At 48.6% G+C, this 55,233-nt stretch carries 63 protein-coding genes, 1 pseudogene and 2 riboswitches (1 of these 66 only partly in view); of the genes and pseudogenes, 38 read left to right on the top strand and 26 right to left on the bottom strand.

The window, feature by feature from the left end:
- The 3 genes from C3B52_RS18355 to C3B52_RS18345 all read left to right on the top strand — a co-directional run.
- On the top strand, positions 1–176 hold the 3' portion of the coding sequence (locus tag C3B52_RS18355) for a GNAT family acetyltransferase (RefSeq protein WP_103107854.1). 265 nt of this gene lie to the left of the window's left edge; 176 of the gene's 441 nt are visible here — the last part of the coding sequence; the start codon falls outside the window, past its left edge; the stop codon is at positions 174–176.
- Between the two features lie 50 nt (positions 177–226).
- Positions 227–1,138: a DMT family transporter gene (locus C3B52_RS18350; RefSeq protein ID WP_123058863.1), complete on the top strand. Its 912-nt coding sequence runs from the start codon at positions 227–229 to the stop codon at positions 1,136–1,138.
- Between the two features lie 170 nt (positions 1,139–1,308).
- Positions 1,309–2,139 (top strand): protein-glutamine gamma-glutamyltransferase, encoded by an 831-nt coding sequence (locus tag C3B52_RS18345; RefSeq protein WP_103107852.1) that lies wholly within the window; start codon positions 1,309–1,311, stop codon positions 2,137–2,139.
- A 66-nt stretch (positions 2,140–2,205) separates the two neighbouring features.
- Here C3B52_RS18345 and solA read toward each other — a convergent pair whose 3' ends face one another.
- Positions 2,206–3,339 carry an N-methyl-L-tryptophan oxidase gene (solA, locus tag C3B52_RS18340; protein ID WP_103107851.1) on the bottom strand — a complete coding sequence of 378 codons (1,134 nt, stop codon included), beginning with the start codon at positions 3,337–3,339 and terminating at the stop codon, positions 2,206–2,208.
- Positions 3,340–3,545: 206 nt separating this feature from the next.
- Between solA and C3B52_RS18335 the strand changes: the two genes are divergently transcribed.
- From C3B52_RS18335 to motB, 5 genes are all read left to right on the top strand, one after another.
- Positions 3,546–5,273 (top strand): methyl-accepting chemotaxis protein, encoded by a 1,728-nt coding sequence (locus tag C3B52_RS18335; protein WP_103107850.1) that lies wholly within the window; start codon positions 3,546–3,548, stop codon positions 5,271–5,273.
- Between the two features lie 90 nt (positions 5,274–5,363).
- Positions 5,364–5,966 carry a flavin reductase family protein gene (locus C3B52_RS18330; RefSeq protein ID WP_103107849.1) on the top strand — a complete coding sequence of 201 codons (603 nt, stop codon included), beginning with the start codon at positions 5,364–5,366 and terminating at the stop codon, positions 5,964–5,966.
- Between the two features lie 121 nt (positions 5,967–6,087).
- Positions 6,088–6,819, top strand: a complete 732-nt coding sequence (locus C3B52_RS18325) for a ZIP family metal transporter (protein ID WP_103107848.1) — start codon at positions 6,088–6,090, stop codon at positions 6,817–6,819.
- Positions 6,820–6,931: 112 nt separating this feature from the next.
- Positions 6,932–7,735 carry a flagellar motor stator protein MotA gene (motA, locus tag C3B52_RS18320; RefSeq protein WP_103107847.1) on the top strand — a complete coding sequence of 268 codons (804 nt, stop codon included), beginning with the start codon at positions 6,932–6,934 and terminating at the stop codon, positions 7,733–7,735.
- On the top strand, positions 7,728–8,549 hold the full coding sequence (gene motB, locus C3B52_RS18315) for a flagellar motor protein MotB (protein WP_103107846.1): 822 nt from the start codon (positions 7,728–7,730) through the stop codon (positions 8,547–8,549). The genes motA and motB overlap by 8 nt, the downstream gene beginning before the upstream one ends.
- 40 nt (positions 8,550–8,589) lie before the next feature.
- Here the strand turns inward: motB and C3B52_RS18310 are convergent, their stop codons facing one another.
- The gene (locus C3B52_RS18310; protein ID WP_103107845.1) at positions 8,590–9,198 is read right to left on the bottom strand and encodes a YqaA family protein; all 609 of its coding nucleotides are present in this window, start codon (positions 9,196–9,198) and stop codon (positions 8,590–8,592) included.
- A gap of 274 nt (positions 9,199–9,472) precedes the next feature.
- Complete coding sequence (locus tag C3B52_RS18305; RefSeq protein WP_103107844.1) at positions 9,473–9,859, bottom strand: winged helix-turn-helix transcriptional regulator; 387 nt, start codon at positions 9,857–9,859, stop codon at positions 9,473–9,475.
- Between the two features lie 148 nt (positions 9,860–10,007).
- Here C3B52_RS18305 and C3B52_RS18300 point away from each other — a divergent pair, with 148 nt between their 5' ends.
- The 3 genes from C3B52_RS18300 to C3B52_RS18290 all read left to right on the top strand — a co-directional run bounded on the left by C3B52_RS18300 (position 10,008) and on the right by C3B52_RS18290 (position 12,035).
- Positions 10,008–10,568 (top strand): DJ-1/PfpI family protein, encoded by a 561-nt coding sequence (locus C3B52_RS18300; protein WP_103107843.1) that lies wholly within the window; start codon positions 10,008–10,010, stop codon positions 10,566–10,568.
- A 118-nt stretch (positions 10,569–10,686) separates the two neighbouring features.
- Positions 10,687–11,112, top strand: a complete 426-nt coding sequence (locus C3B52_RS18295; protein ID WP_103107842.1) for a PaaI family thioesterase — start codon at positions 10,687–10,689, stop codon at positions 11,110–11,112.
- Between the two features lie 104 nt (positions 11,113–11,216).
- A complete protein-coding gene (locus C3B52_RS18290; protein WP_103107841.1) occupies positions 11,217–12,035 on the top strand; it encodes an alpha/beta hydrolase family protein in 819 nt (272 codons plus the stop codon).
- Positions 12,036–12,094: 59 nt separating this feature from the next.
- On the opposite strand, the gene C3B52_RS18285 is transcribed toward C3B52_RS18290, so the two are convergent.
- A complete protein-coding gene (locus C3B52_RS18285; protein ID WP_103107840.1) occupies positions 12,095–12,556 on the bottom strand; it encodes a low molecular weight protein-tyrosine-phosphatase in 462 nt (153 codons plus the stop codon).
- 123 nt (positions 12,557–12,679) lie between these two features.
- A riboswitch (guanidine-I (ykkC/yxkD leader) is annotated at positions 12,680–12,784 on the top strand.
- Between the two features lie 115 nt (positions 12,785–12,899).
- On the opposite strand from C3B52_RS18285, the gene C3B52_RS18280 reads away from it, so the two are divergent.
- The 3 genes from C3B52_RS18280 to C3B52_RS18270 all read left to right on the top strand — a co-directional run bounded on the left by C3B52_RS18280 (position 12,900) and on the right by C3B52_RS18270 (position 14,706).
- A complete protein-coding gene (locus tag C3B52_RS18280; RefSeq protein ID WP_103107839.1) occupies positions 12,900–13,253 on the top strand; it encodes a DMT family transporter in 354 nt (117 codons plus the stop codon).
- Entirely contained in the window at positions 13,250–13,564 is a 315-nt protein-coding gene (locus C3B52_RS18275; protein ID WP_103107838.1) for a DMT family transporter, read from the top strand. The genes C3B52_RS18280 and C3B52_RS18275 overlap by 4 nt, the downstream gene beginning before the upstream one ends.
- Positions 13,565–13,728: 164 nt before the next feature.
- Positions 13,729–14,706 carry a cation diffusion facilitator family transporter gene (locus C3B52_RS18270; protein ID WP_103107837.1) on the top strand — a complete coding sequence of 326 codons (978 nt, stop codon included), beginning with the start codon at positions 13,729–13,731 and terminating at the stop codon, positions 14,704–14,706.
- Positions 14,707–14,750: 44 nt separating this feature from the next.
- Here the strand turns inward: C3B52_RS18270 and C3B52_RS18265 are convergent, their stop codons facing one another.
- The 4 genes from C3B52_RS18265 to C3B52_RS18250 all read right to left on the bottom strand — a co-directional run bounded on the left by C3B52_RS18265 (position 14,751) and on the right by C3B52_RS18250 (position 18,308).
- Positions 14,751–16,091, bottom strand: coding sequence for a hemolysin family protein (locus C3B52_RS18265; RefSeq protein WP_103107836.1), 1,341 nt, complete (start codon positions 16,089–16,091; stop codon positions 14,751–14,753).
- A gap of 227 nt (positions 16,092–16,318) precedes the next feature.
- A complete protein-coding gene (locus C3B52_RS18260) occupies positions 16,319–17,434 on the bottom strand; it encodes a site-2 protease family protein (protein WP_103107835.1) in 1,116 nt (371 codons plus the stop codon).
- 88 nt (positions 17,435–17,522) lie between these two features.
- Positions 17,523–17,822: an iron-sulfur cluster biosynthesis family protein gene (locus C3B52_RS18255; RefSeq protein WP_103107834.1), complete on the bottom strand. Its 300-nt coding sequence runs from the start codon at positions 17,820–17,822 to the stop codon at positions 17,523–17,525.
- 132 nt (positions 17,823–17,954) lie between these two features.
- On the bottom strand, positions 17,955–18,308 hold the full coding sequence (locus tag C3B52_RS18250) for a DUF3905 domain-containing protein (protein ID WP_103107833.1): 354 nt from the start codon (positions 18,306–18,308) through the stop codon (positions 17,955–17,957).
- Between the two features lie 129 nt (positions 18,309–18,437).
- On the opposite strand from C3B52_RS18250, the gene C3B52_RS18245 reads away from it, so the two are divergent.
- Positions 18,438–19,298 carry a glycosyltransferase family A protein gene (locus tag C3B52_RS18245; RefSeq protein WP_235615771.1) on the top strand — a complete coding sequence of 287 codons (861 nt, stop codon included), beginning with the start codon at positions 18,438–18,440 and terminating at the stop codon, positions 19,296–19,298.
- A gap of 21 nt (positions 19,299–19,319) precedes the next feature.
- On the opposite strand, the gene sspK is transcribed toward C3B52_RS18245, so the two are convergent.
- Positions 19,320–19,451, bottom strand: a complete 132-nt coding sequence (gene sspK, locus C3B52_RS18240) for a small acid-soluble spore protein K (protein ID WP_049736785.1) — start codon at positions 19,449–19,451, stop codon at positions 19,320–19,322.
- Positions 19,452–19,544: 93 nt separating this feature from the next.
- Here sspK and C3B52_RS18235 point away from each other — a divergent pair, with 93 nt between their 5' ends.
- The 3 genes from C3B52_RS18235 to C3B52_RS36525 are packed head-to-tail and all read left to right on the top strand — an operon-like array spanning position 19,545 to position 20,184.
- The gene (locus C3B52_RS18235) at positions 19,545–19,811 is read left to right on the top strand and encodes a DUF3886 domain-containing protein (RefSeq protein WP_103107831.1); all 267 of its coding nucleotides are present in this window, start codon (positions 19,545–19,547) and stop codon (positions 19,809–19,811) included.
- Complete coding sequence (locus C3B52_RS36530; RefSeq protein ID WP_164684829.1) at positions 19,811–19,957, top strand: hypothetical protein; 147 nt, start codon at positions 19,811–19,813, stop codon at positions 19,955–19,957. The genes C3B52_RS18235 and C3B52_RS36530 overlap by 1 nt, the downstream gene beginning before the upstream one ends.
- 50 nt (positions 19,958–20,007) lie before the next feature.
- Positions 20,008–20,184, top strand: coding sequence for a hypothetical protein (locus C3B52_RS36525; RefSeq protein WP_164684828.1), 177 nt, complete (start codon positions 20,008–20,010; stop codon positions 20,182–20,184).
- Between the two features lie 53 nt (positions 20,185–20,237).
- On the opposite strand, the gene C3B52_RS18230 is transcribed toward C3B52_RS36525, so the two are convergent.
- From C3B52_RS18230 to C3B52_RS18220, 3 genes are read right to left on the bottom strand one after another with little or no spacing between them, the layout of a single operon-like run.
- Complete coding sequence (locus C3B52_RS18230; protein ID WP_103107830.1) at positions 20,238–21,428, bottom strand: ABC transporter permease; 1,191 nt, start codon at positions 21,426–21,428, stop codon at positions 20,238–20,240.
- Positions 21,425–22,144, bottom strand: a complete 720-nt coding sequence (locus tag C3B52_RS18225) for an ABC transporter ATP-binding protein (RefSeq protein ID WP_103107829.1) — start codon at positions 22,142–22,144, stop codon at positions 21,425–21,427. The genes C3B52_RS18230 and C3B52_RS18225 overlap by 4 nt, the downstream gene beginning before the upstream one ends.
- 32 nt (positions 22,145–22,176) lie before the next feature.
- The gene (locus C3B52_RS18220; RefSeq protein ID WP_103107828.1) at positions 22,177–23,451 is read right to left on the bottom strand and encodes an efflux RND transporter periplasmic adaptor subunit; all 1,275 of its coding nucleotides are present in this window, start codon (positions 23,449–23,451) and stop codon (positions 22,177–22,179) included.
- A 218-nt stretch (positions 23,452–23,669) separates the two neighbouring features.
- Between C3B52_RS18220 and C3B52_RS18215 the strand changes: the two are divergent.
- The 8 genes and pseudogenes from C3B52_RS18215 to C3B52_RS18185 all read left to right on the top strand — a co-directional run.
- Positions 23,670–25,019: pseudogene (locus C3B52_RS18215) on the top strand (glucose-6-phosphate isomerase); the annotation flags it as partial.
- The gene (locus C3B52_RS38095) at positions 25,014–25,259 is read left to right on the top strand and encodes an excisionase family DNA-binding protein (protein WP_306418822.1); all 246 of its coding nucleotides are present in this window, start codon (positions 25,014–25,016) and stop codon (positions 25,257–25,259) included. The pseudogene C3B52_RS18215 and the gene C3B52_RS38095, both read left to right, overlap by 6 nt.
- 79 nt (positions 25,260–25,338) lie before the next feature.
- Positions 25,339–25,455: riboswitch (TPP riboswitch) on the top strand.
- A 107-nt stretch (positions 25,456–25,562) separates the two neighbouring features.
- Positions 25,563–26,669 (top strand): glycine oxidase ThiO, encoded by a 1,107-nt coding sequence (gene thiO / locus C3B52_RS18210; protein ID WP_103107826.1) that lies wholly within the window; start codon positions 25,563–25,565, stop codon positions 26,667–26,669.
- 137 nt (positions 26,670–26,806) lie between these two features.
- Positions 26,807–27,745: a hypothetical protein gene (locus tag C3B52_RS18205; protein ID WP_103107825.1), complete on the top strand. Its 939-nt coding sequence runs from the start codon at positions 26,807–26,809 to the stop codon at positions 27,743–27,745.
- Between the two features lie 138 nt (positions 27,746–27,883).
- Complete coding sequence (locus tag C3B52_RS18200; protein WP_103107824.1) at positions 27,884–28,279, top strand: YugN family protein; 396 nt, start codon at positions 27,884–27,886, stop codon at positions 28,277–28,279.
- A gap of 162 nt (positions 28,280–28,441) precedes the next feature.
- Positions 28,442–28,891, top strand: a complete 450-nt coding sequence (locus C3B52_RS18195) for an NUDIX domain-containing protein (RefSeq protein WP_103107823.1) — start codon at positions 28,442–28,444, stop codon at positions 28,889–28,891.
- Between the two features lie 103 nt (positions 28,892–28,994).
- Positions 28,995–29,795 (top strand): NAD kinase, encoded by an 801-nt coding sequence (locus C3B52_RS18190; protein WP_103107822.1) that lies wholly within the window; start codon positions 28,995–28,997, stop codon positions 29,793–29,795.
- Between the two features lie 102 nt (positions 29,796–29,897).
- Complete coding sequence (locus C3B52_RS18185) at positions 29,898–30,374, top strand: YbaK/EbsC family protein (RefSeq protein WP_201264909.1); 477 nt, start codon at positions 29,898–29,900, stop codon at positions 30,372–30,374.
- Positions 30,375–30,417: 43 nt separating this feature from the next.
- Here the strand turns inward: C3B52_RS18185 and C3B52_RS18180 are convergent, their stop codons facing one another.
- From C3B52_RS18180 to C3B52_RS36520, 6 genes are all read right to left on the bottom strand, one after another.
- Positions 30,418–30,915 (bottom strand): GNAT family N-acetyltransferase, encoded by a 498-nt coding sequence (locus tag C3B52_RS18180; RefSeq protein WP_103107821.1) that lies wholly within the window; start codon positions 30,913–30,915, stop codon positions 30,418–30,420.
- 48 nt (positions 30,916–30,963) lie between these two features.
- Entirely contained in the window at positions 30,964–31,698 is a 735-nt protein-coding gene (locus C3B52_RS18175) for an exonuclease domain-containing protein (protein ID WP_103107820.1), read from the bottom strand.
- 11 nt (positions 31,699–31,709) lie between these two features.
- A complete protein-coding gene (locus C3B52_RS18170; protein WP_235615770.1) occupies positions 31,710–32,879 on the bottom strand; it encodes a DUF294 nucleotidyltransferase-like domain-containing protein in 1,170 nt (389 codons plus the stop codon).
- Positions 32,773–34,107, bottom strand: a complete 1,335-nt coding sequence (locus tag C3B52_RS18165) for an ammonium transporter (protein ID WP_103107818.1) — start codon at positions 34,105–34,107, stop codon at positions 32,773–32,775. The genes C3B52_RS18170 and C3B52_RS18165 overlap by 107 nt, the downstream gene beginning before the upstream one ends.
- Positions 34,108–34,231: 124 nt before the next feature.
- Positions 34,232–35,488: an MFS transporter gene (locus C3B52_RS18160; protein ID WP_103107817.1), complete on the bottom strand. Its 1,257-nt coding sequence runs from the start codon at positions 35,486–35,488 to the stop codon at positions 34,232–34,234.
- A 145-nt stretch (positions 35,489–35,633) separates the two neighbouring features.
- Positions 35,634–35,795: a hypothetical protein gene (locus tag C3B52_RS36520; RefSeq protein ID WP_164684827.1), complete on the bottom strand. Its 162-nt coding sequence runs from the start codon at positions 35,793–35,795 to the stop codon at positions 35,634–35,636.
- A gap of 169 nt (positions 35,796–35,964) precedes the next feature.
- On the opposite strand from C3B52_RS36520, the gene C3B52_RS18155 reads away from it, so the two are divergent.
- Together C3B52_RS18155 and C3B52_RS18150 are read left to right on the top strand one after the other, a co-directional pair.
- The gene (locus C3B52_RS18155; RefSeq protein WP_103107816.1) at positions 35,965–36,312 is read left to right on the top strand and encodes a toprim domain-containing protein; all 348 of its coding nucleotides are present in this window, start codon (positions 35,965–35,967) and stop codon (positions 36,310–36,312) included.
- Positions 36,313–36,397: 85 nt separating this feature from the next.
- Positions 36,398–36,592 carry a hypothetical protein gene (locus tag C3B52_RS18150; protein WP_235615769.1) on the top strand — a complete coding sequence of 65 codons (195 nt, stop codon included), beginning with the start codon at positions 36,398–36,400 and terminating at the stop codon, positions 36,590–36,592.
- A gap of 35 nt (positions 36,593–36,627) precedes the next feature.
- Here the strand turns inward: C3B52_RS18150 and C3B52_RS18145 are convergent, their stop codons facing one another.
- Positions 36,628–37,407: an undecaprenyl-diphosphate phosphatase gene (locus tag C3B52_RS18145; RefSeq protein WP_164684836.1), complete on the bottom strand. Its 780-nt coding sequence runs from the start codon at positions 37,405–37,407 to the stop codon at positions 36,628–36,630.
- 287 nt (positions 37,408–37,694) lie between these two features.
- Between C3B52_RS18145 and C3B52_RS18140 the strand changes: the two genes are divergently transcribed.
- The gene (locus C3B52_RS18140) at positions 37,695–38,543 is read left to right on the top strand and encodes a CvfB family protein (RefSeq protein ID WP_373419734.1); all 849 of its coding nucleotides are present in this window, start codon (positions 37,695–37,697) and stop codon (positions 38,541–38,543) included.
- Between the two features lie 118 nt (positions 38,544–38,661).
- Here C3B52_RS18140 and C3B52_RS18135 read toward each other — a convergent pair whose 3' ends face one another.
- The 3 genes from C3B52_RS18135 to C3B52_RS18125 are packed head-to-tail and all read right to left on the bottom strand — an operon-like array spanning position 38,662 to position 42,115.
- Positions 38,662–40,605: a TRAP transporter permease gene (locus C3B52_RS18135; RefSeq protein WP_103107812.1), complete on the bottom strand. Its 1,944-nt coding sequence runs from the start codon at positions 40,603–40,605 to the stop codon at positions 38,662–38,664.
- Positions 40,606–41,136, bottom strand: a complete 531-nt coding sequence (locus tag C3B52_RS18130) for a DUF1850 domain-containing protein (RefSeq protein ID WP_103107811.1) — start codon at positions 41,134–41,136, stop codon at positions 40,606–40,608.
- Between the two features lie 7 nt (positions 41,137–41,143).
- Positions 41,144–42,115: a TAXI family TRAP transporter solute-binding subunit gene (locus tag C3B52_RS18125; protein ID WP_103107810.1), complete on the bottom strand. Its 972-nt coding sequence runs from the start codon at positions 42,113–42,115 to the stop codon at positions 41,144–41,146.
- Positions 42,116–42,259: 144 nt separating this feature from the next.
- On the opposite strand from C3B52_RS18125, the gene C3B52_RS18120 reads away from it, so the two are divergent.
- The 3 genes from C3B52_RS18120 to C3B52_RS18110 all read left to right on the top strand — a co-directional run bounded on the left by C3B52_RS18120 (position 42,260) and on the right by C3B52_RS18110 (position 45,591).
- Positions 42,260–43,540, top strand: coding sequence for a sensor histidine kinase (locus C3B52_RS18120; RefSeq protein WP_103107809.1), 1,281 nt, complete (start codon positions 42,260–42,262; stop codon positions 43,538–43,540).
- Between the two features lie 4 nt (positions 43,541–43,544).
- The gene (locus tag C3B52_RS18115) at positions 43,545–44,462 is read left to right on the top strand and encodes a response regulator (RefSeq protein WP_103107808.1); all 918 of its coding nucleotides are present in this window, start codon (positions 43,545–43,547) and stop codon (positions 44,460–44,462) included.
- A gap of 73 nt (positions 44,463–44,535) precedes the next feature.
- Complete coding sequence (locus tag C3B52_RS18110) at positions 44,536–45,591, top strand: tetraprenyl-beta-curcumene synthase family protein (protein WP_103107807.1); 1,056 nt, start codon at positions 44,536–44,538, stop codon at positions 45,589–45,591.
- An 11-nt stretch (positions 45,592–45,602) separates the two neighbouring features.
- Here the strand turns inward: C3B52_RS18110 and C3B52_RS36515 are convergent, their stop codons facing one another.
- The gene (locus C3B52_RS36515; RefSeq protein WP_164684826.1) at positions 45,603–45,776 is read right to left on the bottom strand and encodes a DUF5325 family protein; all 174 of its coding nucleotides are present in this window, start codon (positions 45,774–45,776) and stop codon (positions 45,603–45,605) included.
- A gap of 118 nt (positions 45,777–45,894) precedes the next feature.
- On the opposite strand from C3B52_RS36515, the gene C3B52_RS18105 reads away from it, so the two are divergent.
- The 4 genes from C3B52_RS18105 (at position 45,895) to C3B52_RS18090 (ending at position 49,604) form a co-directional block, all read left to right on the top strand.
- Entirely contained in the window at positions 45,895–46,524 is a 630-nt protein-coding gene (locus C3B52_RS18105) for a PilZ domain-containing protein (RefSeq protein WP_103107806.1), read from the top strand.
- A 213-nt stretch (positions 46,525–46,737) separates the two neighbouring features.
- A complete protein-coding gene (locus C3B52_RS18100; RefSeq protein ID WP_103107805.1) occupies positions 46,738–47,625 on the top strand; it encodes an AEC family transporter in 888 nt (295 codons plus the stop codon).
- Positions 47,626–47,644: 19 nt separating this feature from the next.
- On the top strand, positions 47,645–48,484 hold the full coding sequence (locus C3B52_RS18095) for a TrmB family transcriptional regulator (RefSeq protein ID WP_103107804.1): 840 nt from the start codon (positions 47,645–47,647) through the stop codon (positions 48,482–48,484).
- A gap of 1 nt (position 48,485) precedes the next feature.
- Entirely contained in the window at positions 48,486–49,604 is a 1,119-nt protein-coding gene (locus tag C3B52_RS18090) for a PQQ-dependent sugar dehydrogenase (protein WP_103107803.1), read from the top strand.
- Here the strand turns inward: C3B52_RS18090 and C3B52_RS18085 are convergent.
- Genes C3B52_RS18085 through C3B52_RS18075 form a run of 3 tightly spaced genes read right to left on the bottom strand, consistent with a single transcriptional unit; the run spans position 49,576 to position 53,539 of the window.
- Entirely contained in the window at positions 49,576–50,817 is a 1,242-nt protein-coding gene (locus C3B52_RS18085) for an MFS transporter (RefSeq protein WP_103107802.1), read from the bottom strand. The two genes, C3B52_RS18090 and C3B52_RS18085, sit on opposite strands and share 29 nt — an antisense overlap.
- 59 nt (positions 50,818–50,876) lie before the next feature.
- Complete coding sequence (locus C3B52_RS18080; RefSeq protein ID WP_103107801.1) at positions 50,877–52,025, bottom strand: winged helix-turn-helix domain-containing protein; 1,149 nt, start codon at positions 52,023–52,025, stop codon at positions 50,877–50,879.
- Positions 52,016–53,539, bottom strand: coding sequence for a sigma-54 interaction domain-containing protein (locus C3B52_RS18075; RefSeq protein WP_373419733.1), 1,524 nt, complete (start codon positions 53,537–53,539; stop codon positions 52,016–52,018). Before C3B52_RS18075 ends, C3B52_RS18080 begins: the two co-directional genes overlap by 10 nt.
- Positions 53,540–53,983: 444 nt before the next feature.
- Here C3B52_RS18075 and C3B52_RS18070 point away from each other — a divergent pair, with 444 nt between their 5' ends.
- On the top strand, positions 53,984–54,904 hold the full coding sequence (locus C3B52_RS18070; protein ID WP_103107799.1) for a proline dehydrogenase family protein: 921 nt from the start codon (positions 53,984–53,986) through the stop codon (positions 54,902–54,904).
- A gap of 223 nt (positions 54,905–55,127) precedes the next feature.
- Positions 55,128–55,233, top strand: a 106-nt coding sequence (locus C3B52_RS38210) for a transposase (protein WP_201264908.1), incomplete at its 3' end; no start/stop codon positions are given.

Here is a 55,233-nt window from a genome sequence, read left to right as displayed (position 1 = left end):
TGCAAGAGCTGGAGAATAGACTCGCTGTACTCGGCTGCGAAAAAATCAACCTGCTGATCGAGCCGTCCAATGGCGGTGTACAAGCATTCTACGGACGTTTGGGCTTTACAGCAGACGAGCTTATTTTCATGGAAAAGTGGATTGAGCCCGCCAAAGCTGCAAAGAAAGGTGTATGATAGAGGACAGACTAGCATGACTATCATCTTTCATCTTGGCAGGAGGCATCATGAAACCGCTCTATATGGTTCTATTGTTGTGTACGAGCTTCCTCTGGGGAGGAAACTTTGTTGTCGGTAAATTTCTTGTGGGGCATGCGTCATCCTTGACTCTAACGAATCTGCGCTGGCTCATCGCGATTGCCTGTTTGGTGCCGATGGTCTGGTTTTACGAAAAGAAGCTGCTGCCCACTCGTCAGGCGCTCATCCCCTTGATTTTGATGGGGGTAACGGGTGTCGCCTTGTTCAATCTGTTCATGTTTTGGGCGCTTGAGCGAACAGACGCGACGAATGTAGGGCTGTTGTCCACGCTCAACCCAGTTTCGATTGCGATCTTCTCCTTTTTGCTCATCGGAGAAAAAATTCGCCCGCTGCAAATACTCGCCATGCTCATTTCCTTTGCAGGCGTGCTGGTAGTTCTCAGTAAAGGTGATTTCGGACACTTATCGCAGCTGCATTTTAATTCAGGAGATTTATGGATGCTCGCGGCTGTAGCGATGTGGGGAATTTACTCTGTCTGTGGGCGCTGGGCGATGAAGACGGTATCGCCATTAATGTCGACCTTGTACTCAGGCATATTCGGTGTGGCGGTCATGCTGCCGTTTAATGTGACTACGTTCACAATTAGTCATACAAACTGGTCGTTTTGGCTGGCCTTGTTTTATGTAGGTGTACTGGCGACTGTTGTCAGTATGGTATTGTGGAATATCGGTGTGCAAAAGGTAGGGGCTACCTCAGCAGGAATGTTTTTGAATTTCAATCCAGTCTTCACAGCCATTCTCGCCTTTCTCTTGCTTGGCGAGCGCATGACCTTAATCCAGCTACTGGGCAGTGTGATTGTCATTGTAGGCTGCTATTTGTTTTCCCGTCTCAAATCTGTTTCAGTAAAGAAAAGCCCCGTGATGAATCAGGTCGAAGGGTAAATAAAGAATCGTCCTCCGCTCTTTAGGTGAGCGGGGGATTTTTTGCGTTATGGGGGCTGGTCAAAACAGAAGCGCACTTTCATACAGAGGTCCCGATTTCTTCTCACATGGACATGGGCTTATGCATACACATAACAAGGATGGCGTGCGTAAAGGAGGTTACCCATCCGATGATTTTGATAGCTGGAAGACAGGTCAACCCCTCTACCCTGGTGGCAGAGTGGGGATTGAACGCCGTGCAGCGTGAAACTGTGCGAATCATGGCAGCTAGTCAGGAGGTTTTTGAATATCCATCTCCAGAGCTGCTGCAATTTGAGTTGAAGATGAGGGACCATCTGGTTCGGTCTGCACTTGCTTTGAATAGTAGCGGATTGGCTTTTTCCACGTTTGAGAATTCCAGGTGCAACGAGCTCTATTGGAATCGGACAGAGCTGGGAGGGTTTCGATTAAGACAAGGAGTTCCGCCTTCACAGGGGATCATCAATATTTTTCAAGAGGGCAGAAAATACGCGACCGAGTGTGCCACTGCGATGGTCATTATTTTATACCATGCTGTTCTTCAATCGATCCGCTTACCTGATTTTGAACGAATGTTTGCAGATATTCTTCTCTATGACTGGCGGTACGATCAGGATCTGGATTTGCAAACAAATCGAACCAATACGTTTTTGCCTGGTGACATTCTTTATTTTGCCAATCCGGATTACAATCCTGAGACGCCACAGTGGCAAGGGGAGAATGTAGTCGATCTCGGCAGGGGGCTGTACTATGGGCATGGTGCGGGAATACGCACAGCTGACTCGCTGATCAATTTTTTAAATGAAGAAAGAAGAATGGGGGCCATGCGCTCCGCCTATCTGGTACATCAGGCGACACGTCCTGGCTTTGCCTATTTATTCCCTTACAATAACAGTCGGCCGGGAGTGGGTATCTCACCGCAATCCATGCACTCTGGAGGACCCATTACCGTACAAATCGGTTCCCGTTCATGGGAATGGTGAAGATTAGGTATCAATTAAAAAGCCTCTGGCCATCTGGCGAGAGGCTTACATCATGTCTGCGTACGGTCAGTAAAAACGAGAGAGGGAAAACATCGAGAGATCAAGCGTAGAGGAGCCTTCCACTAGCCATTGACTGGTAGCCTCTCCGATTGCACTAGCGAATTTAAAGCCATGTCCCGAGAAGCCGGCTGCGATCACGATTTGCGGATGGTCAGGATGACGGTCAACGACGAAATGCTCGTCAGGTGTCATCGTGTAAATGCAGACTCTGCCAGCGCAAAGCGGGCCAGCTGCTTGTGGCATATACGTTTCCAAAAAGGAGCGGACATCTCCTTCATCAGATAAATAGGTTCCAAAGGTGCGCTCCAGACGATCGGGATCAATCACCTGTCCGCCGTCATGTCGACCGATTTTTACGCCTGTTTGGTCAAAGCTTGGGAATCCGTAGTACGAGGAATCTCCCAAATTGAAAATAAAGGCAGGGAAGCGATCAGAGCTGTACAATTCCTCATCTGCGCCGAACCAGGCGACTGTTTTTCGCGTAGGTGCGAGGGGAACAGACAAGCCGAGAGAGGCGAGCAGGGCAGGATTCCATGCACCGGCAGAGATCAGTACCTTCCCGGCACGATAATGTTCATTCGCGGTCTGCACGATGACGCCATCGCCATCCGGTTCCAGAGAAATTACTCGTGTATCGGTAAGCAAGGTTGCGCCAGAGGCGACTGCCAGCTGACGATAAGCAGTGATGCATTTTTCAGGATAAAGAACACCCGAGGTCGGTTCCAGACAAGCAGAAAAATCGTCTGGTAATTGGATGCCGCTCCAGCGCTCATGTACTTCTTTGGGACTGAGTATCTCCAAAGGCAGTGAGTAGCGCTCAGCACTCTCCTTTACTTCTTGTATAAATGGTTGATTGTGTGGTCCTGCTGTCAACACACCTGTCTGCACAAAAAGCTTGTCTCCAGAAGCCTCCTCCAGCTGCCTCCACAATTCCTGTGAACGCAAGGCGAGCGGTACATATTGTTTGCCCTCTCCATACGCATGCCGGATGATTCGGGTGTCGCCGTGATGGCTTCCCATCGTGTGCGGAGGGTCATGAGAGTCAATTAAAAGTGTGCGTATTCCTTGCTTGGCTACATAATAGCCGGCTGCCATCCCCATCGAACCTGCTCCAACAATAATGACGTCAAAATGCTGCATGACCAGTCCTCCCCCATTTGCTCGCTGTGATCGATCGTACACGTTCATCTATGAGTTTCTACTATTATCTTACAGGTACTTTCAAAAATCGAGGATCGCTTTTTCGCAAATCAGAAAACATGGTAAATATAAACATGTTTATTTCCAAAAATGCGAGGGAATAGGTGAGTACACTGTCTACTATGTGTAGAAAACGGGGGATTTCTATGAAATGGACAATTGGTAAAAAACTGAGTGGTGCGTTTGCTCTTATTTTGATTTTCATGGTAGTTATGGGAACCACCAGCATGTACAAAATGCATAAAATGAACCAAAAGGTAGAAGAGCTAACGACAGTTTGGCGTCCAGGACTCGAAGAAATTCTACAAATCAATACGGCATTGGAAAGTATCTTTGGATATAGTCAACGAATGCTCAACTCGACTGGCGCGGAACAAAAAGAGAAATTTGCAAGCCAGATTGATGAGCGCTTTGCATATATTGATAAAAGACTGTCCGAATACGAAGCAACGATCGTGGATGAGGAAGATCGGAAAAACTTTGAAGGACTCGTGAAAGGAATGGAGAGCTACAAAAGCTTTAATCCAGAGTTTATGGCATTCGCTAAAAAGCTCGATATCAATCGCCAAGCGGCACCAGAAGAGCTGGCAGAGCTAGAGCGGCTTCAGCAAGAATCCTCCGATCTGTTTGCGGAGCGCTGGAAATATGTCGATGCAATCATTACATACAACAGCGAAGGAGCGAAAAGAGCAGGGGAGGAAAGCGCGAGTTTGTATGAAACGGGCAAGGTATACAACATCACGCTTGGAATCACCTCGATTGTCGCTTGCCTGCTGCTTGCCTTTTGGCTGACGGTCAACATCCGTGGTCCGATTCAGCGATTGGTTTTCAATATGAAGGAAGTATCCGAAGGGAATTTGTGTGTGGAGCGGCTCGTGGTAAAAAGCCGTGATGAGGTTCATGATCTGGCGAATTCCTTCAACGAGATGACGAGCAGCTTGCAAACACTGATTCGTCAGGTAGGAACGACATCAGAGCAGGTTGCTGCATCGGCTGAAGAGCTGAATGCAAGTGCAGAGCAGACGAGTCAGGCGACTGAACAAATTGCAGTAACTGTACAAGAGGTTGCTTCCGCAACGGATCGACAGCTGGATAGCGTGGGGAGAGGAGCCAAATCGATTGACGATATCTCTCATGGAATATCCCACATCGCATCGAAATCTCAAGCGGCCTCGACCTTGGCTATTCAGGTGGCTTCTATGGCGGGCGAAGGTAATCAATCGATCCAGGCAGCTGTCCTGCAAATGAATGCTATACATGACTCCATCCGGGAATTGTCCAGTGTGGTGGAGGGACTCGGGAATCACTCGCAGGCAATCGGACAAATTATCGAGGTCATAACGGGCATTGCTGATCAGACGAATCTTTTGGCGTTGAATGCAGCGATTGAAGCGGCTAGAGCAGGAGAGCACGGCAGAGGCTTTGCTGTCGTCGCAGACGAAGTGAGAAAGCTGGCAGAGCAATCTTCCCGCTCCGCAGAGCAAATCAGTCAATTGATTCATACGATTCAAACAGATACCAAGCAAGCGGTGAGCTCGATGGAAACGGGTACGCGTGAGGTACAGCAAGGGATTCTGGTCGTTCATCGCGCCGGAGAAACATTTGGTCAAATTCAGATGTCGATCGGCATGGTATCTGATCAGGTTCACGATGTTTCAGCGGCGGCGCAGGAGGTATCGGCTCACTCTGAGCAGGTAGTAGATGCAATCAGACAGGTGTCGGAGGTGTCGGCCGTTACTGCGGATGGAACCCAAAATGTTTCGGCAGCCACAGAAGAACAGCTTGCAGCGATGGAGGAGATCTCCTCTTCAGCTACAGCGCTGTCCCAGATGGCAGAAGAGCTGCAGTATATGATCGGGCGCTTTAAGGTATAGAAAAAGACATCCATACTTCGATCAGGGTGGAAACGACCTTCGGCTAGAATGAACACGAGAGCTTCATTCTAGCTAAAGGAGGCTGCGTTTATGACGAGCCATGTAACCATTTCACCGAAAATATTGTATTACGGTACACCAGTTGTTCTGTTGACTACAGAAAACGAGGACGGCACGACCAATATCAGTCCCATTTCTTCGTCGTGGGCATTAGGCAGCTACATCATTCTAGGCCTGGGACTCGGATCACAGGGCTTGGAGAATCTACGGCATAGACCCGAATGCGTAATCAATTTGGCAGACGCTAGCCTTTGGGAGCAGGTAGAGGCACTTGCTCCTTTAACAGGTCGTGATCCCATGCCTGCCTATAAAGAAGAGCTGGGCTTTCGCTATGAACCCGACAAGTTCACGGCGGCGAATTTCACTCGGGTGTCATCTGAGACGGTTCGTCCGCAGCGAATCGGGGAATGCTCTCTTCAATTGGAGGCTATCGTTCGCAATATCCGCATTCCTGAGTATGCAGAGATGTTTGCAATTGTAGAGACAGAAGTGACAAAAGTTCACGCACATAAACAGATGGTAAAAGGTGAGCATCACATTAATCCGGGAGCATGGAATCCTTTAATCTATAATTTCCGTCATTATTACGGATTAGGCAGCGAGCTGGGCAAGACCTACCGCTCCGAAACATAAAACGCCAGGTTCTTGGCGTTTTTTTCTTAACGGATGACAGCTCACGCCCATTTTCATTACCTTCTGATTAGGCTTGGTGGTATCATTTGTATAAGCGTAATCTAGATGTGGAGGTACCCAAATGGAACAACTTTTGATGGGGAGCTTTTTGTCCGCGATGGCGACAGGAGCGGGTGCTCTGCCCATACTTTTTTTCAAAACGGTTACGCATAGATGGCGCGACATTTTGCTCGCCTTTACTGCAGGAATCATGGTGGCAGCGGCAACCTTTAGCTTGATCCCACAGGCAATGAATAATGCGCCTTTTCTGATCGTTTGTCTGGGAGTTATTACCGGAACGCTGGCGCTGACCGTTCTGGAGAGCATGATCCCGCATATCGATCTGGAGCATACCCGTGTGAACATTTCGATGGATTCGCAAGCCCTGCTGATTTTGTCAGCCATCACCTTGCATAATATACCAGAGGGGCTGTCTGTAGGAGTGAGCTATTCGAGCGAGCAGGCAGGCTTGGGAGGCTTGATCGCTTTTGCTATTGGTCTGCAAAACGCTCCGGAAGGATTTCTGGTCGCCCTTTTTCTCATCAATCAAAAGGTGAGCAAGCCAAAAGCATTTCTGCTGGCGACTATGACGGGTTCGGTAGAGATTGTGTCTGCCATCCTCGGTTACTATTTGACGGGTGTCGTAGAAGGGCTGGTACCGTACGGCTTGTCCTTTGCAGCAGGTGCCATGCTGTTTATCGTCTATAAGGAGCTGATTCCCGAAAGTCATGGCGACGGTCATGCGCGCTCGGCTACCTTTTCGTTCATCCTAGGACTTTTGGTCATGATCGGAATGGTTCAGTGGTTCGGTTAAGCCTGTTTTCGAAAAGAGTCACGTTTTTATGTAACTTTCCCTCACAAAACAAGCCAAAAATACCGAAACCATAAATAGATAGATTTCGATTATGGAAGTAGGGAGTGTCACGATGGAAAAGTCTACCTTGATAGGTATAGTACTAGGTATTGTTGCAGTAGTCGTCGGGATGATTTTGAAGCACGCCAGTCCCAGTGCACTGCTGAATCCAGCAGCGTTTATGATTATCATCGTAGGTACTGTTGCTGCAGTTTTAAACGCATTTCCTATGTCTGAACTCAAAAAGGTTCCTGCCCTTTTCAAGGTTCTTTTTAAAGAGGAGAAACTCCCTGCCAAAAAGGAACTGATTGGTCAGTTTATGAACTGGGCGTCGATTGCCCGTCGTGAAGGCTTGCTGGCTTTGGAAAACACCTCTGATGAAATCGAAGATCCATTCCTCAGAAACGGGATGAAGATGATCATCGATGGTGGGGAACCAGATTTCGTACGCGATGTTTTGAATGAAGAGATTCATGCGATTGAAGAGCGTCATCAGGCAGGAGCACTCATTTTTAGCCAAGCTGGTAGCTACGCACCGACACTCGGGGTATTGGGTGCGGTAGTTGGTTTGATCGCTGCTCTGGGTAATCTGAGCGACATTGATGCGCTCGGGATATCGATTGCGGCGGCGTTCGTAGCGACCCTGCTCGGTATTTTTACGGGTTATGTACTGTGGCATCCATTTGCCACCAAGCTGAAGCGCAAGTCCAAGCAAGAAATTGAAATCAAGAAAATCATGGTAGAGGGACTCTTGTCTATCCAAGCAGGGGTATCCCCAGCAGCTATTGAGCAAAAGCTCGTCGTCTACATTCCATTCCAAGAGCGTGCTGATTTGAAGGAAGAGAAGAAGGAGGAAGGAGCGGCGGTAAATGGCTAAGCGACCAAAAAGACATGCTCAACACGAAGAGCATATGGATGAGTCCTGGCTGATTCCCTACGCTGACTTACTCACTCTCCTGCTCGCTTTGTTTATCGTTTTGTTTGCGTCCAGTGAGATGGATGCGAAAAAGTTCGATCAAATGGTTCGCTCCTTTAACGTTGCCTTAAATGGTGGTGTGGGTGTGCTCAACCAACCAAGCCCGGTACCACTTGACCCGCTCTTGGCGCAGCAAACCATACATAAAGGTGGACAAGAAGCGGAACGTGCGAAGTCCGAGGAAGAGAAAAAGCTGGAAGAGGCAGTCCGCAAAGAGACGGAAGATCTCAAAAAACTGCAGACTCAGCTAGAAGGATACATTCAGCAGAACAAGCTGCAGGACAAGCTGCAAACGAAGCTGACAGAAGAGGGACTGCTCATCACGATTTTGGACAATGCTTTGTTTGACTCAGGTAGTGCGGTTCTCAAGCCGGAAGCGAGAAAGCTGGCAGCAGAGATGGCAGCCATGCTCGTACCGCATCCAAAAAAGGTAACGGTGACCGGACATACGGATAATGTTCCGATCCATCGACCTGAGTTTCCTTCCAACTGGGATTTGAGTGCCAAGCGTTCAGTCAATTTCCTGAAGGTACTGCTCGAAAATCGTAACTTGGACCCAACCAAGTTTAGTGCGACAGGAATGGGAGAATACCATCCAGTAGCTCCTAATACATCGACAGAGGGAAGAGCCAAAAACAGACGGGTAGAGGTTGCGATTTTACGTGACCTGGCTTCGCCTCCGAAAAACAGTATGGCGCAGGTTTCGACCCAATAATAATAAAAAGAGGGGTAGCTAATTGCTATCCCTCTTTTTGTTATTTGGAGGAGTCATCACTCGTTTGTTTGTTCATCATAAGCAGCTCTTGTCTTTTATTCCAGCGTTTCTTAATCCATAATCCAATCAGCAAGATCGGAATCATGATCAGGAAGACGTACAGAGAAGCATTGTGTACCATATTTTCTGCCATGCGGCCGTAAAAGTAGAACAGAAATCCGACCAGGTAAAATTTAACCGCCCGTCCGATCGCAGCATATCCAATCAGCTTCCACAAAGGAAATTTCAAGCAACCCGACATGATGGTGAACACTTTAAAAGGAATCGGCGTAAAGGCACCAATGAAAACGGCCATCTCGCCTCTTTTTTGAAACATCGCAGTTGCCGAATCAATCCATTCTTTTTTGAGAATTTTGTACAGTACGGAGTGGCCCAGCCCTTTTCCGAGGAAATAGCCAACGGGAGTACCCAGCAGGCAGGCGATATATCCCGCGGTAGCAATCCATAAGGCATGTGACGGGTCAATCATACTGAGTGATACCTGAAGAAAGAAAACCGGAATGGGGAAGATGATCGCGTCAGCAAATGAATGGATGAAGACTCCCCAAATGCCATACTCCATTAAAAAATCCAAAGTGTTCTGAACCATCTATTTCTCCTTTTTCCATCTATCAATTCCAGCTCACCCGACTGCTCCAAATCGGCTGGCGTGGTGAGAGCGGCACATTTATGCCCAGTTTGGCACCCGCTTGTTCAAAAAAAGTAATCTCGTAAATATTATTGTACCAGTATCTGAAAGAACAATGTAAACATGTTTCTTATTCTTTAACACATCTTTCACATCCGCATCATTTTGGGAAGACCACTTTTCCATTATGAAAAAGGAATGGCTTTCCCAAAACGATCCATCGGCGGATTTTTTATTAGACCTGAGACGGAGGAGTTCCGATTTCCAGCTTTAACTCCTCCATACGCTTTTCGCCCCATTCGTACATCATCTCAATAATGGGCAAAAGGCTCATGCCCAGCTCGGTCATAGAGTATTCTACTCGTGGCGGCACCTCAGGGAAGACTTCCCGATGCACAATCCCGTCCTCCATCAGCTCTTTTAACTGACTGGTCAGCATTTTATGTGTGATCTTGGGAAAGAGACGCTGAAGCTCACTGAATCGGTGAGGACCTTCTACGCCCAAATGCCAGAGGATCACGACTTTCCATTTTCCACTAAAGATAGACAACGTCAATTCCTTGGAGCAAGTAAAGTCTCCGTTCCTGATTTTTTCTTGTGTTTCTTTTCGTAAATCTGACATTCGTTTCTCCTCGCATTTCAGCTGTTACTTTAATAGTACCTTTTTTGTAACCTCCGCACAAAAAAGTGCATTCTTATGTTGCTCGCTGCTGCCTCCTATAATAAATCGTGTGGAGAGAATTCTTTTATTTTAAAGGAGTGTCGCAGCAATGTCGAAAAAAGTACTGATCGTAACAGGCGATGCCGTAGAAGCTTTGGAAGCCTACTATCCATATTATCGGTGTCTGGAGGAAGGATTTGAGGCTGTAATTGCTTCTCCAACAGATACCAAGGTGTTGCATACCGTTGTCCATGATTTTGAAGACTGGCAGACCTTCACAGAAAAAAGAGGCTATCAGCTAGAAGCCCATGCATCCTTTGAACAGATCGATCCAGAACAGTACGATGCTCTGATTATTCCGGGCGGACGTGCTCCTGAACACATTCGACTGCACAAAGATTTTGCACGAATCGCAAGCCATTTCTTTCAACAGGATAAGCCTATCATGATCCTTTGTCATGCGAGTGTAGCACTTACCGTTATTGCAGACGAGATCAAGGGGCGCGAAATGACTGCCTACTTCGCATGTCGGCCAGAGGTAGAAGCAGCAGGCGCAAAGTACATCGAGACGCGCTTCCATGTAGATCGCAACCTGATTTCTGGTCACGCGTGGAACGACCTGCCGTCTTTGATGAAAGAGTTTGTAAAGCAGGTAAACGCGCTAGTGTAGGTTAAAAACAAACAGATCCGACTGTGTGAAGGCAGTAGTCCAGAGCTTGAAAAAAGCTCAGGGTTGCTGCTTTTTGCTATAATAGAAATTATTTTCGAAATATTCGTGGAGGTTACTGATGACAACTAAAAAGTATACTATTTCCGATTTGCTCGACGTTGCTAGAAAAGGAGACGTTCCCCCGCCATGTGACTCCACGCTCCAGGTGTATGCTGACTATGCCGAGGACGGTGTAGCCAAAGGGCGATGGGAGGTCGCCCCTTTATTTATCAATGGGAACGGAGTAGCCATGGGCGGCTTTCTTTCTGCAGCAGCCGATATTATGATGGCTTATGCGATCGCCTCATTATTGAATGATCAACAAAGCTTTGCATCTATCAATTTGCAAACGACTTTCCACCGGCCTGTTTTTGAGGGCGTAGTGGAGATCGAAGCCAAAGTAGAGCGATTGGGCAAATCCGTAGCGTACCTGGTAGCAGAGCTTACCCAGGAAGGTAAGAAGGTTGCCTCTAGCGTGTCTTCTGTGATGATTATGAATGGATAGCGATCTGGTAGTTTATGACGTGCATATCCTTGACAATTCAATATGAAAAAGAGATAATGAACGTAATAACTCAGTAAACTACTCGGAATACTAAAAATAAAGAGGTGAGCTTTTTGGAACGGACCATTCATATTCCAAGCGGTGATATTTCGTTAGCAGCTACGTGGCACGAGCCTGATATGTTAATAAGGAACAAGAACGTGAAGTCTCCCCTGGTGATCATCTGCCATGGCTTTATCGGCAGCCGTATCGGAGTGAACCGTTTGTTTGTGAAATCCGCCAGAGAGCTCGCCTCCCAAGGCTTTGCTGTATTGCGCTTTGATTACGGCGGCTGCGGCGAAAGCGATGGAGACTATGGAGCAGGCGGATTGGATGTGCTACTGAAACAAACCCGTGATGTTCTTGATTACGCATTTGCTCAGGAGCAAATCGACCATGAGCGTGTGAGTCTCTTAGGGCACAGTTTGGGCGGAGCCGTCGCCGTATTGACAGCGAGCCAGGATAAACGGATTCATTCCCTTGTTACTTGGGCGGCGGTTGCGCGTCCTTATGACGATATCGTGCGGATCGTGGGTACTCGGGAATATGAGGATGCGCTCTCAACAGGTTATACGGATCACTGCGGTTATTTGTTACAGGAACGCTTTTTCCAATCGTTAAAAGGGGCACATCCTTTGCGCCAAGCCAAGCAATTTGAAGGCAATGCATTGCTTTTGCATGGAAACCGGGACGATGTCATAGCGGTAGACTCGATGTTCCACTATGAGCATGAGCTGCATTTGCGCAGGAGAGGACGTTGCGAGACAGAGGTTGTGGTTGGGGGAGATCATACGTTTTCCTCGGCTGACAGCTACAATCGATTGATCACAAGCACAGTGAGCTGGCTGGGCAGGCAGATGGAAGTGGAGAAGTTCGCGGTGTAATGATAATGGGGGAAAACGCAGGATATACGTCCCGCGTTTTTTGTTATGGACGGATGGAGCTATCCTTTTTTCGCTTTGATTTCATCAAGCAGCCCTTGGCAGCCTGCCTGGACAAGCTCATACACGTATTCAAAGCGTCCAGTGTAATAAGGGTCTTCTACATTTTGTTCCATAGCATCTGGAGCAAAGTCGAGCAGGCGGTACACCTTTTTGCCTGATGGAGCCATGCGGTTCAGCTCACTCAGATTTTCTTCGTCCATGCAGACGATGTAATCGTAATCGGAAAAATCTTGGCGCTTGATTTGACGAGCGCGTAGTGTGTCGTGCGAAATTCCCTTTTGCGTCAATACTTTTTGGGTGCCGTTGTGCGGTCGCTCTCCAGCGTGCCAGCCGCCAATCCCGCATGAATCAATCGAGATTTGATCAGCCAATCCTTCCTTTTCCACGAGGTGACGAAAGACAGCTTCGGCCATAGGTGAGCGGCAAATATTCCCCAGACAAACGAACAGTACGTGTGTCATGCGATACTCCTCTCTTCTTACCGTTTGTATCAGGCTATGTATGTAAGGATACCATACGTCATTGCCAAAATAATCGCTGTTTGCTATAATGGGCGTCAGTTACCCCAACGATTAATTGCATACACTTGAGTTTTCTAGGGTTCCGCGGACGAGTCTGAATGCCGGTCTGGACCGAGAGAAAACCCACGACTGCGGTCGTGTACACGGAGGGATAAAAGCCCGGGAGAATATCTGTGATGGTATTCCACCCGAGGCTTTTTTTGCATGTGAAAAAGTCTCAGCCATCATCAGCTGCGCTGATCTTTTGGGGAACCATATAAACTAAAGGAGGGAGCTTGTCATCATGGGAAAAAACTGGTTGCTGGTTGTCGTTGCTGCCGTTTTTGAGGTGATGTGGGTGGCCGGACTGAAACACGCAGATAGCTTTTTGACATGGACGGTAACCGTTATTGCCATCATCATTAGCTTTGGTGTACTGGTCTATTCAGGGAAAAAACTGCCTACTAGCACGGTCTATGCTGTGTTTGTCGGCTTGGGGACAGCGGGTACTGTGATTAGTGAGATGGCTGTCTTTGGAGAACCATTCAGCTGGGCCAAGGTTGGGCTGATCGCCTTGCTTTTGATAGGTATTCTCGGTTTGAAGCTGGTAACACACGACAGTGCAGAGCCGCAAAGAAAAGAAGGTGATGTAGCATGACATGGGTATCATTAGTATTTGCCGGATTGTTTGAGGTCGTTGGCGTCATGGGGATTACTCAGGTCAATCGCAAGCCATCTTTGCGCTCTTTTGTCGTATTGATTGGCGGATTTACTCTCAGCTTTTTCCTGCTCTCGTTTGCCATGACAGAGATTGCGATGGGGACGGCTTACGCAGTGTGGACGGGGATCGGAACCGTCGGAAGCGCGCTTGTCGGAATGTTGTTTTACGGGGAGCCGAAAGATAAGCTGCGCATTCTTTGCATTGCACTGGTCATCGTTTCTGTGGCTGGACTTAAATTAATTGCCTAACCTGCTTGCGCTTTTGTTTTAAGACAGACATTTCCTTATGTCTGTCTTTTTCACATCATTTTTCTATTCTGCAAAAAACGACATCGAACTTTTCAAGGGCATAGTATAATAAAACGGTCTTGGAATATTTACATATTTTTCATGCGAGGAGGCCATTTAACTGCATGAGCTCATTTTGGGCAGCATTAAAAAAAGGAAATACGTCATCGGCTACGGCAGCATTGGGCAATACGGGCTTAGCTATCGTCAAAGGTTTTGCTGCAGCCTATAGCGGGAGCGGGGCTATGTTCGCCTCGGCTATGCACTCGATTGCGGACGCAGTAAATCAAGGTTTTGTGTTTTTTGGCAGTGTGCTTGCTGAAAAAAAGCCAACGCCGCGCTTTCCGACTGGATTCGGTCGGGTAATCAACCTGTTTTGCATGGTCGCCGTCATCGTGGTGACGATTATGGCGTACGAGACCATTATGGAAGGCATTCATCTCATAAAAGAGCCAGCTGCATCCAGCCATTTCTGGATCAACTTTATTATTTTGTTCCTGGCGATTGTGGTGGATGGCTATGTGCTGGTCAAAGCAATGAACGAGATTGTTCATGAGACCCGTGTCGAGGCAAAAGGCTGGGGAGTCATACCTGCTGCATTCCGCAATGTAGGACGGGCTGCACCGCCTACAAGGCTTGTTTTTTACGAAGATATTGTGGCAACTACAGGGGCGCTCCTCGCTCTTATTGCAGTGATCGTGACTGCGTTCAGCTCTTTTGCTCTGTTGGACGGGATTGCAACCATTCTGATTGGCATTTTGATGATCGGTGTGGCTTTCAAGGTAGGCTACGATAATATGGTCGGATTAATCGGTGTTGCTGCGCCAAAGGAAATAGAGGATAGAGTCGCACGCATCATATTTGAGGACCCGGATGTGACGGATATTAACCGCTTGCGTATCGTTCAGGAAGGACGTTTTTACCATGTGGAATGTTATGTAGAGCTGCGCGAGGGACTGACACTCGCTGTAGCGGATGATATCAAATATCGGGTGCGGGATAGCCTGCTCACGGACCCGGATATCAGCGATGTGACGATGGGAATTCTCGAGGACAACGGAATCAGTGACTGGAGACGCCCCGAGAATCTCGAAGCGACCTGAAACCTGAAATGAAAAACACCCCACACCTTAGTGTGGGGCTTCGTTTAGGAGACAGATACGAGTTGATCAGTTGGTTCCGTTTCCTGCTCAGCAAGTGGTGTAATCAAAATCCGTGTTACACGGTGATTATCCATCATCTTGACGGTGAACAAGTAATTTTCCCATTCGACTGAAGCGCCAACGGCAATCTCTTCTTCCAACTGACTGTATAGCCAGCCACCGATCGTATCCACGTCCTCTGACTCCAATTCAAACGGGATATGATCGTTCAGATCAGCCAGGGTGAGCATACCGGATACAGACAAGCCATTTTCCACTTTCTCGATCTCCGGTCTTTCCTCGTCAAACTCGTCCTGAATATCTCCGACAATCTCTTCCAGAATGTCTTCCATCGTAACCAGTCCGGCAGTTCCGCCATACTCGTCGATCACGATAGCCAGCTGCGAGCGTTTTTTCTGCATCAAACGCAGAACCGTACTAATTTCCATTGTTTCCGGAACAGTCAGAACCGGGCGAAGCAATTGGTCCAGCTCGACATGTCCATCCTGGAGAGCGGAAAGATAAAAGTCGGTTGCATGGACAAAGCCAATGATGTTGTCCTTGTCCTCATCCGCTACCGGGAATCGCGTGTGGCGCTGGCTACGGATGATCTCCAGGTTTTCTTCAAACGTATTCGTGGTATATAAGCAAACCATGTCTATGCGCGGGATCATCGTCTCCCGGGCCAAGGTTTCGGAAAAGTCAAAGACGTGTTCCACCAGCGCCAGCTCGGTTTGGTCGATATGGCCGCTTTGGTGACTTTGATTCACAAGAATACGAATTTCCTCTTCTGTATGCGCCGCTTCATGCTCCGACACAGGCTCGAGGCCGATGCGTTTCAGAAGGGCGTTGGCTGTTCCGTTCAGGAACCAGATAGCCGGGTAAAGCACTTTATAGAAAAACATCAATGGCGCAGCAACCCACAGCGAGGTAATTTCTGCTTTCTGAATGGCCAAAGATTTTGGTGCCAGTTCACCTAATACGATGTGAAGGAACGTGATGATCGCAAATGCTACACCAAACGAGATGGCGGAGATCAGATAATCAGGCAATCCTGAAGATCCAAGCAATGGCGTTACGATCATGTGGGCGATAGCCGGTTCCCCGACCCACCCAAGACCCAGTGAAGCTAGTGTAATACCAACCTGGCAGGCAGATAAGTAACCGTCTAGCTTTTGAGTTACCTTTTGGGCGTATACAGCTCGTTTGTTTCCTTCATTAACCATCTGCGTCAGGCGCGTTTGCCGTACCTTGACGAGAGCAAACTCTGCGGCAACGAAAAAGCCGTTTAGAAAGACAAGAAATATGACAAGCAGTAGGTTGAGCACTATCGGAACGCTATCCAAGTAAATAGTCATCCTCTCTAGAATGTTGTGAAAGTATACGTTCTATTTTATCTTGTTTTGTAACATCTCACAAAAGCGATAAACAACCGAAAAGGGCGTTTCTGACCTGTTGCTCATGAAGAGAGACTCTCAGATATCCGTAGCGCAGGTTTTTGAGCCCGGAGAAGGTCATAGATAGTCAAATTGCTGGGTCTGACAGTTCAAAAGCTTGAAACGCCCTTGGGGTTTTAGCGATGAAGCACTTGCTGTCCGTAGACAAAAAATGCGGATAGGACTGCGGCAAGGCCGAGATAGGCGGCCAATACTTTCCACTTCGTACTGGCAGGCGCTTCGTAGTACGTGGTCAGTCGATGCATCTGTTCATCTACTTCCGTCAGACGCTGGCGGGCGACGCGTTCACCCTCGAGGAGTACCTCAGAGGGGGCAGGACGGAACGGATCAGAGTCAATAAATTGAACAGGCTCACGCTCCCATTGCTTGAATAGCTCCCATTTTCGGTGCATGAACAACTTATCCAGCTTCAATTTATCCCGATCCAGCCGTTTTTCATCCTGGATGAACGGCATTAAAAAGCCTTTGTGCAGTTCTTTACTGTTTAGAGCAGTCACTTCTTCATTTAACTGCAAGCGTTTGTCCCACGTTGATTCCAATTGCGGCAGCTGTGCGGAAAACTGAAGAAAGTCCTCCAGCTTCGTGCGTTCATAATGGAGCACCTGATGCTGATAGCCTTCTCGCAGTCGACTCCACCATGTAATCAGACCGACGATGAAAATAATCACCATAATCGGTCCGGGCGAAGCGAATAGCATGATCCCCATTCCGACCAAGCCGACAAACCAGATTTTTGTAGACAACACAGAAACAATTCGTCCCCCATCCAGAGGAGAAACGGGCAGCAGGTTAAACAGATTCAATAAAGCACCGAGGTAGATGACCAATGCCCAAAACGGATCCTGCGTCCACCAGTAAAGCGGGAGAGCAGGTAAAAAGGCAATCATCCCTGCAAGCGGACCACCGTAGGCTAGATAAGCCTCCGTACTGGCATCCCGTGGCAGGTCCTTCAAGGATATCAATGCGCCAGCAAAAGGGATGAAAACAGCAGGAGAGGTAGCTATTCCTTTACGCTTAGCCGCTATGACGTGCCCCATCTCATGGACAAAAATCAGATAGACGAGAGCGACAGCGAATTTCCATCCGTAAAACATGGCATACGCCCATAAGCTGATAACCATCGACACCAAGGTTGTGCCGAATTTGGAAAACTTTAAAATTCCCAATAACCATTTGAGATTCGCCAGTAAAAAGGCACCAATGGCTAAGAGGACCGAACGGCTTTTTTTCATGCAGGTTCCTCCCAAACATCATGGCAGTTATTGATTGTATACGATGTAAGCCCAGGAAAGTTTCTTGGGCTTACAGTTTGTGTGCAGCCTAGCTTTCCAGGCGAGGATTGGTAAAAGTAAAGCCGTACTCGCCGTAAGTAGGATTGTATCCAAGAAGGCCACCGTCAAAATACCAAAAGTCGGTAGGCCGAATGACAAAGATAAGTCCTTCTATTTCAAAGACAGCATCGTCTGTCATAGCTTCATCCTTTTCAATGGCATAGAACAAGCCGCCAGTTCCTGGACCGCTCGTTCGTACGTATAAGCGCAGCGTATCTCCCGGCACAAATCCGGCGTAGCGCTGATAAGCCTGGGAAAACGCAGGCTCGATCACAAGCTCGATGCTCATGGGCAAATCCCCCTCTGTTTGTTACTGCCCATTGTATCATAATCAAATCAGCATATAAGCTAAGTACCCATACAAAAATACCCATCCATGCAGAATGGCTCTGCCGAATGGGCTGCCTGTAGACAGATGAGGCTAGTCCTTGCCTTTGCTTACATCAAAGGTCGGGTGCATGAAGCGTGCCCCGCTTATTTCCTTGTCTTCCAACAGCTCTTTGTTCTCGTTGGAGTTCCAGCCGATATCATTGGTTGGATGGACCCACCTGTCGCCAGCCATAATTTCAGGATCTGTCTCCGTCGACCAGTTGTTTAGCGGGGAATGTTCCGAATCGTAAAGACTGTCACCGATGATGACCCCAAATTCATTGACAAACGGCTTCTGAACATCTCGCGAGGAGTTTTTGAAATCAGGTGCGCTGATTTGATGAGGCAGCGTTCCGTCAAGAGAGATATCTTTGATTTCTTCGTTTTCCTGGTTGGTCTTGTCCATGCACTGGACCTCCTTCATACGAAGATGTCTCTTGACTAAGATGCATCAACGACGCGCCTCTTATACGAGAGGCTGCCTGTATTTCCCCTGCAAAAGGATGCGCCCAGCCCAATTAGTATGCTGGTGCATATGCTACAAAAAGGGGGAGATCCGATGCTTACCAGTGTCGTCATTCCAGTCAGAGACACAGCCGATCAGCTCCTATATACCTTGTTCAGCTTTAACCTGCAGTTTATTGGATTCGAAAAATTCGAAGTCATCGTATTGGATAACGCCTCACGAGATGGCGTAACTGAAAAAATAGCGGGGTTTGCTGCCCATTATCCCCTTCAATGTCTGCGGTTTCGGAGGACACTACCGCTTGCAGAGCTTTTGAATCGGGGAATGAAGCAGGCGCGTGGCGAGCTGATCATTTTCTTGTCACCGACGATGATCGTTCCGCGGGAGTTCATCAGTGTGCACCTGCATGCACACGAGAAGAACCCGAGACTCGTCCTGCTGGGACTGAATACAAGGCGTATTTATTCGGTATACGATCCACTCTTCAGTCCAATTCAGCATGCTGAATGCAAAGAATGGCTGGAAAATTATCCGTATATCAAGCGGCCACACTCCCAGACACAAGCAATCCGCTTGCTTGAGGAGGGGCAAATTGCGAATGGTCAGGCATTCCCGATTGGTCTACCTTGTCCGGAAGCGGAGAAGCGTCTTATGATCAAGCAAAAATACGGAGCGGGCTTATCCGGTTATCGCTGGCCATGGACCTTGTTTTCAACTAGGCATGCTTCTCTCTCTCGCGTCAGTCTGGATACGGCTGGAGCCTTTAAGCTCTTGCCACGCGTGGAAATGGAGCGTGATCTGGCGAAGCGCCTGATCAAAAAAGGAGCGATATTCCAGTTTGACGAAAAGCTGACGCTGCTGGGGCAGGAATGGGTAAAGCGAAAAATACTGGACCGTCCACCGCTTTCTAAGAAAAACCGCCGAGCGTAATAGCCCGGCGGTTTTTGCCTGCTAACGGTTTTCTTTTAACCGCTCTTGTGGTTCACTATTAATGGAGCCATCAGAGCGAACGGCTTCCGATTGGGATTTTGGTCCTCTGATTTCTGCGGTTTTCCCGAAGTCTTTTGCTTTGTTGCGTACCATGTCTTGTCCTCCTCCTCATGCCAGATGGACATAGTATGACCAGGTTTGAGCCAGAGAGGACAGAAATGAGATAGAGAAAGGATGGAAGTTAACATGGCGAAGAAACAGCGCAAGCATGAGCGTCCAGCTGTGCAAGTGGAAGAAACGAAAAACGGACTAAACAGTCTGAAGGATATGCTGAATGCCGATGCCCTTGGAAAGCTCAAGCTGCTGGAAAAGGAAATGAAGGCAGATAACGAACGAAAAGCACAAGAATTAGCAGAACAAAAACGTCGTGAGCAGGAAGAGCGCGAGCGAAACAAAAGCTTTGGCGAGCTCCTGGCTGATTATGAGAAAAAGGGCGGAGGCAAGTATAGCTAATGCGTGATGAGCAGCAGAAGGCTCGCCCCGACACTTCGAAAAATGGCATGATGAAAAAGCGCCAATTGGATGTAAAGGATGAGTCCATCAAGGAACGAGGCCGCCAAGTTCTCAATCGTTTGGGTAAAAAGGAGCCAAAGGAGTGATTTTTTTCTGTCCCATCCCATATAGCTAGGGAAGGGAAAGGAGGGAGATCATGGGGACAATCCTGCTCCTGATCAGTCTCCTCTGCGTAGCTGTAGGCACCTGGAAGCTGAGCAGGATTTACAAGGCAGACAAGGCAGACAACAAAACGATTTGGTGGGCCGTGGCGAGCGTCGGAATTGCGCTTTTTTTTCTTTTGAAACTGATGACGGATACCTTTCCAACGTAAAACATGCACCGAAAGCGCAAGCAACGCCAGGTGCATGTTTTTTGTTACCTCATTTATTCGTAACGCAATGCTTCGATCGGGTCCAGCTTGGCAGCTTTGTTCGCCGGGTACAGGCCGAAGAAGATACCGATAGCGCTGGAAAAACCGAAAGCGATGAATACGCTGTTCCAGGATAGGGTCGGGGGCAAATTGGCAAAGTGGGATATCAGGGCAGCGATGCCAAGTCCGAACAAGACGCCGATCAGACCACCGATCAGGCAGACGATTACCGACTCAATCAGGAACTGGACCAATATATCGCGGCGTCTGGCACCCAGCGCTTTGCGAATACCGATCTCTCGCGTACGCTCGGTGACAGAAACGAGCATGATGTTCATAACCCCGACGCCACCAACCACCAGCGAGATACCGGCAATGACGCTAAAGATCAGAGTCAGTGTGCCAGTCAGTTGATTGAACTGGTCGACTGATTCCTGCATGCTGCGAGCCATGTAATGATCTTTCTTTTGATGCTTGCGGCTCAAATATTGCTTCACCTGTTGCATGGCAGGAGTCACAGATGCTTTATCGATCGCTTTTCCCATAAACATTTGGACGGAGGGCTCTTCCTGCAAGGTTTGGTGGAAGCGAATCGGGACAAAGGCACCAAAGGTTTGCGCACCCATGTCGAACTTGAATTTCTCCTCAGTATATGTCCCGATAACAACGAGCGAGTTGTTTCCCCAACGCACGCGCTGACCAATCGGGTTCATTTGTCCGAACAGCTTTTCCCCCAGTGCTTCCTCCAGCACGACTACAGCCCGCTGCTCTTTGTCGTCTGTACTGTTGAAAAGACGACCTTTTGCTACCTTCATTGTCTTTTGCATGGCAAAGTAATCAGAGGTGGTAGCAGTGAGGTTAACCCGTTCTTCCTTCTTTGGACCCTTCATTTCGATGGTCGCGGAGTTGTAAGGAACGATGTATTCGATTGCGGGACTGATCTTGCTGAGTACCTCCGCATCCTCTACCGTCAAATCATCGTTAGACATCGTTTCTTTGGTTTCCCAGTTAATGTAGACATTGAAGGTGTTTTGCCCAAATTTCTCCATTTCCTGATTGATGGCATTTTGTCCACCCTCGCCAAGAGTTGTCACCGTAATGACAGAGGTAATTCCGATAATAATCCCGAGCATCGTCAGACTGGAGCGCATTTTGTTCGCCCAAATTCCTTCTACTGCGGTCGTGAAGCTCTCCAAAAAATTCATGTGACGATCACCTCGTCTGACGGGGTAGCAAAGAGTCGCTCAGTGACCCGTTCATCCCGAATAATCACTCCGTCCTTAAAAGTGACGATACGCTCGGCATGCTGGGCGATGTCCAGCTCGTGCGTAACCAGAATGATCGTGACACCCTGTGCATGGAGCTCCTGAAACATGGCCATGATTTCGATACCAGAGCGGCTGTCGAGATTTCCTGTTGGTTCGTCAGCCAGCAAAATGGCGGGGCGGTTCACGAGTGCACGGGCAATTGCTACCCGTTGCTTTTGCCCACCAGAGAGCTGTGTCGGCTTGTGGTGCATGCGCTCAGCAAGCCCTACTCGTTTCAGTGCCTCGGTCGCACGCTTCCTGCGTTCCGAGCGGCTGACATTGGCGTACATCATCGGCAGCTCTACATTGTGCAGAGAGGTAGAGCGAGCCAAAAGGTTAAAGGATTGAAAGACAAAGCCGATTTTTTGATTGCGAACATGTGCAAGCTGTTGGTCCTTCAGACTGCTTACTTCAATTCCATCCAGCATGTACGTCCCTGTATCCGGACGATCCAGACAACCTAGCATATTCATAAATGTCGATTTCCCTGATCCCGATGGTCCCATGATAGCTACGAATTCGCCCTGTTCCACCAGGAGAGAGACGCCTTTTAAGATCGGAAGTGTAGAGTCGCCCGTTTTATATGATTTCGTCAAGCCTTCTACGTGAAGCATTGTCGGCTGACCTCCTTTCCTGCTTAAGTGGGCTACATACCCATTCCTGCTCCGCCCGGCATCGGCATGATTGGTGTTCCATCAGACAAGGAATCAACAGGGCTCAAAATAATTTGTTCATCACCATTTAAACCAGATTTAACATGAGAGAACAGCTCGTTTTCTGTACCCGTTTCGATTTTTTGCTTTTTCGCTACGCCATCAGCTGCGACCCAGACAAACGTGCTGCCGTCAGCATCTTGTTGTACGGCTTCAATTGGTACTTGCAGCGCATCATCAATTTTTTCTACGGAAATGTTGATGTCGACATGGAAGCCAGGCTTGAGGGCAGACAAATCACCTTCAGGCGTTAACGTCACTTTGACACGGGTTTTTTCACCTTGGCCCGAGCTGCTTTGTGTGGTGGTTGCCGTTGGTGCAATCCGCGTGACTTTGGCATTCAGCTTTTGTTTTCCTAATGTCGTGCCTTCGATGACTGCAGTTTGTCCCGCCTTCATTTTGTTTACATCTGATTCATTAATATCTGCCTGAATCAACAGGTTGTCGAGATTTGCGAGTGTTAAAATTTCTGTTCCCTTGTTCACGTATTGTCCGTTGTCGGCTGCAACCCCGATGATGGTTCCATCTGCTGGAGCAACGAGAACGCTTTGGACGCGATCCTTTTCCAACTGACCACGTTCCACTTGCAGCTTATTGATTTGTGCTTGCTGAGAAGCGATTTCTTCTTTGCGAGGACCTTTTTTCTTGAGGGAGAGCTGCTGCTTGGCTACATTCAGGGTAGAAAGAGTAGAGTCTACCTGAGATTTGGCTTTATCCAGCTCCTGCTGCGTAGAGGCACCTGATGTAAACAGCTGATGCATCCGGTCGTATTCTTTTTTAGCTGTATCGTACTCGCGCTGCGCTTGCAAGACACGCTCGTTCTCCTGCGCCACTTCCTCTGGCTCATTACCTACCTGAGCTTTTGCCAGATTGGCTCTCGCCAGCTCCATTTGAGCTTCGATATCGAGAATTTTGCTATCGACGTCAGATGTATCAATTTTCGCGATGACCTGTCCCTTTTTGACTTTGTCTCCTTCCTTTACGACAAACTCTCGCAAGGTTCCGGCTACATTCGCGTACTGCTTTTGCTTGTCCTCAACAATAACGACCCCAGAAGTGAGAATCTTGCTTTCCAGAGTCGACTTTGTTGTAGTTCCGATGTTTACGGGCATACCCATGGCTTGTTGTGATCCTGTCATGCCTAGTCCGACATAACCGACGCCCAGGAGGACAACTACGGAACCAATGATCCACCAGCGTTTTTTCATGATTGATTTCCCCTTGTTTTTCTTAAAGTGATGAAATAAAGCGTAATGCCAAAACATTTCGTTGCTCGAAAGGTTATACGAAATGATTGGAAAAGGGTTACAGCTGTGGCGAAATATTTATGATTTCATCGCTTTTTGATAGGTTTTGACGTAAAGTACTTTACGGGTAAATCCCGTGATAAGATAAGGAATAGATGACGTTCCTTTGGAGGGGAGCTATGAACCAAGCGATTCGTTTTGATTACTCCAACGCTCGTGCTTTTGTCAAACCTCATGAATGGGAGCAGCTTGCTCCGGCGATTAGTCAGGCGCATGAAATGCTGCACAAAAGAACGGGACCAGGCAGAGATTATCTCGGGTGGGTAGATTGGCCCGAGCAGTACGACCGTGCTGAGTACGAACGAATCCGACAGGCAGCGGCACGTATTTCCGCAGACTCCGATGTGCTACTGGTCATTGGAATTGGAGGCTCTTATTTAGGGGCAAAGGCTGTGCTTGACATCTTGGGCCACAGCTTCTACAATTTGCTGCCGAAGTCCAAGCGGCGCTCCCCAGAGATTTATTTTGTAGGCAACAATATCAGTCCCGTCTACATTTCGCATCTGATGGACGTGCTGGAAGGAAAAGACGCGTCGATCAACGTCATCTCGAAATCAGGGACAACGACAGAGCCTGCAATTGCATTCCGGCTTTTTCGCAACTGGCTAGAAAAAAAGTACGGGCGAGAGAAAGCCAAAAAACGAATTTACATCACGACAGACAAGGCGCGTGGAGCCTTGAAAAAGCTGGCTGACGAAGAGGGCTATGAAACGTTCGTCATTCCCGATGATATCGGCGGACGCTATTCAGTCCTGACCGCTGTGGGGCTTTTGCCAATCGCGGTGAGTGGTGCGAATATGGATGCCCTGATGCAGGGAGCGGCAGATGCCAGAGAGCAGTACATGGTCATGGATCTGCATGAAAATCCGTGCTACCAATATGCGGCGATACGCAATGCGCTGTATCGAAAAGGCAAGATGGTAGAGCTGTTGGTCAGCTATGAACCGCAATTTCGCTTTTTTGCCGAATGGTGGAAGCAGCTATTCGGTGAGTCGGAGGGCAAGGACGGAAAAGGCATTTTTCCAGCCTCTGCAGAGTTTTCGGCGGATTTGCATTCTTTGGGACAATACATACAGGACGGTATGCGGCATTTGTTTGAAACTACGGTTTCTGTAACTAAACCTGCCATCGATATGACTGTACAGGAGGACCCGGACGATGTAGACGGTCTGAATTTCCTTACAGGCAAGCGCATGGGGTTTGTGAATAAAAAAGCTTTCGAAGGAACAGTGCTTGCCCACGTAGCTGGCGGAGTCCCTAATCTGCTCATAGAGATTCCGGAAGCCACGGCTTATCATGTGGGGGGCCTGATCTACTTTTTTGAAAAGGCGTGCGGGATAAGCGGCTATTTGTTAGGCGTAAACCCGTTTGATCAGCCAGGAGTAGAGGCGTACAAAGCCAACATGTTTGCACTTCTGGGCAAACCTGGCTACGAAGTGCAGAAAGCGGAACTGGAGGCTAGATTGCAAGAGAATAAGACGTATTTGACCGTTGCGGAGACAGCAGCCTATCTGGAGCTCCCGGAAACCTTCATTTTGGAAAGAATTAGCCAAGGACGGATTCGCGCCGTTCACGATGGCAATGAATATTTGATCAACAAGGATCAGTTCAAGCACCATCTGGAGGAAATGCGTAAGCTGCGGGAGTACGAGGAAGCAGCCAGGCATGAGACGATTCCCGAAAGCTATGATGTAAAAGATGAGGACTAAGCTATTGTTAGACTTGTCAGATGGTTGCCAACAGGACTATACTGGTCAATGAAAAAGGAAACGTAAACAACATAGACGAAGTAGCAACTCGGGGAGTCCTTCATGCAGGGCTGAGAGGATGGAAGCGACAGACCATCGACCCATTGCACCTGATCCGGATCATGCCGGCGCAGGGATATGGTTGCCGGCAAAAACTGCGCCTTGATTGGTTATATGCGTATGAGCCCACCTTTTCCTGCATAGGAGATGGTGGGCTTTTTGCCTTTGGTATGACCCGGACGAACACAGTGAGGAGAGAGAAGCATGAGTGATTGTCTGGTAGTGGGTGGAGGTATCATTGGTCTGAGTTTGGCGTATGAGCTGTCGCGCCGCGGCATGTCGGTTACGCTAGTTGAGCAAGGCGAGTGGGGTGGGCAGGCGTCTTCTGCAGCGGCTGGGATGCTGGCTCCTTTGAAAGAATTTACGGCACCGGGACCGATGCTCGATATGGGGGTAGCTTCCCTGCGACTGTATCCACAATGGGCGCAAACACTGGAGGAATTCACCGCAGGAGATGTGCAGTTAAGTCTGGAGGGACTGCTAACAGTCGCATTGGATGATGACGAACAAGAACAGCTGCAAGCCAAATATCGTTGGCAAAAGGAAAAAGGATACGCTGTTCACTGGCTCACGGGAAAAGAGCTGACCGAGGTTGAGCCGATGTTGACCGACAAGGCTCTGGCTGCCATCTATTCGCCAAGAGAAGGGCACATCAACAATCGCTTGCTGCTCCGGGCGTTGGTGACAGCGTGCCGACTGCAAGGCGTGAAGCTGCTCTCAGGATGCGTAGTGAGTGGAATTGCCGTCAAAGCAGGAAGGGTCATCGGAGTAGAAAGCTCCATGGGACCGCTTCGCGCAGGGCAAACCGTGATTACTTCCGGTGCATGGGCAGGGATCATGCTGGAGATGCTGAATGTTTCTGTGCCTGTACGGCCAGTTCGCGGACAGATAGCAGCCGTCTCCTCCGTGGGGATACCGCTTCGGACAGTCATTTTTGGGACGTCAGGCTACATCACGCCTAAAAAGGATGGAAAAATCGTGATAGGTGCCACAGAGGACGAAAGTGGCTTTCAGCGCGAAGTAACAATGGCCGGCTTGGCTAGCGTTTTAAATGGCGTCATGCCGTACGTTCCAGCATTGCACACAGCTGCGTTCCTAGAGGCTTGGGGAGGTCTTCGCCCGGCGACTGCCGACGGTAAGCCGCTACTTGGTCCGATCCCCGGCTGGACTGGGCTCTCTATCGCAGGAGGGCATTTCCGTAACGGCATTTTGCTATCACCAATCACGGCAAAGTGGATGGCAGATTATTTGGAGCAGGGCGGCACAGAGCATCTGGAGCCATTTTTGCCATCGCGTTTTATCAGTGAATAACACCTGGTTCATGCTTATCCTGGTTTTGAGTGAGCATCCTGCGTGGAAATTGGGCTAGTCCAGCCTATAATACGGTACACCTCCCCATAGGCACCTGTATATGGTAATAAAGAAACACCAGAAGGGGAGGAGTTTCCATGCAGTCTGATGAAAAAAACCTATACCAGGCTGACATACAGACCGTCAGTCTGCTAAAGGATATGCGTGAAAATGTGCACAACATTTGCAAAGATTACGTGGAGCAAAAAGTGCGCATCGAAGCTATCGACGGGCAGGTCATTGAAGGTGTCATTGTCGATTATGACGATCAAAATGTATATGTTGAAGTAGAGGATCCAGATGCGGAAGAAGAAGTAGATGATGAGGACGACTACTATCAGGTGGAGCAAGTCGCAAGTCATCAAACCTATGAGGACTGGGGAAATCCCTATTTTTCACCGTATGATGTCTACTATCCTTACCCTTATGGAGGCTACGATCCGTACGGTGATATAAGTCCTTATCCTGGTGGAAACGTAAGCCCATATGGCAGCAGCAACAACCCATTTCCGCAAGTAAGCCCGTACAGCAGCAGCAACAACCCATTTCCACAAGTAAGCCCGTACAGCAGCAGCAACAACCCATTTCCACAAGTAAGTCCGTACAGTAGAGGCAAAAGGCCATCACCACAAGTAAGTCCGTTTAGCAGTGGTAAAAGACCATCGCCACAAGTAAGTCCATTTAGCAGTAGCAGCAATCCTTGTGTTCCGATCAGCCCTTATGGAGAGAATCCTTACAGCCAGGTGAGTCCATATAGTGGAATGAATCCATTTCCGCCACAAGTAAGTCCATATATGGGCTTCAATCCATTCCCGCCGTTTCCGCCGGTATCGCCGTTTCCACCACCATTCCCGCCACCGTTTCCACCACCGTTTCCACCACCATTCCCACCACCGCCGCCACCTTGCCCACCAATGGGTATATCGCCGCAACCATTGCCGCCCGTTGTCGTTCCGAAAAGACGTCGACGTCGCTGCGGCGGTCGCAAAATCATCCCGCTTGCATTGTTTACCCTGCTTACCATCGCCTTGCTTTAATATGAAAACGAGCAACAAGTCTTTTGCCAAGCTTGGGCATAGAGGCTTGTTGTCTTTTTCTTTTTAGGGGAGTACAACGAATCGTTTTGTCACACATTAATAGAAGAATGGTTTCAAAGACAAAGGCAGGGATAGACGATGAAAACGATAAAAAGCAGCTTGCAGGGTACAAAAGGGACATTCGGTTACCTTCGAGAAGCACTACCAAACTTCACTCTGGCCAACTGGGATTATGAGCATGGTTTTTTTGACCGAGTACTGGATGACCGAAATATGGTCTTTCTGCGTTTGCCTGTGAATGTTGTGACCGGAGAGCTGGACAGTGAAGATGCGTGGCTGGAAATTGGCGAGCCGTTTGTTTTGCGCCACGTCTATCAAACAGGCGTCGAAGAAGATATCGGGTACATGGAGCCGATGGTTTCAGGTGTGATGAATCAGTTTCAGGAGCCAGTAGACAAGGATGCTGAGATTGACCCGAGATGGATTCGCAAGGCAGAAGCGATCGTAAAGGAATTGGAAAATCGTCTTGCATGAAGAACGGGCCTAAGTGATAGGCCCGTTTTTGTCATTGAATAGGGTCGCGGCTACGCCATATACTCGGCGCGGCCAGGTTTTCTAATGTAAAAAGCAGGAAACCTATTTCAAACGGAGAATGGTAGCCCATAGCCAAAAAATGGTTCGGGGAGAGTCGAAAGCATGGGATGGTTCCACTCGCTTACGAAATGGTACTGGAAAATTCGCAGACCCATCACCTTGGGCACGAGAGTAATCGTTACTGATGAACATAGAGGGGTACTGTTGATTCGCCACACGTATACGGTTGGCTGGTATTTGCCAGGTGGAGGGGTGGAGAAGGGCGAATCGTTTTTTGAAGCTGCTCGGCGCGAGCTACGGGAGGAATGCGGAATTACAGTTGATGTACTCTCGCTGTGCCACCTTTTTTATAGCGAAAGAGAAGGCAAAAGGGACCACATTGCCCTTTTCCATGCTGCACTGACAGATTCGCAGGAGCCAAAGCGAGATCCTGTAGAGGTTGCGGAAATGCGATTTTTCGCTTGGGACGAATTGCCTGATGATTTGTCACCAGCGACGAAAAGGCGTTTACATGAATTTCGAGCACAATCTTTTCAAGAAGATAGATGGTAAGGAGAGGGGAATTTATGCATTGCCCTTTTTCCTATGGTATAGTGAAAAAAACGAAAAGAGCTTACTTTAGCGCTTGGAAGGATAAAAGTGAGGGCAGACCAGCATGAAGATTGCGACTGTACTGCGAAATGATGATTATACGCGAGAAGTAGAAAATGAATTGAAAGAAAAGGTAAGGGCTGCAGACAGTCCGCACAGATTCGTGTCTGGCCCTGACGAACGTCCCGATATGGTAATTTCCATCGGTGGAGACGGGACATTGTTGGAAGCGGTCCATCAATATGGAGCCGAGCCGGCTTACGTGGGCATTCACACGGGGCATCTCGGATTCTATGCAGACTGGAGACCCGAAGAGCTGGATGAATTCGTGGCGCAATTACTGGAGCAGGAAGAACCAGCGATTGCCGAATATCCTACTGTCGAATGCCGGATCGTGACAAGAGATGGTCAACAATACGATAAATGGGCTTTGAATGAGCTGGTGCTGCGCAATGCATCCTTATCGACGCTGGTGACATGCGTCTACATTAATGGTGATGAGCTCGAGACGTTTCGTGGTGACGGCCTGATTGTGTCCTCTCCGTCTGGCAGTACGGCTTATAACAAAGCAGTGGATGGTGCGATCGTACATCCGTCTATCGAGGCTATCCAGCTATCCGAGATCGCTTCGATCAACAATCAAGCATATCGTACAGTCAACAGCTCCCTCGTCTTGCCGAAGCATCATGAGGTTGAACTGATCGTGATGAACCCTGAGATCATGATTGGGTTGGATCGAGAGCAAGCTGTATGGAAAGACGTACGCTCCATTACATGCCGAGTGGGTCAGGACAAGATAAAATTTGCCCGTTACAAGCGACTGACATTTTGGAGCAGAGTACGCAAGTCGTTTATCAAAGGGTAAGTGTCTTTTTGGCCGGAAAAAGAGCAGGATGGTTCCGAAGCCATTGGAGCCATGCCTGCTTTTTGTTGTTCGAAAATGAGGGAGAGTCAGGAGGAAAAAAGAGTGAGTAGCAGTCCATTGGAAAAAGTTCGTCATTTTGTTCAACAATATCAGCCGGAGCTGGAACCGATCCTTTTTCAAGAGCCATTGCCCACATCAGAAGCCGCTGCTCAGGCGCTTGGTGTAGAGATCGGCCAGATCGCCAAATCAATCTTGTTTCGTGCCGGTGATAAATACGTGATGTTTGTCGCAGCGGGAGATGTACGCATTCATTCCAAACGTGTCAAAGCGGCGCTGGGCTCAGGAAAAACGAAAATGGCGTCTCCGGAAGAGGTTCTAGAGGTGACAGGCTATCAGGTAGGAGCAGTGTGTCCGTTTGCTCTCGAAATAGACGTTCCGATTTTTGTGGATCGTTCCTTGCAGCGTTTTTCTCATGTGTATACGGCAGCGGGTATTGCCGAATCGCTTTTGCCTGTTACATACGAGGCATTGCTACAAATGACTGGGGCAGAGGAGGTCGACGCTGCTTCTGCGGAGTAGGGATGCTACAGTAAAAAAACTCCATTCGTGAAAATGGAGTTTTTTACTTTTTTTCTAACAGCAGTTGATAAAAATGCACATCCTGCCAATCCCCGAATTTGAAGCCAACCTCGCGAAACTGCCCGATAAATCCAAAGCCGAATTTTTTATGCAGAGCGATGCTTGCTTCATTACCACCTACGATTCCGCTAATGACTGTATGGAAACCGAGCTGAGCGGCGCGTTGGAGGATGACAGCCATCAGTGCCGTGCCAACCCCTTTTCCATGGGCCTCATTAGACACATAAATAGATAGCTCGGTCGTTTTGGCATAAGCGGGCTTCTCCCGAAAAGAGGACAGGCAGCAGTAGCCAATAATGGCTCCTTCGGATTCAGCGACGAGCAGCGGGTAGTTTTCACCGTGCTTGTAAAACCACACTTCGCGCTGCTCCAGGCTTTGTTCTTCCAAATCAAAAGTAGCGACCAGATTCCGAATCGCATAGTTGTATATGTCCAGCATGGCTGGCAAATCATCAATAACGGCATCACGAATACGTATCATTGGTGAGGAACTCCTTTTAATAAGAGTGAACACTAGCAATGAACAGCTTTAACGAAGAGCTTCGTAAATCTGTCTTAGATTTGTATATCCCACTGCTTGCGCTTTGGTCAAATACTTTCCCCATAAAGCTCCGGCAGCCACTGCATCGCAATAGGCATGATGGCGGCGCGAAATCGGTATGTCATGCATGGCGCAAAGTACATCTAGCGAGCCGTTGCCGACAGGGCTGCTGAGCAACCGGATGAACAGCATCGTGTCGAGCATACGGTGCGTAAGCGGGCGTCTACTGGTCTTCCACAGTCCGGCACGCAAAAATTCCCTTTCGTGGCGAGAATGATGCGCCACCAACGGACGGTCTCCGACAAAGCGAAAAAATCGTGATAAGACCTGTACCAGCTCAGGAGCGTCTCGAACCATTTCATCTGTGATTCCAGTCAAGGAGCGAATATGGGGAGGGATCGAACGCTCGGGCTTTACCAGGGTGTAAAAGGAATCCCCGAGCAGCAATCGATCTCCCTTCATCGCTACTGCACCAATCGAAATGATCTCGTCACCATGATCGGGATAAAATCCGGTTGTCTCCAGATCGACCACGACGACCTCCATCCCCGCAAGCGGAATATTTGCGCTGGAATCTGCTTGCCTGCGTTCCTTGCTCAATGAACGCAAATAAGCGAGATGGTGCTTATCTCCCTCAATATGCCCTGTTTCCCATATTTTTGCGCCACTTGCCGATTCGCGGGTTAGGTGCCAAATACGCCGCAAAAGCTCCCATTGTGCCATAGATATGCCCCCTAACCTTGAAAGACGGACGGGAGCTTAGCTGTCATTCGCTGCAGACGAATAGCTAGCTTCATCGCAGATTTTGCCATCACACTTGTTTCAGCAGACAGTTCCCCGAGCTTTATGTAGCTGTTGCTCATGTATTGGCTGTCTTCCCAGTGAAGGGGAGGAATCAGCCGCAAACCGAGCAGCTGGCGAAATAAGTCCTCTACCTCGTCACAAAAATCTCTGCTCCAAATGCCTCGCTCTCGCAGGGAGGCGAGCCGTTCCAAGGTCGTACTGGCAAAAATACCGTTTGCGAGGGCAAAGTGCCTGACGCAGTTGATGATCGGGAGGTAGATGCCGTATTTCACATTGACAGCACCACGGAAGCGTCCCTTCACCTCTGGCAATATTCGTCCAAACAAGCCGAGTGGTACCTGGTAGTGCAGTGTATTGCTGACCAAGCGACTCAGCAGGAAAGGATTGTTGGATAGTAATTGGCGCAGTCGCACGAATACCGGAGCAAAAACGGCTGATTCCCCCCAGAGAACACGGACGTCACAGGTGAGCAGCAAATAGCGTGCTTGCTCCCATGTCGGGTGGGAAGCCCAGCGGTCCAGCTGATCCAGCCAATGCTCTACACTGCCGCGCCATTTTGCCGAGACGCAGGTGACATTTCCTTGGCAGGGCGGATAACCGACTTCCTCCAAGCCAGTGACGATCATTGCTCCAAGCAGATGAAAATAAGCATGCACTTTTTCAATTTCTGAAGCGTCCAAATGCGGTGGAATCGAATAAATCAAACCGTTATCCTGATCGCTAATGATTGCTTGCTCGGACCTGCCCCCACTGCCGAACTGCAAAAAGGCAAAAGGGACGGGCGGAGTACCAGCGCCCCTTTTTACGAGCTCACTGACAGCGAGCATGACGCCTTGTCTAGTGATGCAGTCATGGATCAGGTTGACGACGATTGAAAACGGAGCCAGTTCTTTAGAGCGGGTAATCAGCTGCAGGGGAGACGGGTCCAGCAATTGCTCCCGTATGCTTGCCAGCTCGAGAAACGACTTCGCGTTTTGAATCCTCTCAATTTGCTCAGGAGAGAGTGTGAGAGGCATTGCTTCTGACCGCTGTATGGGGCTGTATGCGTTCAGGCTGGAGTAGTTCGGGATAGCCGTATCCCCCGTGCTCGCTAAGATCAAGACCAACCACCTCTTCTTCCTCAGTAACTCGTAGACCAATTGTTGCTTTCAAAATGCCTAAAATAAGAAAAGCGACAACGAAGACATACGCCATAGACCCGACCAAACCGAGGGCCTGTATGCCTAATTGGTGAAAGCCGCCCCCGTAAAATAACCCTGCACCACCAACCCCTACTTTTTCAGCCAGCTCCGGTGTAGCGAAGAGTCCAGTCGAAAGCGTTCCCCAGATACCAGCTACACCGTGAACGGAAAAAGCAAAGACCGGATCATCTATGCCCATGCGATCAAACCAGATGGAAGTATAAAATGTTAGAATACCTGACACTCCTCCGATCAAGACAGCAGCCCATGGATCGACGAAGGCGCAGGATGCAGTAATGGCTACCAAAGCCGCTAGTACTCCATTTAACATGCTTGGAATGTCTGCTTTGCCCATTACGATCCAGGAGATGGCGAGTGCTGCAACAGCGCCCGCTGCCGTTGCCAGATTTGTCGTAACGGCGACGTAGCCGAAGAATCCGGAAGTGCTGCCGAGGGTTGAGCCAGCGTTAAAGCCAAACCAGCCGATCCACAGAAAGAGTACTCCCAAGACCGAGTAGACCTGATTGTGGCCGGGTATAGAATTGGAGCTGCCGTCCCGATTGTATTTGCCGATCCGTGGCTTCAACAATATCGTTGCGACCAGTGCAACGATTGCCCCTTGCAGGTGAACAACAGTCGAGCCGGCGAAATCCTGCATACCGAGCTGAGCTAACCAGCCGCCACCCCATACCCAATGACCGACGACGGGATAGATAAGGATGGTAAACAAGACGCTGAAAAGAAAGTAAATTGACAGCTTGGCACGCTCGGCGAAGCCGCCCCAAGCGATGGCGAGAGAGACAGCAGCAAAGGCGAGCTGAAATAAAAAGAGGATTGAGATCGGAATGGAAGACGCAGAAAATGCGGAGAAAGAGTCTGTTTGTGTTCCGTCAAAGAAGAAGCCGGAGAGTCCAATAAACGAGTTGCCATCCCCGAATGTAAGCCCAAAGCCCAGAGCCCAAAATGCGATCGAGCATATTCCAAACGTTAGAATCGTCTTCCCTGCGACGTGACCGGCGTTTTTCATGCGAGTTGAGCCTGCCTCCAAGAGGGCAAAGCCAACCTGCATGAGGATAACCAGAATTGCAGATACCATGACCCATGTGGCATCAATGGCGGCAGAGAGTTGCGCAACAGTCGGTTCCATTCCATCCACTCCTTTTTAAATGTCAGATAAACTAACATCATTTTTATTTATGTCAGATTATATGACGTCAAATTATGAATTGCAATTCTTTTTTCACAAAAGAAAAAACACCAATCTCTGCTGCTTAAGCAGAATGAGATTGGTGTTCTTGTTCTGACTGGCTGCGTGTGCGCCGCTCCAATGTGAATCCAATAAAGCAAATCAAAGTGAGGAACAGCCCGCTTATGAGGAACAGCTGCTCTACAGGTAATTTGCCGAGCCAGATTGCTCCGAGGATGCTAGAGAGCATTCCGAAAAACGTGAACAGCAGCATGTTGATTGCGAAAACCTTGCCTGTATTTTCATTCGTTGCTTTCAACTGGATAGCGGTAACGGTAGGGATGCCGGAGAAAGGCCCGCCAACACCGGCAATCGCCGCTGCGAGAAAAGCGATCCAGTGGCTAGTACTGCCAATGGTCAGGAGCAAAAATCCGACTGCTTGAAACGACCACCCGATCAAAATGAGGAATAAGTGCCTGGTATAGTAGGCGCGCGCCATGTAGAGACTGCCGAGCAAATTCCCGATGCCGTAAAATCCGATCAGGATCGCTAGTGTACTCCCGTTCCCTTGCTCGATTCGCTCAGCGAGGAAGGGGAAGCCCACGTTGTAGCAAATGACCCAGACGATGAAGCCCAGATTGCTGAATAACAAAACCAGAAAAAGGAGCTTGTTTCGTTTTATTTCGCCAAGTCCAAGGGCAATGTCGTTCACATATTGCTTCGGCGTCATTTTACTTGGAGCCGTTTCGGAACGATTATGTAGAGAGCTGCGAATGGCATAAAGAAAAAAGACCGATACAAGATAGCTTGCTGCATTGACAAAAAACAGGGTAGATAGCGGCACAGAAGCAGCGAGCAAACCGATCGTCATAGGTGCCAAAATTCGCACAGTTCGAAAGGTTGTGTCTGATAGCGCGTTGGCTTTGCCGAGCTGCTCTAGCGGGACGATAGCTTTTAGCGCAACTGTCCTAGCAGGCTGAAACAGGCTTGAGAATAACCCCAGCAAAAACTGTGCGGCCAAAAAGAAGGAAAATTGTTCAATTCCAAATAGCGCCATGATACCAACTGCAATGACTACCACGATCCGTGCGAGGTCTGCCCCTACCATCAATAGCTTTGGGTTGTACCGGTCTGCCAGAACACCGCCGATCAAATAAAACAGCAGGCCGGCGACCATTTCTGGAATAGCGAGTAGGCTCAAGGCAGTTCCTGATTTGGTAGCTTGCAGCAAGTACCAGAGCAAGGCAAAGCTGTAGCATTGATCCCCGATGTTGGCAGTCAGCTGAGCTAGCCAAAGCTTTAGGTACGATGCGTTTTTCCATAAAGATGTGGATGCTTCCACAAGAAATCTCTCCGTCCTGTAACGATTGATGTTGAGTATGTTCCGATAGAGTTTTTTTTACCTAGCGTAGCAAGGCACAGAAAGAAAGTAAAGAAGAAGTAAGTGATAGTAAAAAAAGCCGATCTCTCGGCTTTTCTTGTAGCTTCTATTGCTCGATCTGATTGTCATTGGTATTTTGATTGGCGTGTTGCTTGGATGAGCCTTGGTTTTCTTCCGTATGGGTGTCATCGGCAACGGTGCTGCTGGTCAATCCGGCAACAGCCAATCCCTTTTGATTCAAGTTTTTTGCGCTTTTCCATTTTGCCATACAATAAGCACCCCTTTTTCTCTGAAATGACTTCTGCCACAACCTTACGATGCCAAACGGGCAGACAATGTACTCAGGCACTTTTTCCCGATAGTTGTTTTGAGGGTACGGTTAGCAGGTATACTTACAATAAGAAGTGAGGCTATTGTGAAAAAAGGGGGATGGCGACATGGATGAGTGTGTCATCATCGTCGAGGGGAAGACGGATAAGGAACGGCTTTTGCGTGTTCTTGCAGAGCCAGTTACGATCGTTTGTACGTACGGCTCCTACAGTATCGAAAAAGGGGAGCAGCTCGCCAGGCAAGCGCAAGCGGCGAGTGAAATTTACTTGTTTACAGATGAAGACTACAGCGGGAAAAAGCTCCGCTCCTGCTTAGTGGAGGACTTTCCTGATGCGATCCATATCCATACCCAGAAAATGTATGGGGAAGTAGCAAATACACCCCTTGCAGTGTTGGCAGAAATTTTGGAACGTGCTGGCTTTGCGGTTATTGTGCCCAACCAGGAGCTGGATTGACAGTCTGGGGATAAAACATCCTTTCATCGGCTATAACAGTAGTAAAGATGGATTGGTGGAGGTGCAATGTACTTTGCGAAGTCTGATGACATTTTTAAACCGCATGAACATCATGGTTTGGCTGCTCGGCATTTTTATTGGTCACGCGGCTCTTTATCTCATTTTGGGAACGGCTACGTGGCTCGCAACATCGCTTTTAGCAACGGCATTTTATGGCATCATTTTGCTGGTTGGCAAATTAATTGCAAGCCGATATCCTGACAAGGAAGAGAGCAGATAAGAAGCCGGCACAGATGCAGCCGGCTTTTTTGCCCTTTACAGTCCCAAAAATTGCAGGCCTAAAATGACCAGTCCCAGTATCCATACGTAGATCGCAAAGCCCTTCATGGAGCCTGAGCTAATAATTTTCATCATCCAGCGAATCGCCACATAGCCAGCAATTCCAGCACAGATTGTTCCGACCAGCATAGGTGCCAAAAGAGAGGTTTCGATCGGAGCTTTTACGAGCTTGACGGTTTGCAGCAAGCAAGCCCCGAGGATTGCCGGCAAGGACAGCAAAAACGAAAAGCGGGCAGCATCGGCACGTTCAATCCCTCGCATCAGCGCTCCGGCTATGGTTAAGCCTGAACGGGAGATGGCGGGCAGTATCGCGGCACCCTGCAAAGTGCCAATGATCAGCGCATCCGTATAGCTGATCTCATCAAATTTACGGTGTCCGCGACGCATGGATTCGACTCCCCACAGAATGGCTCCGGTCACGAGGAATTCCCAGCCGATCGTTACTCCGGTTTGCGATATTTCTTCGAAGAAATCCTCAAACGTAAGTCCGATAACAGCAGTGGGGATCGTACCGACGAGCAGCAGCTTTGTCAGCTTGCTAAAAGGGTTCATCAAAATAAAGCGAATCTGTGGCCAAAAGACAATCACCACAGCGATCAATGTCCCGAAATGAAGCATCGTGTCAAAGAGCAGGCCGATATCCTGGAGACCGAATAGCTTGCGAAACAAAACCAGATGACCTGTACTGGAAATGGGTAAAAACTCAGTCAAGCCTTGGACAATCCCTAAAAAGATATGTTCAAGCAAAAGCAGCATCGCCAAAGAGTCACTCCTATCTGCATCAGGGTAGAGTAAAAATTGCGGGAAGCGTAAGCCAAGCCCTTATTGCTATATGTATGAATGGCAGGAGAAGACTTGCCAACTTTGCAAAAAGAGGTAAAAAAAGTTGTGGTATTTTCTTCTCGTTGATGGGTATAGTTAGGGTGCATAGAGGAAGAGAGTGAGGAAAAGAACGAATGTACAATGGAAGAAGACCGGAGCGGCGAAAACCCGCGTCAAAAGTCGCACCAAAAGTTGCATCCCCGAGCAATTTGTTGGCGGGAATGACTTTGGAAATGACAGTAGCCCGTCAAACCGACATCGGTTATTTTTTGCGTTCAGGCAAGGATGAAGTATTTCTTCACGTAAATGAAGCTCGTGGACGTTTGCATATGGACGAAGAGGTAGAGGTGTTTTTATACCACGATCACGAAAATCGGCTGGCCGCGACGATGGCTATGCCGTATGTCGCTATGGGCGAGTACGGGTGGCTAGAGGTCGTGGATATTTCTCCGCGAATGGGCGTATTTTTGGACAATGGAATCAACAAGGACTTGCTGTTGTTCATAGACGATCTGCCAAAGCTCACTGATGAATGGCCGCGTCCAAAAGACCGCTTGCTCGTAGCCTTGAAGCGTGACAAGCTGGGCAGACTGCTGGCAAAGCCTGTAACGGAAAATGAAATCACACAATTTGCGGTACCTGCCGATGCGCAGATGAAAAACAAGCAGGTCGAAGCAACGGTGTACAAGGTCATCCAGGCAGGAGCCTTTTTGCTGACAGAGGACGATCACATCTTGTTTATTCATCGGGACGAGATGGAAGGTCGCATGAGAATGGGACAAACCGTCAGCTGCCGTGTGAGCTACGTGCGTGAGGACGGACGCTTGAACGGCTCCATGAAGGTGAGAAAAGAAGTAAAATACGGCGAAGATGCGGACAAGCTGCTGGAGTACTTGAATAACCGTAACGGCGCGATGCCGTATACAGACAGCACGGATGCTGACATCATTCGCGAGAAGTTTCAAATGAGCAAGTCCAGCTTCAAGCGAGCGCTTGGCAAGCTGATGAAAGAACGGCGTGTAGAGCAAGTAGACGGCTGGACAAAAGTCATCGATAATAACCCGCAGTAATAAGTAAACCCTCCAAGTCGTTAGTGTTCCTTTGAAACGGAACCTACGTCTGGGAGGGTTTCTTTTGTGTGTCGTCGCCAGGGTGTCTGGGCAGGAGGCTTTTCTCTTCCTAGCCCTTTTATACGGTTGTTTGAATTTGCCCTTTTTGCTTGCGACTTTTTAGGTAAGACAGACCGAAAACGGCGGCAAGCAGGATGAACCCCGCGATATCACTCTCGATGCCTGGAATGACGGCAAGCACTCCGCCTGCGACAGCTGCGATTCGCTCCAGTATATTCAGCTTAGCCATCCAATAACCGATCAGTCCTGCACCTACACCGATCATCCCGAGGGTGGAGGTAAGCATGACCCAGAGCGATTCGGTAAAGGTCGTATCGATCAAAAGCAAGGCAGGGGATACGACAAAGATGTATGGGGCCATAAAAGCTGCAATCGATAATCGGGTGGACTCAATCCCGGTCTTGATCGGTTTTGACTTGGCGATACCCGATGCGGCAAAGGCAGCCAGCGCAACTGGTGGAGTGATATCAGCGACGATGCCAAAATAAAACGTAAACATATGGGCGGCTATGACTGGGACACCAAGCTGGACGAGCGCGGGCGCAGCGATGGTAGAGGTGATGATGTAATTGGCAGTTGTAGGGGTGCCCATGCCAAGGATCAATGAGGCGATCATAGTAAAAAACAGCGTGAGGAAAAGCTCGCCGCCCGCTAGATCAATCAGCCCATTGGCCAGCTTCAAGCCAATTCCCGTCAGCGTAATCGTACCGACGATAATGCCGGCGCAGGCGGTTGCTGCTACGACACCCAGCGCCATGCGAGCACCGGAAGCAAGCGCCTGCAAAATGTCTGCAACAGACATTCGCGTCTCCTTGCGAAAGGCACCTACTACGATTGTGGAAACGATACCGATAATCGCGGAGCGCTCCGCCGAAAAATTCATCATAAGTGCCGTAATAATGATGACGATCGGGAGCAGCAGGTAGGCTTTTTTCAGCACCTCTTTTTTGTTAGGCAGCTCTTCCTTCGTCAATCCGCGCAGCCCGAGACGCTTGGCCTCGAAGTGTGTCATGATCCAGATACCTACGAAAAACAGAATTGCTGGCAGTGCAGCCGATTTTGCAATTTCCAGATACGGTACCCCGATGAATTCCGCCATCAAAAAGGCGGCTGCGCCCATGACGGGAGGCATGATTTGCCCGCCAGTAGAAGAAGAGGCCTCGACAGCTGCGGCGAATTCGGAGCGATAGCCGAGCCGTTTCATCATCGGGATGGTAAAGGCACCTGATGTGACGACGTTTGCAACCGAGCTGCCGCTGATCGTGCCTTGGAGCGCGCTGGAGAAAACAGCCACCTTGGCAGGGCCGCCGATCCGTCTACCTGCTACAACCAGGGACAAATCGTTGAAATATTCGCCGACGCCCGTCTTTTCCAGAAAGGCCCCGAATAATACAAATAGGAAAATAAACGTAGAGGAAACAGCGATGGGCGTTCCAAGTATGCCTTCCAGCGTATAGTAGCTATGACCGATGATTCGCGAGAGATCGCTGCCTCTGTGTTCCAAAAAGCCTGGCATGTAGGGACCGAGATACGTATACAGCAAAAAAATAGTGGCGATGAGAGTGATAGGCAGACCGACTACGCGTCTGGCAGCCTCCAGCACGAGAAGAATGGCAATGCCCCCAACGACCATGTCCAGCGAGGTGTAATTGCCTGTGCGGGTTACCAGTCCCTCGTAATCCACGACCCAATACAGGGTGACGGCAACACCTAAAAGCGCAAGCAGGATATTGATGACTCCGATCTTGTTGCTATCCCCTTTGCTTCTTCCGGCATACAGCAAATACACGAGGCAAAGGCCAAATGCCAGATGGATGGGGCGATGGATTTGGGGAGGAATCGTAAAAAAGAGAGTGCTGGATAGCTGATAGAGGGAAAAGAGGACCAAAAGGCAAAAAGTGATCCACTTCATTGGACCTGCGAGCTGGCGTACAGCAGATTCTTTGTCGTATTGAGCTATCAGCTTATCCATTTCTTGCTGACTCATGTTTGGTGTACTCATCTAGTAACCTCCTAACTCGCTCATTATGGATCGCTTTTCGGTCTTTATAGTAATGGCTGCTCCTGGCAACGCAACCAGGTGTAAAGGAATTTCTTGACCTGCCAAAAGCAAAGTGTGGTTTGCGCGGATTTGTCCAATAAACAAGTGTAGAGCTGGAAAAACCCGATGCATGTTGCGGAGGAGAAATTGCCCATTTGCAATCACCAGCTCCTCACCGGGTGCCAATTCATTTTCCATTCCGATGCCATAATCATGAAAGGTCATCTCGGACAAAATGAGCTTGCCGTCTGCAGCACGGTAGTGCTCTTCAACTGCTGAGCGATGTATCGAGTGTATCCAACGGATGGAAAATTCGCCCTGCTCACCAAGCCTGCTGCTCCAAACGAGCTTCTGGGTTTGAGCATCACGGATGACGAGCGAGGTGTGCATTGGGACAGTCAGGATGCAGGCGACAGCAAGGAGTAGAAGGAAGGAGAAAAGGCGGAACGCGGTCCGCCCTTTTGTAGCTGCTACATCTTTTGAAAGCAGCATACTTTGTCTACTTCACGCCTTTTTCATCAAAGTATTTCTTCGCTCCGGGGTGGATCGGAATACTTACGCCAGCCAGTACACTTTCCATTTTGATTTCTTTGGCTTTGGCGTGACCGAGCTTGTCGGTATTTTCAAAAATGGCCTTTGTCACCTTGTATACGAGGTCTTCGCTTAGATCAGCACGGACCAACAGCATGGATTTAACCGAAACGGTTGTTACCTCTTCCGGAACGGTCTGATACGTATTCGCTGGCACAACCGTTTTTACATAAAATGGATACTTGGCGATGATGGCATCGATTTTGTCTGCGTCTATCGGGATGATCTTTACCCCTGTTGTGGCAGCGAGCTCCGTAATCGCAGCAGTCGGTGTACCTGCTGTCTGGAACGCAGCATCGAGCTGACCATCCTGGATGGCTTTGGCTGAATCGGCAAAGGACAGTCGCTGGAGCTTGGTATCATCAAAGGTCAAGCCGTATGCCTCCAATATTTGCTGGGCATTTACTTCAGTACCGCTGCCAGGTGCTCCAACGGAAACGCGTTTTCCTTTCAAATCAGCTACGTTCTTAATGTTGCTGTCAGCGGAAACAACGATCTGGATTGTTTCGTCATACAGGGCACCCAAGGCTTGGAAGGCCTCAATTTTTCCATCCTGCTGAAACATGTTGGTCCCTTTGGAGGCGTATTCTGCGATGTCATTTTGTGTAAAGGCGATATCTGCCTTCTTGTCGCGCAAAAGGCGAATGTTCTCCGCGGAAGCACCAGTGGCTTGGGCAGTTGCAGTAATTCCGGCATTTTTGGTAATATGGTCTGCCATGCCCCCGCCTAATGGATAATAGGTGCCTCCGGTTCCGCCTGTTGCTATGACAAGCTGTGAAGGGTCGTTATTGCCACTGGAAGCACTGTTGCCACCACATGCTGCCACCAGCGACATAGTTACAAGAAGAACGAATGAAAGAAGAAAACCGCGCTTTTTCAAAAAGAATCCCCCTCGTCAAAAAAGTTCTGTATTTTCTGTTTTCGATTGAATTTTAAAGGTCTGACTATAAAAAACTACAAATATCTATAGAAAAATATAGTAAAATAGGAATAATACAGATAGAGAGAGCGGGCACATGTTTTGATGAGAGAAAGTACATTCATTCTTTTGCTAATGCTGCTAGCTGTCCCGATTGCTGGGGAGCTGAAATTTCACCCGTTCCAAGATGAATTTCGAGTCAGCTTTGGAACCACCGCGTTTTTCTTTTTATTGCTCTGGCTGCGCCCTTCTTTGCTAGCAGGAATTTTAACGGGGATAATTGTCGTTTTATTTAGAATTGTCTTGGATTTTTTCTATCTTGATGCCTTTTCCTTCCTGCACTCATTTCACATGCATCTGCCAGCCTTCTTCTTTTACGCCGTATTTGCCTGTCTTTTTTCAGTATTTTGTGTAAACACGCTTCATCATCGCCCCCTTTTGGTAGGCATTTTAGGGACGTTCGCTGAAATTACGGCCAATTTAGTCGAGCTTTCCTTTCGCTCTCCATCCTGGGAAGGGGTCTTTCAATTATCTGTAGTGGGACAGATTGCGGTCATCGCAGTCATTCGCAGTTTCTTTGTTCTCAGCTTTTTTAGCATGATTCAGCTGCGCCATGCCAAATGGATGGAGCAGGAGCAGCGGATTCGCAATGAACGCGTTTTAATGCTTGTCTCTAATTTGTACGAGGAATCGATTCATCTGAAAAAAACATTGCATCAGGTGGAGGACATCACACGGGAGTGCTATGAGCTTTACCGTGAAATGAAGGAGCGGGTAGACGTTGCTGACAGCAATAAATATGCCAAAAAGCTGCTGCTCATTGCTGGACAGGTTCATGAAGTCAAAAAAGATAATCAGCGGATTTACGCTGGTCTCTCCAAGCTGATTTCTGATGAAAATGCCCGCGATTATATGCCGCTTGGCGAGCTCGTGACAATCGTTGTCCATGCGCAGGAAAAGTATGCTCGCTTGCTCGATAAAAATATTCGCTTCACATCCAGGGTGGAAATTCCTTATTTGTCCTGTCATATTTACACGACGCTGTCACTTATCAACAATCTGGTTGCCAATAGCGTGGAAGCTATTGCGGATCGGGGAACGGTGTCCATCGGGGTTACGATGAATGAAACGGAAGAGTGGATTCGCTTTTGTATCGCGGATGATGGGCCAGGCATTGCGGTGAAAGATGTGGAGCTGCTGTTTATTCCCGGGTTTACGACCAAATATGATAGTCAGGGGAACCCTTCTACCGGGATTGGTTTGTCCTATGTAAAAGAAATGATTACGAATCTGCAAGGGAACATCGACATAAAAGAACCAGCCGAAGGATACACCACTGTATTTGACATTCGCTTGCCAGTTGCAAGTTTGATACAGAAAGGGTGAGCATATGCGCTTTTTCATTGCGGATGATGACCCTGCTATTCGGTTGATGCTGACTCAAATCATTGAGGATGCTGATCTGGGGGAGGTTTGCGGAGAGGCAGAGGATGGCTCCCAAATCGATAGCAATTTTTTGGAATGGAAGCAAGCTGATATCCTGCTCATTGATTTGTTGATGCCGAATCGGGATGGGATTGAGACAGTACGTCAGCTGAACGGCTATCCCGGAAAAATCGTCATGATCTCCCAGATTGAAACGAAAGAACTGATTGCAGAAGCCTACTCGTATGGAATTGAGTATTATGTGACCAAGCCGATAAATCGGCTGGAGGTAGTCAGTGTTTTGCAAAAGGTCAAGGAACGCATCCGCCTGCAGCAATTCATCGGGGAGATTCAGCGATCTTTGAGCGTCCTGACAACAGCCAATGCGGTGCAGGCGAGCAAGGAGCAGATCTCCTCGCAGCAAAGCATTTTGTCTTCGGCAAGGTACTTGCTCACGGAGCTGGGGCTGATTAGTGAAAATGGAAGCAAGGATCTTCTTGATATGATGGACTTTCTCGATCGCTGGGAAAAGGAGAATACGCAAGATGCCCGCTTCCCTTCCTTGCGCGAAATCTTTTTGCAGGTAGCCGCTCATAAGCGAGGGGCTGGACCTATGGCTCAAAAAGAAATGAAGGCAGCAGAGCAAAGAGTGCGCCGCGCTATTTACCAGGCATTGACTCACCTCGCTTCACTGGGACTGACAGACTTTAGTCATCCGAAATTCGAGAGCTACGCGTCTACCTTTTTTGATTTTACGGAGGTGCGAAAGCGCATGCGGGAGCTGGAGGGTCAGATGGAATCAGCTTTGCCTGCGACGCCGAGAATCAACACGAAAAAATTCATTTTTATGCTCTATATGGAGTCAAAAAGACGAATCGGGTAAAGTGGCAGTTGACTTTTTGGAGCGAGCCTCTAAATGTGGTAAGATATTTCTATTGTTGTTGGGAGGGAAGCTCGTGAGCGAACTACGTAATCCGTGGCAGTTACTATACCGTGTTTATCGCCATGTACAACCTGTGCTGGAGCGAGAGTTTGCAGCCTGGTATAAAAAGGCACAGGCGATTCCCAACCCGGAGCTACGAAAGCAAGCACAAGACAGCATGGACTCCAAGAAGTTTCACTGTCAAGGCGGGTGTGTCTACGCCGCACAAGTAGTGGGACATGTAGAAACGATCGTGCCTCTCATTGTTGCTTATCAGACGATCAGTGATTATTTGGACAACTTGTGTGATCGCAGTACATCGCTTGATCCGCAAGATTTCAGACAGCTGCATGTATCGATGCAGGATGCCTTGACTCCCGGCGCTCCACTGCGAGATTACTATTTGTATCGAGAGGACAAGGATGACGGAGGCTTTCTCGCTGATTTGGTCCAAACCTGTCAGAGGTTCGCAGCACAGCTGCCGGCTTACGAGAAGATTCAATCGCAAGTACTTGAGTTTTCCTGTCTGTATAGCGATTTGCAGGTATATAAGCATATCGATCCAAAATTACGCGAGCAAGAGCTGTTTGCCTGGTGGGATCTTCACAAGGAGCGTTACGGCTATATACAATGGCAGGAATTCGCCGCTGTGACAGGGTCTACCATCGGTATTTTTGCCCTGTTTTGTATGGCGACAGATAGCAGAGTGAAGGAAGAGCAGATCGAGGTAGTGAGCGAGGCATATTTTCCGTGGATGTGTGGTTTACATATTTTGCTTGACTACTTGATCGACCTGGAAGAAGACAGACTTGGCGGAGATTTGAACTTTGTCAGTTACTATCTATCCGAGCAAGAAGCTACAGAGCGCTTGCAATTTTTCATCCAGCAAGCAAAGGCAAGCGTTAGACGCTTGCCAAATCCTGCATTTCACCGTATGATCGTTGACGGGCTAGTTGCATTCTATCTGGCGGATCGTAAGGTAAATCGCAGCCAGCCACGCATCTATACCATTGCCAAACAACTGTTGAAACAGGCGAAGGGCTTGCCTTCCGTTCTGTTTTATGTGAACAGCTTACTTGTAAGGCGATAACGGAGAAGAGGTTAGCGCATATGCTTGCGCTTGTACGAAAAGCCAAATCCCATCAATGAGAAGGCAACTACGATACAGCCAAGGATACCGAGGGGACTTTTCTTCCCGATGGCAATGCCAACTCCGATGAGACAGGCGGTTACGCAAAAAGCCAAAGCCAGTGTTACCATTTGATAACGATTCATCGGTCTGTAACCTCCTATCTGTCAATGTTCCCATTATACCTTATTTTCCGCGAAAAATATCAAGGGAAAGATTCCGGAAAACCCGGTAAAATATTGTGCGAAGTGGTGGATACCGCAGATGGAAAGCATTTTACAATTCAAAAAGAATAATCGGATGTTTGAAGGGAAAGTAACCTACGAAGAAGGCGACCTGATAGAAGTCGTGTTTTCTTCTCCGGTGGATGTGACAGTAGGTGACCAGCTCCCCTGTTTATTGAATGTTGATTATGAGACCATTAGTAACTTTGATGCGGTTGTGCTGGCAAAAGATCAAAATCGGCTATTTTTGTTTCACTCACCGACGGCTACTGAGTTTCGTGAACAACGCAGACGCTATCCAAGATTTGATATGGAGGTAAAAGGCTGGATTCAATATCCGACCCAAGAGCCTGATTCGCTGTTTTCTGTCTACAGCCATATGGTTGATCTCGTGAATTTGAGCTTGGGGGGGCTAGCGTTTCGTATGGACAAACCGATTCCTTGCGAACAAGGGCTGGTTTTTTCAGTAGAGTTGTATGGACGCAATCGCCCGGACGGAGTCGTCAAGGCTGAGCTGCAAATCATTCACGAGCGCATCGAAGGCCCACATTATTTGTTTGGTGGCACGATCAAAGGCATTAACGCACGCCATTTTCACAATCTGCGCAAATATATACTGCATCGGCAAATTGAAGAACGCAGGCAAGTCCAAATAGAACAAACTCTTTGATTATCAGCGAGTGTACACTTCTCGAACCTGCCTCCTGATCAATCCTTCCTCATGAGAAAGCATCCTTAGAGAAGGCCTCGATTGAGGTTTTCTTTTCGTTCCAAAAAACTTACCTACATAATTATTTTTGGCGGTAAATGATAGGCAATTTGTATTGTCAAAAAGCCATCCTTGTAGTTACTATTACAGTAGTGACTAACAGGAGGGCTTTTTATGCTGCAAGCAATGGTTGTTGTTTTCGGCTTTATGGCATTAGGCTTTTTTGCGCAACGGAGAGAGGAACAGAATCGTTCACTGGCGAAGCTTTGTCTGTATTACCTTATTCCGATTTTGATTTTTCAATCTTTTGTTCACACTGGGGTATCTGTGCAGTCTCTCGGCATGATCGTACTGCACTTTTTTGTAACCACCCTGCTGGTGTATATGCTGTTGATTCAAGTTGTTGGACGCTTGTTCAGGTGGAAGCATGAGGAACTGAAGTGGAATGCCCTTGCTGCTACCTTGGCGAATGTTGGTTACTTTGGTCTCGCGGTGATCCGCTATGCAGTCGGCGAACATGCCGTTCCGTATGCGGTGGCGGTTTCCCTCGCTTTTAACCTGTACATGGCTTTCTTCGGGTTTGCGCAGGTTGGTGGAGAACGGGAGTGGAGTGGCAAGTTTCGGAGGGTGCTGCAAAATCCGTATTTATACGCTGTTATAGCTGGCTTACTGTGGAAAGGCTTGGACCTGACCATGCCTGCTGCGCTGGACGCCTTTCTTAATTTGGCAGCCAGTGCCACGCTTCCGCTGACCTTGCTTTTGACAGGGGCAGAAATGCGCAAGAATCGTTATGGAAAAGAAGGGCTATGGGATGCAGCAAAGGTAAGTATAGTGAAGCTGATATTGCCGGTACTCGTAGCCTGGCCGCTAGCTGTATGGATGACAGATGACAAAGTGGAGCAAAGTGTGATGATCCTCATGTTTGGGATGCCCACGTCGTTAAATTTATTGCTGCTGGCCAAAGACCAGGAGAGAGATACAACCAGCTTGGCGATGATTATATTACTGACTACGATTGCGAGTCCGTTTACGCTGATGTTTGTGATGAACCATTTACCATAGACGAAAAAGGAGAGAGATTGTGAGTACATTACTAGAGCAGCTCCAGCTTTTTGGATTCAATCAATACGAAGCCAAGGCATACATGGCGCTCGTCAGCTTGGGCGCGTCCAATGCATATCAGATCAGCAAGGAGTCGGGCATTCCTCGCGCCCGCGTATACGACACGCTCGATACGCTGGTCAGTCGCGGAATTGCCATGCTGGAGGAAGCGGAGGATGGGACAAAAAGCTATGCGCCGCTTCCTGTTGATGTATTTCTCGATCAGGCGAAGCAGTCTTTTGAAGAGAGCTGGAGCAAGGTCTCTGAAGAATTGCGGACGATGGAAAAGCGTGAACCGAAAAGTGACGTCTCGCTTACGACGGTCAGAGGCGAGGACAACGTGCTTTCTTTTTGCCGCATCATGATCAGACGAGCAAGGGAGCAGGTTCTGTTGTCTATGTGGGAGCCCATGTACGACAAGCTGAAAAACGAGCTGCTTGCAAAGGAAAAGGCAGGCTGCTCGATCAAAGGCATCCTGTTTGATGTGGACAATCCGATGGCAGGCTTGTATAAGCACCGAACCAATGAATATATCAACAAGCAGACAGAAGAACGATGGTTTGTTTTATCGATTGATGGAAAAGAATTGTTGTACGGACATTCGGCAGAGAGAAAAGGAAATGCGTATTACACCGATGATCCGGTCCATATTTTTTTGATGGAAGATTATATATGGCATGACATTCTCGTCAATCGCCTCGTGGAGGCAGGAAGCCAGGAACAGCTCGACAAATGGATTTTGCCTGAGATGGAACAGTTCTTTGGCAGAAAAATGCTGCCGGAATCGTATTGGACAAATCAGGATGAGAGGAAGGGATGAGATGTGGAATAAATGGCTAAGCATTTTGCTAGTTATGGTTCTGGGTGTGCCTGTTGTTGCCTGTGAAGCCAACAATGTGGACGGGTCGGAGCCAAATCAGCAACCGTTTCCGTACACAGTTGAGGTAGCTGCACAGCAGCTCGATGTTCCGTGGGAATTGGACTTCGCGGCGGACGGTCGCATCTTCTTTACAGAAAGACCGGGGAGAGTGCGAATCATTCAAGCAGGCAAGCTGTTGCCCGAGCCGCTTATTTCCTTCCCAGCTCCTTTTGTCAGTGAGGGAGAGGGAGGGCTGCTCGGGCTAGTGCTTGACCCTCAATTTGCCCACAATCATTATGTGTATGTGTACCAGACGTATCGGGAAGGACAAAACACGTACAATCGCGTACTCCGACTACGGGAAAATAACAACCAGGCTGTCATCGACAAGGTGCTGATCGATAAAATTCCAGGTAGTGCGATCCACAATGGAGGCCGAATCAAAATTGGCCCTGATCAACGTCTTTACATAACGACAGGAGATGCGAGGAGGCCCGAGCTAGCTCAGGATCGAGCCAGTCTCGCAGGAAAAATTTTGCGAATCAATCTGGATGGAACGATTCCTGCGGAAAATCCTTTCCCTGGCTCACCTATATATAGCTGGGGACATCGCAATCCGCAGGGAATCGCCTGGAACCCGCAAACAGGCTTTTTGTACAGCTCTGAGCATGGTCAGTCCGCGCATGATGAGATCAATCGGATTGAAGCTGGAGTTAATTATGGCTGGCCAGAAATACAAGGCACGGAGCAAAGAGCAGGGATGAAGTCACCGATCCTGCAAAGCGGGGACCTTACCTGGGCGCCATCAGGAATGACATTTATATCGAAAGGGCCATGGGCCGGTGAGCTGCTCGTTGCCAATCTGCGCGGTGAGCAGCTGCAACGAATCTCGATAGACCCGAATCAGCCGGATAAGGTTCGCGAATCCACCGCTTTGCTTCAACAGCAGTACGGGAGGCTGCGTGATGTGGTCGAAGCTCCAGACGGCTCGCTCTATTTGTTGACGAACAACCGGGATGGTCGCGGCGAGCCAAAGGAAGGCGACGACAAAATCATCCGGCTTGTTTTGAAACAACAGTAGTGGCAGCTCTCGGCTTGCCCCAGATGAGTCGCTGAATCAATATTGCGCCAGCCCCGACTCCTGTAATCAGAAGACCGACCCACAAGAATGCGGTACTTGGTCCCAAAAGCGTCATCAAAAATCCTCCCAAAAGCGGAGCGATGATAAAGGTGGCGCTTGTGATCGAATCAATAATTCCTCTGACCCTTCCGAGCGCTTCTGGTGGGGTTTCCTTTTGGACGAGATAGTTGGTTCCAACAGAGGTAAGCCCTGTTCCGATTCCTGCAATCAGAGACGCAACCAGTATCCAATACATCCCATCGCCAGTCTGGTAAAATCCGATCCCAGCAAAGCCAATGCCGATCAAGAAGACACCGCCGCCTAATACCCAGCCGTATGACCGAATTTCCTTCAGGCGCTGCAGCCAGGTTACAGTGAAAAGTGCTCCGAGTCCGATTACGCTGACCGAATACCCGACCATTTCCGGATTATGGGGTACTTTTTCTCGAAATATTACTGGAAATTGAGCATCAGCCAACTGGATAGACATCATGGCGGCGACGCCGAAGAGGGTGCTATACAATAACACGCGGTTTTGCAAAAAGACGCTCCAGCCCTCCTGCCATGCCTGTCGCAGCGGCAGTGCCCGATCCTTTGAGGCAGGACGTGGCAAATTATCCTCAACACGGCGAATGGTCAATAAAAAGGCAGTGGAAAGCAGATAGCTCCCTGCATTAATGATCAGGCAAATGGCAGGTGCAAAAAATGCGGCAACCAATCCTCCGAGAAGCGGACCGATCAGCTTTCCCATTTGAAAGACAGCACCATTCAACGAGGTTGCTTTTAACAGCTGGTCGGGAGCGACGATTTGTCGTGTCAACGTCTGCTGTGCGGGATCATTAAAGACGGAAGCGCACGACCGGAGTGCGATGACCACGAGAAACCAGGCTGGATTCGGCATGGCGAGCAATAGCAGTGTCAAACTCGCTTGAATCACGTCCATGAGAATCATCATTTTGACTTTGTTGACGCGGTCAGCCATCACACCTGCGAACTGTCCGAGCACGATTCCTGGAGCAGCATAGGCAATCGGCAAAATCGCCATCGTCATCGGATCAGCCTGCCAGACAAACCCCAATAGGATCGAAACGGCAATAAAATCGAACCAGTCCCCCAAGGTAGAGAGGCCATATGCGATAAACAGCTTGCGAAATGTTTTGTTTTCCCTGAGCAAAAAAATCCCTCCATCGGATTTGTTACTTCCGATCATAAGAGGGAATTGTCAGAGGTATATCAAATGGATGAGGGGAGGATACACAGAATTGACTTTTTCAAATAGTCGAATTGATACTCCTCTGAAAGGGCGTCCCAAATTTTCTGGTATTTGTTCTCCCATTCTGGATCACAGTCGAAAATCTGAAAGAAGAGCAGAATGTTATTGATGGCATAGATCAGGTGTGGGACAAATTGTGTAGCACGGATTACTTCGATGCCCTCATCTATTAGACGACGGGCCTTAGCGTATTGTTCCCGACGATACATGCATATCCCTTGCATGAGTGTAAAGCTGCCCAGTTCACGCTGCATCGGGACGGTTAGGAGTATTTCTTTCGAGCGGCGAATTATTTCTTCTGCTTCCTCCAATTGATCGGAGAGGATCGCAAGGATGGTTTCCTCGGCTTGGAGAAATAGAGTAAAGCCCTGTGAATTCAGGCCTTCTACGATTATCCTGGCTTTGCTTACTTGCTGTCTCGCCAGCTCCCATTCGCCAGCCCGTGCGTACAAGGCAATCGCATTGACCTGCAGTTCATCCTGAAAAGTGGCTGGCATGGCAGCCTGTTCCCTCAACACCCGTTGATAGACGTCAAGTGTTTTGCGGGAGTCTGGTTCCGTCATGTGATACAGGTGAAAAAGATAAAACAGCTTATCCCCCATGGGAGCCGTCTTGTCCTCGACAAACCAAGCAAAATCGCCTGTGATAAACCGCAGGTACATCGCGTAAAAAGGGTCCATTCGAAACCCGAGTACTTCCTGGTTCGCTGAGAGAGTCTGCATGGCAGCACCCATCCCCATTCCGTGGTAGGTGGTCAGCATTTTTTGGATGCTTTCCGAGAAGCCGCGGTTGAGAACATCGGGCTGAAGCGCTTGCTGTGGCTGCTGTTTCCAGGTCAGACGATATCCTATCCCGCGAACCGTATCAATCGTAAACAGATGTGACCATTTTTGCAGCTTTTTGCGCAGGCGGTAGATGTGGTCATCGACAGTGCGGTCTGTGGGCTCCTCTAATGCCCATACACGATCGAGCAGATTTTCACGTGAGAACGTCCGATTTTTCCCCGTAAATAAAAAGTGAAGCAACGCGTATTCCTTCGGTAACAGTACGATTGTCTCTCCCGCGTACTGAACTTCATATTTATCATCGGACCAAGTAATTAGCCCCATCCGAATGATCCCTCATTTATATTGTATTTTCTCATTTTATTGTAAAGTGTTCCTCGCGACATGCCGAGTAGCTCAGCTGCTGCCTTTTTGTTGCCATACGTGCGCTCCAAAGCGGCGACGATACGCTCACGCTCGGTAGAGGCAGGCTCAGGTGCGTATAAAGAGTGTGGCAGTGGACGAGAAGCAATGGCAGGTGAAAAGGCAGTACCCTTCGAAACGGTCGCAGGTGGCAATGACTCATTGGAGTGAGAACGAATGACTGAAGGCAAATGCTCGGGCAAAATGACGCCGTTTTCCTGCAGAATGGACAGGCGCTCAATGACATTGCGCAGCTGCCGGATGTTGCCTGGCCAGCTGTAATCAAACAAGGCTTGCATCACCTCGGAGGCGATACGTGGAACAGACTGCTCATGGGTCACTGAATATTCATGGATAAAAATTTGCACCAGCTCAGGCAGATCCTCACTTCTTTCGCGCAGCGGAGGAACCTCCAGAGAAAATACATTGAGCCGGTAATAGAGGTCTTCGCGGAACCGACCATCGAACACCATTTGTTCGAGCTGACGATTGGTGGCAGCCACAATTCGCGTATTGACGGAAATCGGCTCGGTCCCGCCCACGCGGTAAAATTGCCGTTCCTGCAAGGCGCGCAGCAGCTTCACCTGTAATTCCAGCGGCAATTCACCAATCTCGTCGAGGAACAGCGTACCTCCGTGCGCCAGCTCCAGCTTGCCTGGCTTGCCTTTTTTCTCCGCACCTGTAAAAGCTCCGCCCTGATAACCAAATAGCTCGCTTTCAAACAGCGCAGCAGGGATCGCTCCACAGTTTATGGCGATGAATGGCTTTTCTCTACGGCGGCTAGCCTGATGAATGGCTTTGGCGAACAGCTCCTTGCCGACACCGCTTTCGCCGTAAATGAGCACGGTCGCATCTGTTTGCGCCACTTTTTTGGCTGAGCTGATTGCAGACTGAATTGAGGCCGAATGCCCCTTGATCGCATAAAAAGGATCGTCTGCTGCTTGAAAACGGCTCATTTCCTGTTGCAGGTTATGAAGGTGGGCAGTGGTATGCGCCAGCTCCTCATTGAGCCTTACCAGCTCTGTAATATCCTGTTCAATCGAAATGGCGCCAATGATGCGGCCCTCCAACCGAATAGGCGCGGCATTAATTAACACGTGACTGTCTGGACGTGGAATGTGATAAACGCGCTGAACAGAGGTTCCTTGCCGCAGCGCATCGAGCAGACGAATGGATTCACTGGCAAAATGCTCATCCAGAGAAGTACCGATTACCTTAGAGCGATCAATTTTATAAATGGTTTGAGCTGCTCGATTCCAATGCTGGACGACATTGCGGGAATCAACGATGGTAACGGCTTCGCTCATCGTATCCATCAGGGTGCCGAGCAAAACAGACTGATTTTGAACCAGTGTGAGAAAAGCAGCGAACAGTTGATGAGAGGAAATGATGCCAGTCGGAATCCCCTCGTCGTTGAGCGTGACCAAGGCGGGCATCGCCTCGTCATTCAGGAAGGAACGAATCTGTTTGGTGGATTCCTCCAAAGTTGCAGATTCTTGAACAGCGATTACCTTCACCGTACGCTCTCCATCTATCCACACACCTTCTTTTTCTCCAGCGCGTATCCTGATCTGGGCAGGATTTACAGGGATCGCAATCGAAGAAACAACGCTATCCAGTGAAAATAACGGTTTCAAAACATCACTTCCTATACAAACTAACAAGAAAGAGGACATGTCGGGCTTTCTTGTCGCTAATAAACAGTATTTAATCAAAAGTGTACAAGAATAGACACGAAATGTACACATGTGTTGAAAGAAATATACTGCCTTTTGAACCGGCAATATCCTGAAAATGCAGCTGCAGCGAATGAAAGTGGGTTGGCACGATTCGTGCTAAGTATAAAGGAGTAGAGTACGTTGAGGAGGAGACAGTCAACGATGGAACAAGCAATGAAGGACTTTTTTCTATTCTTATCCAAAAACCAAACGTTGAACGCAGCAGCTAAAAAGTGGGGTCTGCGTTTCGGTGCCAGTCGTTTTGTATCCGGTGCAACCATCCAAGAAGCGATCAGTGCTGTTCGCAAGCTGAACGAGCAAGGTCTCGTGTGCACCCTGGATCATCTGGGAGAGTTCGTATTTAGTGTAGAGGAAGCAAATGAATCTGCTGATTACTGCATCAAAACATTGGAAGCGATTTCCGCGTCTGGTGTAGACTGCAACCTATCGTTGAAAATGACATCCATGGGTCTGGACATCAGCCGCGAGCTTTGCATGACGAACATGAGACGTACGTTGGATGTAGCGAAAAAATTGGGCAACATTTTTGTACGGATTGATATGGAGGACTATGCGCACAATCATGTGACCATGGAAATTCTCAATGAGCTGCTGGAAGAGTACGATAACGTAGGAACGGTTATTCAGGCGTACCTGTACAAAGCCTCCGATGATATCGACAGCCTCAAAGACAAAAAAGTAAACTTCCGTCTAGTAAAGGGTGCGTACAAAGAGTCGCCTGAAGTAGCTTACCCGAACAAGCCAGACGTAGATGAGAACTACAAAAAAATCATCAAGCAGCATCTGCTGAACGGCGGTTATGCAGCAGTCGCTACACATGATGACAACATCATCAACTTTGTCAAGGAGCTGGAAAAGGAATACAACATTCCTCGCACCCAGTTTGAATTCCAAATGCTGTACGGAATTCGTACCCAGTCCCAAATCGATCTGGCCCGTGAAGGCTACAAAATGCGCGTCTATGTTCCATATGGAAACGACTGGTACGGATACTTCATGCGTCGTCTGGCGGAAAGCCCGGCAAACGTGAAGTTCGTTCTGAAAGGTATGTTTACGAAGTAAGAGACCAAGCACCCTCGGAGAAATAAAATCCGGGGGTGTTTTCTTATAGGTCGAACATGTTATCATTCGTGTCGTAAAACCCCCTTGCTTTCGCTATGGGGATATAAGGCATTTTGCTCTGTATCCCCTTTAGGGGGCTAAGAGCAAACAAAAAATAGTTCTTTTTGTATCGGCGTTAGATATGTTCTATTCATCTAACGCGGTATGGTATAATTAACCATAGGTGATGGTTTTGAGTAGATCAGTGGAAACTAACCACAATATCGTATTTGACTGTAAATATCACGTTGTCTTTTGCCCAAAGTATCGTAAAAAGGTTTTGACAGAAC

This window comes from Brevibacillus reuszeri, from assembly GCF_002897295.1.
Classification (GTDB): Bacteria; Bacillota; Bacilli; order Brevibacillales; family Brevibacillaceae; genus Brevibacillus; species Brevibacillus reuszeri_A.
This window is presented reverse-complemented; position numbering and strand designations above follow the sequence as displayed.

Excerpts from the sequence above, each read along its gene's own strand:
- motB (WP_103107846.1), top strand. The coding sequence starts at position 7,728 with ATGGCTAAGCGACCAAAAAGACATGCTCAACACGAAGAGCATATGGAT.
- C3B52_RS18135 (WP_103107812.1), bottom strand. The coding sequence starts at position 40,605 with ATGAGTACACCAAACATGAGTCAGCAAGAAATGGATAAGCTGATAGCT.
- C3B52_RS18140 (WP_373419734.1), top strand. The coding sequence starts at position 37,695 with ATGACTTTGGAAATGACAGTAGCCCGTCAAACCGACATCGGTTATTTT.
- C3B52_RS18350 (WP_123058863.1), top strand. The coding sequence starts at position 227 with ATGAAACCGCTCTATATGGTTCTATTGTTGTGTACGAGCTTCCTCTGG.
- C3B52_RS18155 (WP_103107816.1), top strand. The coding sequence starts at position 35,965 with ATGGATGAGTGTGTCATCATCGTCGAGGGGAAGACGGATAAGGAACGG.
- C3B52_RS18325 (WP_103107848.1), top strand. The coding sequence starts at position 6,088 with ATGGAACAACTTTTGATGGGGAGCTTTTTGTCCGCGATGGCGACAGGA.
- C3B52_RS18330 (WP_103107849.1), top strand. The coding sequence starts at position 5,364 with ATGACGAGCCATGTAACCATTTCACCGAAAATATTGTATTACGGTACA.
- C3B52_RS18300 (WP_103107843.1), top strand. The coding sequence starts at position 10,008 with ATGTCGAAAAAAGTACTGATCGTAACAGGCGATGCCGTAGAAGCTTTG.
- C3B52_RS18080 (WP_103107801.1), bottom strand. The coding sequence starts at position 52,025 with ATGGGGCTAATTACTTGGTCCGATGATAAATATGAAGTTCAGTACGCG.
- C3B52_RS18100 (WP_103107805.1), top strand. The coding sequence starts at position 46,738 with ATGCTGCAAGCAATGGTTGTTGTTTTCGGCTTTATGGCATTAGGCTTT.
- C3B52_RS18120 (WP_103107809.1), top strand. The coding sequence starts at position 42,260 with ATGAGAGAAAGTACATTCATTCTTTTGCTAATGCTGCTAGCTGTCCCG.
- C3B52_RS18190 (WP_103107822.1), top strand. The coding sequence starts at position 28,995 with ATGAAGATTGCGACTGTACTGCGAAATGATGATTATACGCGAGAAGTA.
- C3B52_RS18070 (WP_103107799.1), top strand. The coding sequence starts at position 53,984 with ATGGAACAAGCAATGAAGGACTTTTTTCTATTCTTATCCAAAAACCAA.
- C3B52_RS18205 (WP_103107825.1), top strand. The coding sequence starts at position 26,807 with ATGCAGTCTGATGAAAAAAACCTATACCAGGCTGACATACAGACCGTC.
- C3B52_RS18270 (WP_103107837.1), top strand. The coding sequence starts at position 13,729 with ATGAGCTCATTTTGGGCAGCATTAAAAAAAGGAAATACGTCATCGGCT.
- C3B52_RS18230 (WP_103107830.1), bottom strand. The coding sequence starts at position 21,428 with ATGAATTTTTTGGAGAGCTTCACGACCGCAGTAGAAGGAATTTGGGCG.
- C3B52_RS18145 (WP_164684836.1), bottom strand. The coding sequence starts at position 37,407 with ATGCTGCTTTTGCTTGAACATATCTTTTTAGGGATTGTCCAAGGCTTG.
- C3B52_RS18245 (WP_235615771.1), top strand. The coding sequence starts at position 18,438 with ATGCTACAAAAAGGGGGAGATCCGATGCTTACCAGTGTCGTCATTCCA.
- C3B52_RS18175 (WP_103107820.1), bottom strand. The coding sequence starts at position 31,698 with ATGGCACAATGGGAGCTTTTGCGGCGTATTTGGCACCTAACCCGCGAA.
- C3B52_RS18150 (WP_235615769.1), top strand. The coding sequence starts at position 36,398 with ATGACATTTTTAAACCGCATGAACATCATGGTTTGGCTGCTCGGCATT.
- thiO (WP_103107826.1), top strand. The coding sequence starts at position 25,563 with ATGAGTGATTGTCTGGTAGTGGGTGGAGGTATCATTGGTCTGAGTTTG.
- C3B52_RS18255 (WP_103107834.1), bottom strand. The coding sequence starts at position 17,822 with ATGAGCATCGAGCTTGTGATCGAGCCTGCGTTTTCCCAGGCTTATCAG.
- C3B52_RS36520 (WP_164684827.1), bottom strand. The coding sequence starts at position 35,795 with ATGGCAAAATGGAAAAGCGCAAAAAACTTGAATCAAAAGGGATTGGCT.
- C3B52_RS18180 (WP_103107821.1), bottom strand. The coding sequence starts at position 30,915 with ATGATACGTATTCGTGATGCCGTTATTGATGATTTGCCAGCCATGCTG.
- C3B52_RS18250 (WP_103107833.1), bottom strand. The coding sequence starts at position 18,308 with ATGGACAAGACCAACCAGGAAAACGAAGAAATCAAAGATATCTCTCTT.
- sspK (WP_049736785.1), bottom strand. The coding sequence starts at position 19,451 with ATGGTACGCAACAAAGCAAAAGACTTCGGGAAAACCGCAGAAATCAGA.
- C3B52_RS18130 (WP_103107811.1), bottom strand. The coding sequence starts at position 41,136 with ATGCTGCTTTCAAAAGATGTAGCAGCTACAAAAGGGCGGACCGCGTTC.
- C3B52_RS18335 (WP_103107850.1), top strand. The coding sequence starts at position 3,546 with ATGAAATGGACAATTGGTAAAAAACTGAGTGGTGCGTTTGCTCTTATT.
- C3B52_RS18115 (WP_103107808.1), top strand. The coding sequence starts at position 43,545 with ATGCGCTTTTTCATTGCGGATGATGACCCTGCTATTCGGTTGATGCTG.
- C3B52_RS18075 (WP_373419733.1), bottom strand. The coding sequence starts at position 53,539 with ATGCCCGCCTTGGTCACGCTCAACGACGAGGGGATTCCGACTGGCATC.
- C3B52_RS18295 (WP_103107842.1), top strand. The coding sequence starts at position 10,687 with ATGACAACTAAAAAGTATACTATTTCCGATTTGCTCGACGTTGCTAGA.
- C3B52_RS36515 (WP_164684826.1), bottom strand. The coding sequence starts at position 45,776 with ATGAATCGTTATCAAATGGTAACACTGGCTTTGGCTTTTTGCGTAACC.
- C3B52_RS36525 (WP_164684828.1), top strand. The coding sequence starts at position 20,008 with ATGGGGACAATCCTGCTCCTGATCAGTCTCCTCTGCGTAGCTGTAGGC.
- C3B52_RS18195 (WP_103107823.1), top strand. The coding sequence starts at position 28,442 with ATGGGATGGTTCCACTCGCTTACGAAATGGTACTGGAAAATTCGCAGA.
- C3B52_RS18220 (WP_103107828.1), bottom strand. The coding sequence starts at position 23,451 with ATGAAAAAACGCTGGTGGATCATTGGTTCCGTAGTTGTCCTCCTGGGC.
- C3B52_RS18235 (WP_103107831.1), top strand. The coding sequence starts at position 19,545 with ATGGCGAAGAAACAGCGCAAGCATGAGCGTCCAGCTGTGCAAGTGGAA.
- C3B52_RS18105 (WP_103107806.1), top strand. The coding sequence starts at position 45,895 with ATGGAAAGCATTTTACAATTCAAAAAGAATAATCGGATGTTTGAAGGG.
- C3B52_RS18090 (WP_103107803.1), top strand. The coding sequence starts at position 48,486 with ATGTGGAATAAATGGCTAAGCATTTTGCTAGTTATGGTTCTGGGTGTG.
- C3B52_RS36530 (WP_164684829.1), top strand. The coding sequence starts at position 19,811 with ATGCGTGATGAGCAGCAGAAGGCTCGCCCCGACACTTCGAAAAATGGC.
- C3B52_RS18345 (WP_103107852.1), top strand. The coding sequence starts at position 1,309 with ATGATTTTGATAGCTGGAAGACAGGTCAACCCCTCTACCCTGGTGGCA.
- C3B52_RS18275 (WP_103107838.1), top strand. The coding sequence starts at position 13,250 with ATGACATGGGTATCATTAGTATTTGCCGGATTGTTTGAGGTCGTTGGC.
- C3B52_RS18225 (WP_103107829.1), bottom strand. The coding sequence starts at position 22,144 with ATGCTTCACGTAGAAGGCTTGACGAAATCATATAAAACGGGCGACTCT.
- solA (WP_103107851.1), bottom strand. The coding sequence starts at position 3,339 with ATGCAGCATTTTGACGTCATTATTGTTGGAGCAGGTTCGATGGGGATG.
- C3B52_RS18260 (WP_103107835.1), bottom strand. The coding sequence starts at position 17,434 with ATGAAAAAAAGCCGTTCGGTCCTCTTAGCCATTGGTGCCTTTTTACTG.
- C3B52_RS18305 (WP_103107844.1), bottom strand. The coding sequence starts at position 9,859 with ATGTCAGATTTACGAAAAGAAACACAAGAAAAAATCAGGAACGGAGAC.
- C3B52_RS18285 (WP_103107840.1), bottom strand. The coding sequence starts at position 12,556 with ATGACACACGTACTGTTCGTTTGTCTGGGGAATATTTGCCGCTCACCT.
- C3B52_RS18200 (WP_103107824.1), top strand. The coding sequence starts at position 27,884 with ATGAAAACGATAAAAAGCAGCTTGCAGGGTACAAAAGGGACATTCGGT.
- C3B52_RS18165 (WP_103107818.1), bottom strand. The coding sequence starts at position 34,107 with ATGGAACCGACTGTTGCGCAACTCTCTGCCGCCATTGATGCCACATGG.
- motA (WP_103107847.1), top strand. The coding sequence starts at position 6,932 with ATGGAAAAGTCTACCTTGATAGGTATAGTACTAGGTATTGTTGCAGTA.
- C3B52_RS18310 (WP_103107845.1), bottom strand. The coding sequence starts at position 9,198 with ATGGTTCAGAACACTTTGGATTTTTTAATGGAGTATGGCATTTGGGGA.
- C3B52_RS18280 (WP_103107839.1), top strand. The coding sequence starts at position 12,900 with ATGGGAAAAAACTGGTTGCTGGTTGTCGTTGCTGCCGTTTTTGAGGTG.